At 45.4% G+C, this 57671-nt stretch carries 52 protein-coding genes, 2 pseudogenes, 1 CRISPR repeat array and 1 other annotated feature (1 of these 56 running past the window's edge); of the genes and pseudogenes, 43 read left to right on the forward strand and 11 right to left on the reverse strand.

The window, feature by feature from the left end:
• Window positions 1-222 (forward strand): transposase (locus tag G9G53_RS15685; RefSeq protein WP_185156666.1); only part of this gene is annotated, 222 nt, incomplete at its 5' end.
• Window positions 223-353: 131 nt separating this feature from the next.
• Here G9G53_RS15685 and G9G53_RS15690 read toward each other — a convergent pair.
• A complete protein-coding gene (locus tag G9G53_RS15690) occupies window positions 354-824 on the reverse strand; it encodes a hypothetical protein (RefSeq protein ID WP_238437937.1) in 471 nt (156 codons plus the stop codon).
• Between the two features lie 570 nt (window positions 825-1394).
• Window positions 1395-1613 carry a helix-turn-helix domain-containing protein gene (locus G9G53_RS15695; protein ID WP_165148888.1) on the reverse strand — a complete coding sequence of 73 codons (219 nt, stop codon included), beginning with the start codon at window positions 1611-1613 and terminating at the stop codon, window positions 1395-1397.
• 168 nt (window positions 1614-1781) lie between these two features.
• Here G9G53_RS15695 and G9G53_RS15700 point away from each other — a divergent pair, with 168 nt between their 5' ends.
• The 6 genes and pseudogenes from G9G53_RS15700 to G9G53_RS15720 all read left to right on the forward strand — a co-directional run bounded on the left by G9G53_RS15700 (window position 1782) and on the right by G9G53_RS15720 (window position 12840).
• Window positions 1782-2417: a hypothetical protein gene (locus G9G53_RS15700; RefSeq protein ID WP_185156365.1), complete on the forward strand. Its 636-nt coding sequence runs from the start codon at window positions 1782-1784 to the stop codon at window positions 2415-2417.
• 319 nt (window positions 2418-2736) lie between these two features.
• A CRISPR array of direct repeats spans window positions 2737-3033; the repeat unit is 32 nt; unit sequence GTCGCTCCTTATGTAGGAGCGTGGATTGAAAT.
• Window positions 3034-3334: 301 nt separating this feature from the next.
• The gene (locus G9G53_RS15705) at window positions 3335-4936 is read left to right on the forward strand and encodes a ClC family H(+)/Cl(-) exchange transporter (protein WP_165148891.1); all 1602 of its coding nucleotides are present in this window, start codon (window positions 3335-3337) and stop codon (window positions 4934-4936) included.
• A gap of 56 nt (window positions 4937-4992) precedes the next feature.
• Window positions 4993-5226, forward strand: a pseudogene (locus tag G9G53_RS26515) (hypothetical protein); the annotation flags it as partial.
• A 273-nt stretch (window positions 5227-5499) separates the two neighbouring features.
• On the forward strand, window positions 5500-6969 hold the full coding sequence (locus tag G9G53_RS15710; protein WP_165148894.1) for a hypothetical protein: 1470 nt from the start codon (window positions 5500-5502) through the stop codon (window positions 6967-6969).
• A gap of 212 nt (window positions 6970-7181) precedes the next feature.
• A complete protein-coding gene (locus G9G53_RS15715; protein WP_165148897.1) occupies window positions 7182-8060 on the forward strand; it encodes a hypothetical protein in 879 nt (292 codons plus the stop codon).
• A gap of 193 nt (window positions 8061-8253) precedes the next feature.
• Window positions 8254-12840, forward strand: coding sequence for a fibronectin type III domain-containing protein (locus G9G53_RS15720; RefSeq protein WP_165148900.1), 4587 nt, complete (start codon window positions 8254-8256; stop codon window positions 12838-12840).
• 49 nt (window positions 12841-12889) lie between these two features.
• On the opposite strand, the gene G9G53_RS15725 is transcribed toward G9G53_RS15720, so the two are convergent.
• Window positions 12890-13399, reverse strand: coding sequence for a discoidin domain-containing protein (locus G9G53_RS15725; protein ID WP_165148903.1), 510 nt, complete (start codon window positions 13397-13399; stop codon window positions 12890-12892).
• 217 nt (window positions 13400-13616) lie between these two features.
• On the opposite strand from G9G53_RS15725, the gene G9G53_RS15730 reads away from it, so the two are divergent.
• Both G9G53_RS15730 and sigK read left to right on the forward strand, forming a co-directional pair.
• Entirely contained in the window at window positions 13617-13988 is a 372-nt protein-coding gene (locus G9G53_RS15730) for a hypothetical protein (RefSeq protein ID WP_029515399.1), read from the forward strand.
• Window positions 13989-14268: 280 nt separating this feature from the next.
• Complete coding sequence (gene sigK / locus G9G53_RS15735) at window positions 14269-14970, forward strand: RNA polymerase sporulation sigma factor SigK (RefSeq protein WP_013311218.1); 702 nt, start codon at window positions 14269-14271, stop codon at window positions 14968-14970.
• Between the two features lie 158 nt (window positions 14971-15128).
• On the opposite strand, the gene G9G53_RS15740 is transcribed toward sigK, so the two are convergent.
• Window positions 15129-16103 carry an alpha/beta hydrolase gene (locus G9G53_RS15740; protein ID WP_165148906.1) on the reverse strand — a complete coding sequence of 325 codons (975 nt, stop codon included), beginning with the start codon at window positions 16101-16103 and terminating at the stop codon, window positions 15129-15131.
• Entirely contained in the window at window positions 16100-16729 is a 630-nt protein-coding gene (locus G9G53_RS15745) for a TetR/AcrR family transcriptional regulator (RefSeq protein ID WP_165148909.1), read from the reverse strand. Before G9G53_RS15745 ends, G9G53_RS15740 begins: the two co-directional genes overlap by 4 nt.
• A 234-nt stretch (window positions 16730-16963) precedes the next feature.
• Between G9G53_RS15745 and G9G53_RS15750 the strand changes: the two are divergent.
• Window positions 16964-17122 (forward strand): annotated as a pseudogene (locus tag G9G53_RS15750) (sigma factor); the annotation flags it as partial.
• Window positions 17123-17247: 125 nt separating this feature from the next.
• Window positions 17248-17709, forward strand: coding sequence for a DUF523 domain-containing protein (locus G9G53_RS15755; protein ID WP_049816884.1), 462 nt, complete (start codon window positions 17248-17250; stop codon window positions 17707-17709).
• Window positions 17710-17814: 105 nt separating this feature from the next.
• Here the strand turns inward: G9G53_RS15755 and G9G53_RS15760 are convergent, their stop codons facing one another.
• A complete protein-coding gene (locus G9G53_RS15760; protein ID WP_165148912.1) occupies window positions 17815-18564 on the reverse strand; it encodes a YdcF family protein in 750 nt (249 codons plus the stop codon).
• 217 nt (window positions 18565-18781) lie between these two features.
• Between G9G53_RS15760 and G9G53_RS15765 the strand changes: the two genes are divergently transcribed.
• From G9G53_RS15765 to G9G53_RS15785, 5 genes are all read left to right on the forward strand, one after another.
• Complete coding sequence (locus tag G9G53_RS15765; RefSeq protein ID WP_039272332.1) at window positions 18782-19669, forward strand: DMT family transporter; 888 nt, start codon at window positions 18782-18784, stop codon at window positions 19667-19669.
• A 142-nt stretch (window positions 19670-19811) separates the two neighbouring features.
• The gene (locus G9G53_RS15770; RefSeq protein ID WP_165148915.1) at window positions 19812-21002 is read left to right on the forward strand and encodes a copper amine oxidase N-terminal domain-containing protein; all 1191 of its coding nucleotides are present in this window, start codon (window positions 19812-19814) and stop codon (window positions 21000-21002) included.
• Between the two features lie 207 nt (window positions 21003-21209).
• Complete coding sequence (locus G9G53_RS15775; protein WP_165148918.1) at window positions 21210-22205, forward strand: ABC transporter permease; 996 nt, start codon at window positions 21210-21212, stop codon at window positions 22203-22205.
• Window positions 22206-22223: 18 nt separating this feature from the next.
• Window positions 22224-23117, forward strand: a complete 894-nt coding sequence (locus G9G53_RS15780; RefSeq protein WP_165148921.1) for a carbohydrate ABC transporter permease — start codon at window positions 22224-22226, stop codon at window positions 23115-23117.
• A 111-nt stretch (window positions 23118-23228) separates the two neighbouring features.
• The gene (locus tag G9G53_RS15785; protein WP_165148924.1) at window positions 23229-24770 is read left to right on the forward strand and encodes an extracellular solute-binding protein; all 1542 of its coding nucleotides are present in this window, start codon (window positions 23229-23231) and stop codon (window positions 24768-24770) included.
• Between the two features lie 76 nt (window positions 24771-24846).
• On the opposite strand, the gene G9G53_RS15790 is transcribed toward G9G53_RS15785, so the two are convergent.
• Window positions 24847-27108, reverse strand: a complete 2262-nt coding sequence (locus G9G53_RS15790; RefSeq protein ID WP_165148927.1) for a helix-turn-helix domain-containing protein — start codon at window positions 27106-27108, stop codon at window positions 24847-24849.
• Between the two features lie 266 nt (window positions 27109-27374).
• On the opposite strand from G9G53_RS15790, the gene G9G53_RS15795 reads away from it, so the two are divergent.
• Together G9G53_RS15795 and map are read left to right on the forward strand one after the other, a co-directional pair.
• Window positions 27375-28094, forward strand: coding sequence for a TetR/AcrR family transcriptional regulator (locus G9G53_RS15795; RefSeq protein ID WP_165148930.1), 720 nt, complete (start codon window positions 27375-27377; stop codon window positions 28092-28094).
• Between the two features lie 26 nt (window positions 28095-28120).
• Window positions 28121-28867 carry a type I methionyl aminopeptidase gene (gene map, locus G9G53_RS15800; RefSeq protein ID WP_165148933.1) on the forward strand — a complete coding sequence of 249 codons (747 nt, stop codon included), beginning with the start codon at window positions 28121-28123 and terminating at the stop codon, window positions 28865-28867.
• A 262-nt stretch (window positions 28868-29129) separates the two neighbouring features.
• Here the strand turns inward: map and G9G53_RS15805 are convergent, their stop codons facing one another.
• Complete coding sequence (locus tag G9G53_RS15805) at window positions 29130-29843, reverse strand: expansin EXLX1 family cellulose-binding protein (protein WP_165148936.1); 714 nt, start codon at window positions 29841-29843, stop codon at window positions 29130-29132.
• A 479-nt stretch (window positions 29844-30322) separates the two neighbouring features.
• Here G9G53_RS15805 and G9G53_RS15810 point away from each other — a divergent pair, with 479 nt between their 5' ends.
• Complete coding sequence (locus tag G9G53_RS15810; RefSeq protein ID WP_039272325.1) at window positions 30323-31039, forward strand: metal-dependent hydrolase; 717 nt, start codon at window positions 30323-30325, stop codon at window positions 31037-31039.
• Window positions 31040-31137: 98 nt separating this feature from the next.
• Here G9G53_RS15810 and G9G53_RS15815 read toward each other — a convergent pair whose 3' ends face one another.
• A complete protein-coding gene (locus G9G53_RS15815; protein ID WP_165148939.1) occupies window positions 31138-32217 on the reverse strand; it encodes a M42 family metallopeptidase in 1080 nt (359 codons plus the stop codon).
• 185 nt (window positions 32218-32402) lie between these two features.
• Between G9G53_RS15815 and spoVAC the strand changes: the two genes are divergently transcribed.
• From spoVAC to G9G53_RS15890, 15 genes are all read left to right on the forward strand, one after another.
• Complete coding sequence (gene spoVAC / locus G9G53_RS15820; protein WP_165148942.1) at window positions 32403-32909, forward strand: stage V sporulation protein AC; 507 nt, start codon at window positions 32403-32405, stop codon at window positions 32907-32909.
• On the forward strand, window positions 32906-33928 hold the full coding sequence (gene spoVAD / locus G9G53_RS15825; protein WP_165148945.1) for a stage V sporulation protein AD: 1023 nt from the start codon (window positions 32906-32908) through the stop codon (window positions 33926-33928). The genes spoVAC and spoVAD overlap by 4 nt, the downstream gene beginning before the upstream one ends.
• Window positions 33925-34281, forward strand: coding sequence for a stage V sporulation protein AE (gene spoVAE, locus G9G53_RS15830; protein ID WP_013311204.1), 357 nt, complete (start codon window positions 33925-33927; stop codon window positions 34279-34281). The genes spoVAD and spoVAE overlap by 4 nt, the downstream gene beginning before the upstream one ends.
• A gap of 215 nt (window positions 34282-34496) precedes the next feature.
• Entirely contained in the window at window positions 34497-35456 is a 960-nt protein-coding gene (locus tag G9G53_RS15835) for an AAA family ATPase (protein WP_165148948.1), read from the forward strand.
• Between the two features lie 3 nt (window positions 35457-35459).
• Window positions 35460-36707, forward strand: a complete 1248-nt coding sequence (locus tag G9G53_RS15840; protein ID WP_165148951.1) for a DUF58 domain-containing protein — start codon at window positions 35460-35462, stop codon at window positions 36705-36707.
• The gene (locus G9G53_RS15845) at window positions 36704-38914 is read left to right on the forward strand and encodes a transglutaminase TgpA family protein (protein ID WP_165148954.1); all 2211 of its coding nucleotides are present in this window, start codon (window positions 36704-36706) and stop codon (window positions 38912-38914) included. The genes G9G53_RS15840 and G9G53_RS15845 overlap by 4 nt, the downstream gene beginning before the upstream one ends.
• Before the next feature lie 108 nt (window positions 38915-39022).
• Window positions 39023-39553: a YqeG family HAD IIIA-type phosphatase gene (locus tag G9G53_RS15850; protein WP_013311200.1), complete on the forward strand. Its 531-nt coding sequence runs from the start codon at window positions 39023-39025 to the stop codon at window positions 39551-39553.
• On the forward strand, window positions 39546-40673 hold the full coding sequence (gene yqeH / locus G9G53_RS15855) for a ribosome biogenesis GTPase YqeH (protein ID WP_069010449.1): 1128 nt from the start codon (window positions 39546-39548) through the stop codon (window positions 40671-40673). Before G9G53_RS15850 ends, yqeH begins: the two co-directional genes overlap by 8 nt.
• A 110-nt stretch (window positions 40674-40783) precedes the next feature.
• Window positions 40784-41653 (forward strand): shikimate dehydrogenase, encoded by an 870-nt coding sequence (gene aroE / locus G9G53_RS15860; RefSeq protein WP_165148957.1) that lies wholly within the window; start codon window positions 40784-40786, stop codon window positions 41651-41653.
• Between the two features lie 68 nt (window positions 41654-41721).
• A complete protein-coding gene (gene yhbY, locus G9G53_RS15865) occupies window positions 41722-42018 on the forward strand; it encodes a ribosome assembly RNA-binding protein YhbY (protein ID WP_013311197.1) in 297 nt (98 codons plus the stop codon).
• Between the two features lie 17 nt (window positions 42019-42035).
• Window positions 42036-42626 (forward strand): nicotinate-nucleotide adenylyltransferase, encoded by a 591-nt coding sequence (gene nadD / locus G9G53_RS15870; protein ID WP_165148960.1) that lies wholly within the window; start codon window positions 42036-42038, stop codon window positions 42624-42626.
• On the forward strand, window positions 42610-43206 hold the full coding sequence (yqeK, locus tag G9G53_RS15875; RefSeq protein ID WP_165148963.1) for a bis(5'-nucleosyl)-tetraphosphatase (symmetrical) YqeK: 597 nt from the start codon (window positions 42610-42612) through the stop codon (window positions 43204-43206). The genes nadD and yqeK overlap by 17 nt, the downstream gene beginning before the upstream one ends.
• The gene (gene rsfS, locus G9G53_RS15880) at window positions 43203-43550 is read left to right on the forward strand and encodes a ribosome silencing factor (RefSeq protein ID WP_013311194.1); all 348 of its coding nucleotides are present in this window, start codon (window positions 43203-43205) and stop codon (window positions 43548-43550) included. The genes yqeK and rsfS overlap by 4 nt, the downstream gene beginning before the upstream one ends.
• Window positions 43547-44455, forward strand: coding sequence for a CvfB family protein (locus tag G9G53_RS15885; RefSeq protein ID WP_029515375.1), 909 nt, complete (start codon window positions 43547-43549; stop codon window positions 44453-44455). The genes rsfS and G9G53_RS15885 overlap by 4 nt, the downstream gene beginning before the upstream one ends.
• 3 nt (window positions 44456-44458) lie before the next feature.
• Window positions 44459-45232, forward strand: a complete 774-nt coding sequence (locus G9G53_RS15890) for a class I SAM-dependent DNA methyltransferase (protein WP_029515374.1) — start codon at window positions 44459-44461, stop codon at window positions 45230-45232.
• 71 nt (window positions 45233-45303) lie between these two features.
• Here the strand turns inward: G9G53_RS15890 and G9G53_RS15895 are convergent, their stop codons facing one another.
• Entirely contained in the window at window positions 45304-45693 is a 390-nt protein-coding gene (locus tag G9G53_RS15895) for a tautomerase family protein (protein WP_165148965.1), read from the reverse strand.
• Window positions 45694-45877: 184 nt separating this feature from the next.
• Window positions 45878-46135 (forward strand) — a binding site (T-box leader).
• A 61-nt stretch (window positions 46136-46196) separates the two neighbouring features.
• Here G9G53_RS15895 and leuS point away from each other — a divergent pair.
• A complete protein-coding gene (gene leuS / locus G9G53_RS15900; RefSeq protein WP_165148967.1) occupies window positions 46197-48635 on the forward strand; it encodes a leucine--tRNA ligase in 2439 nt (812 codons plus the stop codon).
• Here the strand turns inward: leuS and comER are convergent.
• A complete protein-coding gene (comER, locus tag G9G53_RS15905; protein WP_165148970.1) occupies window positions 48616-49461 on the reverse strand; it encodes a late competence protein ComER in 846 nt (281 codons plus the stop codon). The genes leuS and comER overlap by 20 nt on opposite strands.
• A 294-nt stretch (window positions 49462-49755) precedes the next feature.
• On the opposite strand from comER, the gene G9G53_RS15910 reads away from it, so the two are divergent.
• From G9G53_RS15910 to holA, 8 genes are all read left to right on the forward strand, one after another.
• Window positions 49756-50403: a ComEA family DNA-binding protein gene (locus tag G9G53_RS15910; protein ID WP_165148973.1), complete on the forward strand. Its 648-nt coding sequence runs from the start codon at window positions 49756-49758 to the stop codon at window positions 50401-50403.
• An 89-nt stretch (window positions 50404-50492) separates the two neighbouring features.
• Entirely contained in the window at window positions 50493-51011 is a 519-nt protein-coding gene (locus G9G53_RS15915) for a deoxycytidylate deaminase (protein WP_069010453.1), read from the forward strand.
• Window positions 51012-51189: 178 nt separating this feature from the next.
• On the forward strand, window positions 51190-51342 hold the full coding sequence (locus G9G53_RS26520; protein WP_238794850.1) for a hypothetical protein: 153 nt from the start codon (window positions 51190-51192) through the stop codon (window positions 51340-51342).
• Window positions 51272-53845, forward strand: coding sequence for a ComEC/Rec2 family competence protein (locus tag G9G53_RS15920; RefSeq protein WP_238794849.1), 2574 nt, complete (start codon window positions 51272-51274; stop codon window positions 53843-53845). The genes G9G53_RS26520 and G9G53_RS15920 overlap by 71 nt, the downstream gene beginning before the upstream one ends.
• A gap of 126 nt (window positions 53846-53971) precedes the next feature.
• Window positions 53972-54184 carry a hypothetical protein gene (locus G9G53_RS15925; RefSeq protein WP_069010454.1) on the forward strand — a complete coding sequence of 71 codons (213 nt, stop codon included), beginning with the start codon at window positions 53972-53974 and terminating at the stop codon, window positions 54182-54184.
• Window positions 54185-54587: 403 nt separating this feature from the next.
• Window positions 54588-55136: an RNA polymerase sigma factor gene (locus G9G53_RS15930; protein ID WP_013311184.1), complete on the forward strand. Its 549-nt coding sequence runs from the start codon at window positions 54588-54590 to the stop codon at window positions 55134-55136.
• Window positions 55133-56590 carry a zf-HC2 domain-containing protein gene (locus tag G9G53_RS15935; RefSeq protein WP_165148979.1) on the forward strand — a complete coding sequence of 486 codons (1458 nt, stop codon included), beginning with the start codon at window positions 55133-55135 and terminating at the stop codon, window positions 56588-56590. Before G9G53_RS15930 ends, G9G53_RS15935 begins: the two co-directional genes overlap by 4 nt.
• Window positions 56591-56803: 213 nt before the next feature.
• Window positions 56804-57671, forward strand: the 5' portion of a protein-coding gene (gene holA, locus G9G53_RS15940; protein ID WP_029515366.1) for a DNA polymerase III subunit delta. 164 nt of this gene lie beyond the right edge of the window; 868 of the gene's 1032 nt are visible here — the first part of the coding sequence; the start codon lies at window positions 56804-56806; its stop codon lies beyond the right edge, outside the window.

Below are 57671 nucleotides of genomic sequence, written 5' to 3' on the forward strand. Positions count from 1 at the left end.
TGGGTACGGAGCAACCGGCTGAGCCCATCTGGTAAAAAGCTGTACCGCAAACGAAAAGAGACGATTGAGCGAAGCTTAGCGGATGCCAAAGAGCTCCATGGGTTTCGCTATTGCCGTTTGCGCGGTCTTCCAAACGTCAGGGAACAAGCCCTTATGACGGCATCCGTGCAGAACATGAAGAAGATGGCGATCCACCTAGATCGCCTGGAGAAACAGGGGTAACCCCCCCTGCTTCTCCAGAGACCAGAGCATTATGATGTGAAAAAGAAACCCACGTCTCAAAATGACGGGGTTTCTCGACAATCTGAAAACTCCCATAATGGGAGTTTTTTTTGTTTATTTCTTATTCAAAGTCACATCATGCTCTTTGGCAGTGTGTTAACCTGTTCACCAAAATCCCTGAATAGCTTTCTACCCTCGCTTAGCTTGGTGTTACTTTCATTAATTAAGTTCAGATCCCCTTTTTCCAACGCATCGAGCATCGTAATGAATGCTTCCTTTTGAGTGCTAACCGCCTTGATGTAGGTTTCGTGGACAGCTCGCACCTCAGAGGTTTCCGTCTTCACTGCTTCAACTTTATCAAGGTATTTGGTGTATTGTGGGATAATTTCGTCTCGTAACGTATTATATAGTGTTTCATCATCTGTGAAGTTATCACCGGTCACGGATCCATATTTTTCAGTTACTGTTTTTTCATCTTGTGCTAACGGAAGCATTCCATCATTCACATAGGTAATTAAATCTTTTTTAACCGGATCGGTAGAGCAGGCTGCCAAAATGGAGAAGCAACATAATACTAACATAAACACGCTAAGTTTTTTCATCTGTATTCCCCTTTTTTATGTATGTTATGGGTAATTCGATTCATTTGATAGTCGAAAAGAACTATCCATATTATTTGATTATATCGTATAAATAAGAGTATGGTAGGGGTTTTGTGATAAAATAGTGCCAAAATTAAGTTGATTGATCTGCTTTTAACATAAGTGCAACAGGAAAGTTAATCCGGTGCGAACCCCAGGCGCACATAAAAAAACGGATCATCGGACCTTAAGTGGGGCGCGGGATTTTAGAAATTCACGCCTATTTGCTTCCGTTTTTTGAGTTAAAAAATGAGATTCGCACTTTATGCGGTGAGAAGCCTTATGCAGTAAGGCTTCTCACCACATGCTGTCGCTCCTCGTGTGGGAGCATGAATTGAAACTTAGAAAGGCTCGACTCTCTATAAAAGTGATGTGAGCCTTCTTTGTCATGGAAAGATAGAAATATAGATGTGGGGAACAAAGCATAGGGGTGATGTACGATTGGAATTGCGTGAAATGAAAAAGAGAAGCCCAATAATTATGCAGGCTTCGTGGAGTGTTGAATTTTAGCGTGTACCGAGTGTACAATAATCAGTTATTTTCTTCCTCAAATTGCAACAGTATGGATATGTCTTTGATATCTAGGGCATGGGCGATTTTTTCAAGCATGAGTAGGTTCACTTCTTGTCGGTCGCCACTACTTAGTTTAGAAATTCTTGCTTGTGATACACCTGATAGTTCTTCTAATTGCTTTTGAGTTATGCCTTTTTCTTTGAGCACTTCTTTTAGTTTGATTTTAAGTTTTAACATTCATAGTGCCTCCATATATGTTGACAAAATATGACCACAAGGTTATATTTTATTTATGACCTCAAGGTCATAAAAATGAACTCACTTTTTCAAACACAAAGGGATGTTACAACATACCCTTAGCTTTGCTATTTCCATTTTATCAGATTTCAAAAGGAGGAAGATACAGTGACTACGAAATTCAAAGCGAATGAGCAAGCAATCAAGGATATTGTACGCATGAGACCGGTTTGGACGCAAGAAGTTGAACATGGAGAAACTGAGCTACACTACTATCATATTATGGATGCCCTCAATCGCAAGTGGCAAAACATTGGTATAAACGTCTCTGACGCTATCGAGGTGTTTGAAAAAGGACACAACGATGCATGGACATACATTTTGGAGCCAGCCCCATTTAATCCTGACCTGACCGCAAACGATTTAATTAACAGGCTCCAGATCGGCCCTGATGCGTGGCATATACGCAATGCTATGCAAATCATACTGAACTCGGTGGAAAGACGCAATGCATTCGTGAGTCGTCTCGTTAATGTAAACAGGGAGGATATCTGCAAGCTTCTTTGCACCATGAAAAATGAATATCTCCAACATAATCAGCTTTCAGACGAGACATTTATACATATGTATGGAGTGAATCCTGTGGAGGCCTTGTCTGTTTATTTTCTGGAGTCTGTGGATATTCATACCCATTGGGAATGGTGTGATGCGGGCGGTACAAGCCAAAAGGCTATTCAATATAAACGGGAGGCCCCTTTTATGACGTTGGTTCAGGCTATTGAGAGAGCTGAGTTGGAAACATAAATTGCTATCGCATTCTATTTTTGCCCGCAAAATGGACTTCCACGGAATGTGTCTCCTTTACGCCCAATTGAAACCAAAAGCTGAAAAGGATATAGAGAAATACGGTATGGGTTGCGTTGAATATAGGTAGCAAAATATAATAAATAAAGCTGGTGCGAACCCCAAGCTCACATAAAAATCCCGGTTCCTTCGCACCTCAAGCGGGACGCGGGATTTCAGAGATTCACGCCCATTTGTTTCCATATACGCGAGTCCAAAAAGGACATTCGCACTTTACGTACTGAGAAGCCTTACACAGCAAGGCATCTCAGTACGTGCGGTCGCTCCTTATGTAGGAGCGTGGATTGAAATGGCGTAGCAGTATCCCCGTTAAACCCAATATCCTGCAGTCGCTCCTTATGTAGGAGCGTGGATTGAAATTTGTAATATTTGATAAGGTGCTGAATGACCTCATGTCGCTCCTTATGTAGGAGCGTGGATTGAAATTGACATTGTAGCATAGTTCTCGCTGCTTTGTAAGTCGCTCCTTATGTAGGAGCGTGGATTGAAATGGATTGCTCGACACTAAAGACGTAGCCGTAAAAGTCGCTCCTTATGTAGGAGCGTGGATTGAAATTTTATTGTTGTTATTGAGGCTAATACGGAGGATAGTCGCTCCTTAAGCAGGAGCGTGTCTGCAGACCCACAATTCAGAAAAGCTCCCTTAGAGTGAGGGAGCTTTTTTGTCGTGATGTGATATAAAGTGCGGTTAGCTAGGAGAGTTGCAGGGGGCGTATGACCGAGGCTAAGCTTGGTCTGTTAACGTTATAGGGAGAGCTGGCAATTGCTCAGCCTGTGATGTAATTTATTGCAGAGATACGTGACAATGAATTATTCTATTAGCCATCTGTAAAATTGAAGTGAAGTAGGTTATGTGAATGGAAAGAAATGATACACAAAAAACACTGGCGACCTGGTTTAATTTTAAATTCCGTCTCTTGATAGGCGGCATAGTGGTTGGCTTGTTATCTGGTAGCGTGGTTGTGTTGTTCCGATTTGTGTTGGAAGAGTCTTTGGAGCGTGTTCTTGAATTTTACCACTATCAATTGCGCCATATGTGGATTGTCCCATTATGGTTCGTGATATTAGTAATAGTCGGGTGGGTAACGGGAATGACCGTCAAAAAACAGCCTGCGATTTCCGGTAGTGGTATTCCCCAAGTCAAGGCAGTCCTACAGAATAAGCTAAATATGAATTGGTGGAAGGCTCTTACAGCTAAATTTCTAGGGGGTGCCATTAGTATTGGTTCCGGTTTGTCCTTGGGAAGAGAAGGTCCTTCTATTCAAATCGGGGCTCTAACTGCCCAGGGATTTAGTCGTTTGATGAGTAAATCGAAAACAGAAGAGAATATCCTGATCACCTGCGGAGCAAGCGCTGGACTGGCAGCGGCATTTAATGCACCCATTGCAGGGGTCATTTTTGCGTTGGAAGAAATTCATTTGAATTTCTCGCCTCTTATCCTGATTGCGTCACTCGCTTCATCACTGGTGGCTGATTTTGTATCCAAAGAGTTTTTTGGAATGAGTCCCGTTTTTCATTTTATGAATGTGGGGCCTGTTCCGCTGAATCAGTACGTTCATTTGCTTATTTTAGGCATTATTGTGGGTATTATGGGCGTTGTTTTCAATAAGTCTATATATGCCTTTCAAGATTTCTATCTAAAAATGACCTGGCTGCCTGCTCCATATAGACCCATTCTCCCTTTTGTAATGTCTGGAGCGCTTGGATTAAGCATGCCATTACTGCTTGGGGGCGGAAATGGCCTGGTGAACGATTTGATAACGGATTCTTTTTCGTTGAAATTTCTTCTTGTTATTTTAATACTTAAGTTTTTATTCACGATGTTCAGTTACGGTTCTTCTGCTCCTGGTGGAATATTTTTACCTATGCTCGTGATCGGGGCCTTAATTGGTGTGATGTATAGCAAGTTCATAAATGGATTATGGGGAATGCCTGTGCTTAGCGAAAGTAGCTTCTTGATTTTGGCAATGGCAGGCTATCTTACAGCGAGCTTGAAGGCTCCTATTACTGGAATCATATTGATTACCGAAATGACAGGGAATTTCACTAATCTGCTATCTACAGGTGTTGTCTGCCTCGTTGCCTACATGACGGCCGAGCTGTTTCGCTCTCATCCCGTGTATGAAGTTCTGCTGGAGCGCTTTTTGCATCAAAGAAAGGCAAGTGGTGAAACGGAGCAATCATCAAGCAAAGTTATACTTGAAGTACCTATTCTTCAGGGATCGCGTTTGGACGGTACACAAATCAAGGATTTTCAGTGGCCTGCTCACTGTCTCATTGTTTCTGTCAAGCGCGGGTCGGATGAAAAAATCCCTGATGGACAGATGCTTTTACTGGCAGGAGATTATTTGAATATACTTACAAGCGATCGACACGCTGCCTATGTCCATGATTGTTTGAAGGAACCCGCAGGTCAAAGCACCGACTGGATACAAGGGATTCCAAATGAAAAAACCTAAAGAAATATCTACCATTTAAACCAGAAATACTTTATGATAAAGATAAATATCCTAGATTTAGCGAGGATAGCGGTAACCGTACGAGAACGGCTTCTACGTACACCGATGATAGCGGTAAATTCAGTGTGACCCTTTCTCTTCCGCAATCGACAGGAAAAAATGTAGATTATATAAGTGAAATTGGTTCCACACACTATTATGATCTTACAGGAGTAGCCGCTCAGGTCGATGGAACTTCGATTAGTGCGACGGACATTATTTATCTATTTGCTTACAGCTTGAGAAACTAAGAAATGCTTTAATGTCATTTTGATCATGAGAGAGTCGCTTTTTCTGAAGGGTTAGCCGAGGCTTTCCATTTCTGAAAGAGCGACTTTTCATGTTTATTTAGCAAGGATAAGAAAATAGTCTTTTTTTCATAGATTACAAATAGAAAATGTTTTGCATAATATATTCCAATATAACCAAAGATGATTTATGATAGAGCCATGCAGCCTAGAAATCACCCTGGTTTATCCGGGGATAGCGGGAATTCCTTAAACCATTTGAGAGGGGATTTCAGTATGAAAAGGTTCAAAAAGGCTATTGCAATGATGTTAAGCATGATGCTTCTGTTTGCTTTCGGAATGACTGCGAACGCGAGTGAAAGTAAGGAGGCTGCATCGGATCAAGCGATTAAGGCAGAATCCAAGATTCAGATAACAACTGAAAATAGAGACTTAATTAAGCGTCTAACGCGGGCAGACAAGCCAGACAGCGTTACGTCTTCGGTTTATGTCATGCAAGAAAACCTCAACTTCAAGACATCAGAGACAACCTCATTGAAAAGGGAATCCATGTCTACGCTGAAAGAAAGCCCAATGGCTGCTTCAGCCACAGCTTCTTCTGCTACGTATTCCGGTACGATTACGCAAGAGGGAGGTACACAATTTTTATATCCGATCTATTTGCAGCCTGGTGAATTGTTGCAGGCCCAGTTGGATGGTCCATTTTCAGCCCAGCTTGACTATGATTTATACTTATATGAGTTTGATATGACGACAGGGGACATTAATCCTAATGCCATTGACGCATCCACCTATGGTACTTATTTTAACAATTATGAACAGGGGGCTGCCTCACTTCCTGAAAACGTAGGAACCCGCAACGCTTCTGGAAATGAAAAGGCATATGCGATTGCTGTCCATGCCAAAAAAGGTTCCAGTATCAATGATCCTTTCTATCTAACGGTCGATACAAGTTCCAGCTACGATGCATATGAACCAGATGAGAGTGCTTTCCATGCCTACAACTTTACCTTTAGTACGGGCGGTTCATCGCTTAATTCACGCTCCATTCATTCAGGCATTGATAATGACTGGTACCAAGTTACGATCCCAGCCAGCCGCAATTATGACGCTTTGAACGTCAAGCTTGACAGTGTTTCGGACGGTTATGGCTACAAAGCGGAAGTCTACGGAGTCCTTACCGGAAACCAAATGGTGCTTTTGCCGCAAACGAACCATAATGTTAGCTTAAATACAGGAACCTACTATGTGCGAGTGTACACAACCAATCAGTATTCACCCAATCATTTGTACACAATTACACTGAAGCCGGTGCTTCGGGCTGGCAAAATTGAAATTACCGGCTATGATTCTGCTAATGGCCCTAATGATTATCCGAACTACTCATATGGTCGTCATTATCGGGTTAATCAACGCAGTAACCTTACCGTGAAGGGTGTAGTTAAGACAACTGATGGTTATCCAGTGGCAAATGCACCTGTTGATGTGACATGGTTGAATCAGAACTGGACTGAAGGCAGCGGGAATCGTACTCGTACAGGCACAGCTTATACGGACCAGAATGGAGCCTTTAGTGTGACTCTTTCCCTGCCATCTTCCACTGGAAGTATAGCGGAATACCTGTCTGGAGCCATCAGTTTTACACACTACTATGATCTATCAGGGGTAGCCGCTCAGGTGTCAGGTACTTCGATTATAGATACGGATATTGTATATCACTTTGCCTATAGTATTTATGGCGGTTGATAGATAGGTTATTAAGCTAACCCTAAGGTAACTTGTTGCTTGAGTATTTTATATTTGAATCAAAAGTAGTTTGCTTCAATATTTGTTCATTTTTGGGACAAAGCATATATTCATTCCATATATGCTTTGTCCGATATATATAGAAACAGGGTCACATTACACTATACATACGCCTTAGATTGCCTGTTACAAACATGACAGGAGGAAATAGGATGAATTTTGGGCCTCTTAGAGCACAGCAAGCGATTCTTAATGCGAGTAGCTTACGGATCAATCCGACAAGTAAGCAAGTTCCATCATCCCAGCTTCATGAAGAAAAGGTCTCGGGATTCGTAGTTCAAGACTCCGTGGAGATCAGTGAAGCCGGCAGACAGTTGGCCGAAGGAGCTATTGTATCACAGGCTGCCAAGTATTTCGGTACAACCCAAATCAATGATTCATTAAACCGGGTTTTGGAAGGTCAGTCAGAAGAAGTGTCTAATGCAGTGTACAGTATGATTGAATCTAATTTTATCGTCGACGGAACAGTAACCGATGAGAGTCAGCGAGCTGTGCTGCTGGAGATGGGAGTTACCCAATCCAAGTATATTGCCGATCATTACATGGAAGGCGACAAGGCCAAAGAATTTCTGGAAACCATGAACCAGATCGCTGGTATTGCTTTAACACGATCCACTGATCCAGAGACCGGAGATATTAGCTACACGACTCCAATGGATCGTCCGTCAGGTGCTCCTGAGGATTATGTCAAGCTGTCGGAAGTGATGAAGCAGGTCGATCCTCAAAAATATACGGCGTACATGAATGATATTAAAGGTGGAGGAAATGGGCTTGGCCAACTGTTAAATTTTGCGCAAAATGTTCCTCAACATCCTGATTGGATTGAGAAATACAAGGAACGTATGGGGCAGAATACAGAGTTGCTAAATAACACACCGTTAAACAATCGCTTTGACAAAGCGGATACGACATCAGCTTCTGCTTTTATGAACAGCATGCAAAATCTTCTTAAGGAATCTTCCGCTACTCAGGATTCTTACATGCAGAATATGCGAGGATTTTTTCGGAGCTTAGGCGTTCAAGTTCATTAACACCCTTAAATAATTTGTCAGTTCTGTTTACATCCTGCTTGGAACGAAGTATAATAGCTTCAAAACATACTCGTGATATAGAGGAAGCACCTCAAACCTAGGCATTAACGCCTTCGTTTGAGGTGCTTTTTCTATTTTACTCGAAGCGAGTTTGTAAAACTCTTTGAAAATAAAATAAAGTAAGGAGAAGTGTATGTATCGAAAAAATAAGCGAAAGGTAAGGAAGTATAGGAAGTGGGTGTATGGATTTTTGGCTGTAGTCCTACTATTAACGATGATTCCCATATTTCCGGAAAGGGTATCCGCTGCTGCTCAGGAGATCATTGGGGGCCCTTTTTGCCAAAACAATTTGCCGGGTGGAGGCGATAGTTGGGGTTCTTGGTTAGGAAATGGGATAGGAGCAACAGAAGTATACACTGGCACGGGTTCGGCGAGGTATAAATGTGATGGGACTACACAGCCGACAAATCGTTTTATTGATATTGGAAGATCTATTAAGGCTTCGGATTACAAGATTTTTGTTTATATTGAGGGGTCTTATCATACCGATATATATACGTCTAATGCCGCCGCAGGCGACAGTTGGAGGCCTAACGGAACGAATCTATATACATGGATTAATGTAAGGAAATTCTATGCTGATAGCTATTACCAGGGAAAATGGATAGATATCACCGACTCAATTACATTAAGGGATGTTCGCTATTTCAGAGCGATGGGAACTAACCAACAGACAAGTAATGAAATATCCAAGTTTGGGGTCCGTGTTATTCCCAAATCGGACCTCATGCCTAAACCACCCCAGATTCACGCAGACGCAGAGGGACAAGCTGTTACAGGGTGGACCAAAGACCCTGTAACCGTGTGGATCGATGGAGAAGTGGCTCCTGAAGGATTAAAATACTATGAATATAGTCTGAACGGAGGAGCATTTCAGCCATACACCGGGCCTTTCACTGTCTATGACCATGGTGTAAATACAATCTATGCCCGGACAGTGGATGTGAATGACCAGTATAGTGGCCTTTCTTCCGGGAATGTCCGAATAGACAAGATGCCACCAACTCCCCCTAGCATAGAAGCAACAGGGAATAGTAATGACTATACGATTTCATTACAACCAGGTGTAGACGATTATTCTGGACTAGCCCATACTCAATTTCGTATGACAGGCGTTGTGAATCAGGATTGGCAGGATTATAGTGGAGTGTTTCATGTAAATAAAGATGGTAAAAGCACGGTTTATGCACGCTCCATTGACAGCGTCGGTAATGTGAGCCGAGAAGTAAGCAAAGAAGTCACTATTGATAAAAAGGGACCGACTGCTCCTGTCATCCGGACTAGTGAAACAGGCCCAACGAACCGTGATGTGAATATTACCATTGATTCAGGAAGTGACCCTACAAATGGAATTAAGATGACACAGTATCGCTTGAGTCCATCTGGGGAGTGGTTGACCTACAAGGGTAATTTTACATTAAACGCAGAAGGAATTTACGAATTATCAGCACGGACGATCAATAATCTTGATGTGTCTAGTTCAATCGTAACTCAATCGGTTATGATTGATCGAACCAAGCCAACGGCTCCAAAAGTTACGTTTTCCGAGGTGACGATACCTACTCGATATACCAATAAGCCAGTTCAGTTCGCTCTATCGGGTGCGACGGATACTACAGCAGTACATTATGAATATCAATTAGGTTCTGGCGCTTATGTGTCTGGTTCATCGGGAATATTAAAGGGTTCGGGGGTCATAAAATTGACTGCACAAGCTGTAGATGCAGCTGGAAATCGAAGCGATCCGGTGTCCGCGGTGTCTTATATTGATTTGGAACCACCGACGATCCAACTGACGCCGGATTCGCGTGAATGGAAAGATACTCATATTCCTGTAAGGATACGATATGCCGATCAGCATTCGGGGAATGAGTCATCCACAATGCAGTATAAAATCACGAACAGCCCTGATTCACCCGAAAACTGGGATGCTGCAGCTGACACAACAATCCAGATGGATCTTTCAAATGAAGGTGAATGGTATGTTCATGCCAAGGTCAAAGATAGGGTGGGTAACATTTATGAAACGGTTAGCGGTGCACTTCGCATTCAAAACCAGCCCCAGTCGGTTGTGCTCTCTGCGACATCCGTACGAAATACAGAAGCTGATTTGCAGTGGACACTCCCGTCGGGCCTTGACGATGGTTACGTCTATACAGTCCGAAATATAACAACTAATGAGGTTTGGGATGTTACGCATCCGACAAATTCTTTTACAGATAGAGGGCTACAAGGAGGACGACAATACGAATATGAAGTGCGTTCTAGTAATCATGTAGGAGGCAATGCGTATTCCAATCGAGTCCATGTATTAACGTTACCTGATTCTCCTGATCATATCCAGTTACGACCTGTCTCTCGTCATTCTACAGAAATCATGGCTGACTTTACGCCAGTTTCATCAGCTAACAGATATAATATTACAGCAGCAGACGTAAGTACGGGAGAAATCATATTTAAGGATACGGTTACACAGGATGTGTATAATCCAATTACGGGAATGAAGCCTGGTAAATATTACGATATTTCTGTATCAGCTATGAATGACACTGGAGAGGGTACAGCAAAGCATGTATCTTTTCTAAGCCTACCAGACAGCCCGAACGGATTCCGGTATGTAACTGTAAGAGAAAATGGAATCGACTTGAAGTGGAATTCTGTAATCACTGCCACCTACTATACCCTAGAACGTAATGAAGTATCGGTTTATAACGATGTGTATACAGAATTCACCGATACTGATCTTCAGGCGGGAACAGAGTATGATTATAACGTTTCCGCTGAAAATGCAACAGGATTCGGAGACTATGCTCATCTGGGAGTCATCACTTTACCTGATCGAGTAACTACATTATCGGGTGTGACGAAGGATGTGTATGCTGTCAGTGTTGAGTGGCAGGATGTGCAGGGGGCTGAAGGATACATCTTGAATGTTAACGATGAACCGAAGGTGCGGGTTGCGCGTGGTATTCATTCTTATACTTTTGAGGGCTTGCCAGCGGGCAGGTCTGCCAATATTAAAATACGAGCCTACAATCGAAGTGGTACAGGTAAGGATACTTCTATCAACGCATTAACACTACCGATTTCGGCTGTACAACTTGCAACTGTAGATGTTCGCGAGCACGATGCCACATTGATATGGGCCCCGGTTGATGGGGCAACTCAATATAAGGTGACGATCAACGGTCAAGATTATTATAGTACGGAACCACGTGTGGTTATATCTGGTTTAACAGGTGGGAAAAACTATGATTTTCAAGTGAGCAGTGGGAACAGTAGTGGTTTCAGCCAGCCAGCGTTGGGTGAGCTGCTGACACGTCCTCCTGAAGTACAAAATGTTAATGTTACAGAACTTGAGGCTGGCCAGATTTCACTGACCTGGGATGAAATCAAGAGCGCTTATCAATATACTGTAACCCGTAAAGATACGGGGGAAGTTTTTAACACCAGAGATGCCCATATTAAGCTTTCAGGTATCCAGCCTGGTATGATTTACTCGTTTGGTATACAGGCCGTGAATACAACGGGGGCAGGTAATATAGCTCCGTTTACGTATCGCGCTTTGCCAGGTCAGATATCAGACAATAGATTGACTGTGAAAGAAGTAACAGATACCGATTTGGTTGTTACGTGGAAAGAAGCTCCGGGTGCAGATGCTTACAGTGTCTACCAAAACGAGATGCTTATCGGTCATACGACCACCCATGAATTTAAAGTAGATGGATTAGATAGTTCTACATTGTATCGTATTACCGTCAAGCCATTGAACACAAGTGGTGAAGGTAAGCCAACAGAAGGTCAGGTCGAGACGCTACCGTCCCCAGCGTTTGCGTTTTCGAAGACGGATACAACGAATAGTGAGTTTATTATCTATTGGGAATCAGACCATGAGAATGATATTTTCGTCCTCGCCAGTGAAGGAGGAACAGAGCTATATCGTGGTAAGGATCGAAGCTATATCTGGAGACAACTTAAAGAGAAGCAGTTGTATACCGTTCAACTTTGGGCAGAAAATAGTCAAGGAAAACGCACAGAGGCAAAACAAGCGAATGGAAAAACAACGGGTAATACTGTGGACGTAGGTGGCGGAGCAGGAGGAGCGGAGAGTGTAAAACCGATTCAGCCTGTTATAAAGGAACCGATAGTAACAGAACACATTCAAGATTCAACCGTTGAGAAGAAGCCAAATCATTTTAGTGACATTGATCGGATATTTAATAAAGAAAAAATAAATGTGCTTGCCAATTTGGGTGTAGTAAAGGGAACAACCCACACGCTATTTGAGCCGAACAGACCTGTAACGCGTATGGAGTTCACTTCTATGCTGGTCCGTTCCTTGAAATTACCGCTCGAAACGGATGTGACTTTAGGCTTCGAGGATATCAATCCATCGGCGTGGTACGTGGATCTGCTCAAAACGGCGATTAAAGATCAGGTCGCTCGCGGGTTTAGTAATAGAGAGTTTGGCCCAGATCGTGTCATTAACCGTGAGCAGGCGGCTAAAATGGTGAATAACATTATCAAAGCTATACCACAGCAAGAAAGCAGTGCATACTCGGATTCCTCTCAAATTGTAGAGTGGGCCAGAAAGGATGTACTTGGTCTAACCGAAATTAATTTAGTACAAGGATATCCAGATGGTAGCTTCCGTGCCAAGCAGGAGGTCACACGTGCAGAAGCAGCAGAGATGATTTATAACATGCTTCAAATGAAATAGAATGAATCAAGGGGCGGCGTTGGCCAGCCCCTTTTTTGTGTATACTAACTTATTCCGCAATAGCGGGGTTTAGATTGGATGCTCTGTAGGCAGGAACGCCATTAATGAGTGCGGTTCTTAGCTGAACATATCGTAAACCATAATAGGAGGTTGTACTACTCATTCCCGATGAAAGTACAGTTATTTTATAATATGAAAAAGGAATCTCATTACTAAATTGATAGGTTGTTTTTACAGTGGTTGGCAAAGTTTCGACTTCACCTAACCTAAACCAATTTTCTCCGTCTCTAGAGCCGTGAAAAGAAAATGAAAGTATAAAAGCTCGAGAAGATGGCTGAGCTAAAAGAATATCATTGATCGTCTTACCTGTATCTAATTTAAAGATGATTTCTCCACCTTTACCGTTTAAGCTGCTTTCCCAATAGAGATTATTATCAATTAAAACATTTTTCGGAAAAGTATTTTTGGAATCTCCGTTGGTTGATACATTTTCCTCTGCTATAACAACAGGATCCATGGAAAAAGTATAGTTGTCTGGATTTTGACTGAATTTTGCCATGTTGAAATTCCTCCTTAAGTTTAATTTTTGAATGTGTTGAAAAGGTTGATATATATCATTTATATGAAACTCTCTATGAATATATTCCTTGATCATGGAATGCATACTAGTGTTTAAGCGGTCTGACATCATAATAGCAAACTCATTTGCGGGCGGGGAGTTGCATGTTTAGAATATAAATAACTAAATGAGGTGCGAGAAAGGAAATGGATCGAATATGAAAATATACACTTATTATTTGGGAAATGGCATATTCCCTTTGGATTGGGAAGTTTGTTTTAGTACTGTTGAGGAATATAAAAGAAAATTATTTGAGAAGTACACCGCTTCCCAAGAATACAATGATTTTGTAATAGGCGGATTTAATGTGCTTACCGACAAAATAGATGCGATTTTGAATTATGCTTTAGAGAACTTTCGAAAAGAATTTCCTCATAATTATGAGTTGCGTTGTCCGGCTATGATATTCCCGTTGCCAAGAGGTGATGAAAGTAATGGTGCTGAGTTTGCTATTGTTTTAAAACGTGATGAAGATGGAGATACAATGGTCTATTCTCCACTCCCATTGTCATATTTAGAAAGAAGTTAATATTCTGCTGAAAAAAAGTGGGAAACCAAGTGATGAATAATGTAAAGCTATCCCGGGTTTCTCTCTGGCTATATAGAGTGCGTTGATTTGTGTCGAAGAGATCTCTACGTTTCGAATTAAGTATTGGAGGTTGCTCCAGAAAGATATCTGGCAAATTGTTACGGAGCAGTTTTCGGAGTACAGGCACGGATGGGCACCTGCCTACATACAATAAACAGATCACAAGCCCGGTAAGTAACAAAGGCCGGTAAGTTCGCAACTACCTCAGGAGGTGTCATCCGTGCCCGGACTATTTAGCGCTATCGCTCTGTTCATCAAGGAATTGACGCTACTCGTTTCCTACGTGAAAAACAACGCCTTTCCGCAGCCATTGACTGAGAAAGAGGAAGCTCGACACCTAAAGCTGTTTGCCGAAGGCAATGCACACTCCCGTAACACACTCATTGAGCATAACCTACGGCTGGTGGCCCATATTGTGAAAAAATTTGATAACACCGGTGAAGATTTGGAGGACCTTATATCCATCGGCACCATCGGACTGATCAAGGCCATCGAAAGCTTTCAGACCGGGAAAGGCACCAAGCTGGCAACATTTGCAGCCCGTTGTATAGAAAATGAAATCCTGATGCATTTACGATCCCTGAAAAAAACACGCAAAGACGTATCACTTCACGATCCTATAGGGACTGATAAGGAAGGCAACGAGATTACTTTGATTGATATCCTCGGCACCGAGGCGGACGATATTGTAGATAAAGTACAGCTCAAAATCGAGAAGAGTAAAATCTATCGCAACCTGGATATTTTAGATGAGCGTGAAAAAGAAGTAGTTATTGGTCGATTCGGCCTGGAAGCCGGAGGTGAAGAACGTACACAGCGGGAAATCGCCAGAGAGCTGGGGATTTCGCGTTCGTATGTGTCCCGCATTGAAAAGCGTGCATTAATGAAGCTGTACCATGAATTTTACAAGCAGAAGGGGTAATGGATAAGGAGATATATGAACCCACTTGAGGCCCTTTACAGGGCCTTTTTAGGTCTTTTTCATAATTCAATTACTTGCTTCTTTACGCTGAAAAGCGCTAGGGAATTTTCCTATAAGTGTGGTTACTCGTTCAGCTAGTTGGCTCTCTTGGATTGAATTTAATTCCCTACATATTCATCCAAAAAGTGATCTACTCTTTTGAAATATTCAGTGGGGTAATGGTTGATGGCATCGATGTGCTCCGTATTTTGCGGGTACCATACTTCTGCTTTTGGGTTATCTTTTAAGGACTCGTAAATAATTTCTGTATTTTTATAACTAATTTGCTGATCTCCAGTACCATGAATGAGCATAACTGGCTTGTCTTGCATCTTTTTTACCGCATCCATAGGAGATATGGAATCAAGATCAACCTTAAAGGCCCAATTTGCCATCCATGTCGATGTATAACTGAATGGAAACGCAGGTAAACCTGAAAAGAAGGGCAAACCCTCTCTCAGAAATAGACCAGCATTACGAAAAGGACTATCCGCAATTACGGCTTTGATGTCATCACTTTCACTTGCTGCTAGCAAAGAAGTAGCAGCACCCATTGAAAAACCGATAACTCCAATGTTATCACCCGTATGGTCTCTCGATTTTAAATAGCTTACAGCTCCTAGCAAATCATATTTTTCATTGAGGCCCAGCGTAATCAAATCACCATCGGACTTACCTTGTGAACTGAGGTCAAATGCCAATACATTGTAGCCTTTCGGAACGAAGTGCTCTACTAACTTTTGGGTCCGCCCTTTGACTAAACGATTGCTCGTATATCCATGGACGACAATAATTGTTTTATTACTTGCTTTACCTGAAAGACCACTTGCAGGAAAGAAGGAACCTCTAATCGTATTATCATTTTTCAAACTCTTGAACTCGACCTCTTCGTAGGGAGTTTTATCGATATTCAATCCGTAGCTGACATTAGTGTCTCTAGGATGGTGCAACAAGGTGTCTACTACTTTATAAGATATAAAAAATACAAGAGCCGTCACAAGCAAAAGCACGATCCCTAGGCTCCATAAAATTTTCTTTCGTTTTTTCACACGAACGTTAAATGTCAGATCGGGTTGTAATGATGCTTGACTCATTTAGAATCCTCCAGTTTTTCTTTAGGTTGTATGGGTGCGAACAAATAAAAGGCATGCCTTTTCAGATTTTCCCATTCGGGATGATGAATAATACTTTCTCCAAGAGTTAAGCCCACTCCATTTAAGAAAGAGATATATGCACGAGAGATCATTGCTGGAGAAAAGCTTTTGTTGAATTCTTCCATTAACTGCCCCTTGGCATAGACGCATTCGATCGCATCTGTCATTACCTTTATACTTTCAAGGACCTTCTGTGTAAGTTCGGGGAATTTTACTCGTTGTCCTAAGACAGATTGAACAAGTCGCAATTCATTTATATAGGAGTAGATATGGTTGAATTGTTCTGCCACCATGCTCTTAATCAATACGCCCGGCGTCCCCTCTTGTTGTAGACAAGCAAGTGATTTCGCCTGAATATCAGCAAGCGGCTCAAGGACAGCAGCGTAGTATAAAGCTTCTTTGCTGGGGAAATATTGAAAAATGGTTCCAGGAGTCACTCCCACACTCTGCGCAATGATCGCCGTTGTGGTATTAGAATATCCACTTTCTGCGAACAGGACAACAGCTTCTTCTAGAATACGTTTACGCCGCTCCAGTCTTTTTTCTTCATTGATGGGTCTTGCCAAATGTATTCTCCTCTCTTTAAACTAAATTTCTATTAATTAAATGAATGGTCATTTAATTAATAATATATCTTAAATTATGACTTATAGCAAGAGTGAAATTATCTTACTTACGAGCAGGATGAACCTCAACATATAAAAATAAGCCGAAGGCTGCCCAACATGCGCCTCCGGCTTGTTTTATCAGGTTATTCTGGATGAGTACACGCTCCACCTTCCTTAAATGAATAAAACAATGAATATTTGGAGGATATCATACCCTTCTGTACCATCGGCCTGGTGAAGGACATTGAAAGCTTTCAGACCGGGAAAGGCACCAAGCTGGCAACATTTGCAGCCCGTTGTATAGAAAATGAAATCCTGATGCATTTGCGATCTCTGAAGAAACACGCCAAAACATATCACTCTTACGGAACGCGGACGTAGAGGCGAGTCAAAATTTTTCGTACGATGACTCTACGAGGAAATTTGTTTATACTTTAACTACTTAATAGGAATACAATGGATATGAGGTGGAACTAATGATTCTGGTAAGTTCGTGTTTGGCAGGCATGAAGGTACGATATAACGGGACGGATAGCCTGGATGTACATATTCAGAAGTTGGTAGAGGAAAAGAAAGCTGTGACAATCTGTCCTGAGCTTTTGGGGGGCTTTGTGACTCCGAGAGAGCCTGCTGAGATTGTTGGAGGGACAGGCGAGGATGTGCTGAACGGCACAGCCAAGGTGGTCGAGTTTTCAGGCAACGATGTCAGCGATATGTACATTAGGGGTGCGTACGAAGCCTTGAATATAGCCAGAGAGGTTAACGCAACGCATGTTGTTTTAAAAGAAAACAGCCCGTCCTGCGGATCAGCAGCAATATATAATGGGTCATTCGAAAATCGTAAAATAGCTGGTAATGGGGTAACCTCGGCTTTGTTAAAAAAGGAAGGCTTTAAGGTCATATCGGAAGAACAAATTTCGGATATTTTCTTGGATTAGAATATGTAATGGTAAATCAAGCGCCTTGCTAGCTTACAGGCTTATACCTGCGGAGCGTAAGACGCTTGTTTGTGCTGTATGCCGCTATATGATATAGACATCACATTATTTAAGCTTTAATGCAAGAATCCCCAAGTATTCCTTGAGGGCTGTTCCGGTTGTAGACATGGCTCCAGCAGACGGCGAGAGTTTGCCAGCATACAGTGACAGCTTTTCACTTGCCAGATAGTCGGTAGGATAAGCTACGACCTGCATGTCTGCACGCTGAAATTCCAGTGCAGCACGGGGCATATGGAAAGCGGAGGTCACCAGAACAGGTCTAGTGAGTTGATGTTTTTTTAAAATTTGCGATGTATATACGGCATTTTGCTGTGTGTTCAAAGAACGGTTTTCGATCAGAATGTCCTTTGCCGGAATACCGAGTCCCAGTAACTGTCTTTGTGCAATATTCGCCTCATTACCACTGTCTCCAAACACTTGCCCGCCGGAGAAAAGAATGGGTAAGCCTGTTGCTTCATGCAATCTGGCCGCAGTGAGCAGTCGATTCGCCGCAGATCCTAGCAGATTGCCTTGTCCATTGATGTCGGGGGTTCCCTGTGTGGCTCCGCCCCCAAGCACAACAAGGACATCGCCTTGAACAGTACGGGGTTGTGGGTACTGTTTTTCCAGGCTACTGATTAACAAATCTCCAGCCAGATTGGTCGAGGAAACATACAGCAGCAATGTGACAAGAAGCAGTACGACCGCAGGTATACGTGCCCTTTTCCATAGCCAAATCACGAGCCCTGCCATCACGAGGATGAACAAACCGGGAGGGAGCACAAAGCTGTACAAAAATTTGATGATATAAATCAAGTGCAGACAACCTCCTATCCTTATAAGCTTTATCTGTCTTTTTGGTATATTGTAACATAGGCAACTGACTGGATTCCTCTGTCCGAAGACATACCTCGATGAACAAGCGGGCATGAAAGTTGGAGCTTTCCAATACATATTTTTTGTTTGATAAAGTTGTTCTGTAGGCGTAGTATATAAAGTCTAGTGATTTTTTTCATAGAGGAGCGATAGCGTCATGGGAGAGTTAACGACAGCCAAGCGGATGATGATGATCGCGCTACTGGTTGTATTGTGGGGCATTTCTTGGCCCATTTATAAAGTTGCATTGGAATTCACACCTCCACTATTGTTTGCAGGACTACGTACACTGCTGGGCGGTCTGCTATTGGGAGTGATTTTAGTACCGAGATGGAATCGCATTCGTTGGAAAGAAAATTGGCGGGTGTATGCTATTTCAGGTATTTTTAACGTGGTATTGTTTTATGGTCTGCAAACGGTGGGACTGATGTACGTCCCCTCTGGCTTGTTTTCTGTGCTGGTATATCTCCAGCCTGTACTGGTCGGCATTTTTGCATGGATGTGGCTAGGGGAAGCGATGTCCAGACTTAAAGTGCTTGGATTGGTCATCGGATTTTTGGGCGTTGCGGCTGTCAGTGTCGGCGGATTTTCAGGACATGTGGCTATGGCAGGTGTAATCCTCGCCATTATTACAGCCGTGAGCTGGGCATTGGGAACGGTATATGTGAAAAAAGTAAACCAGCGTGTGGATTCGCTGTGGCTGGTTGCATTTCAATGTACACTGGGAGGCGTCGTGCTGACGGGAGCTGGAACGGTAACGGAAAGCTGGTCAGATATCGTATGGAATGTCCCGTATGTGTCAGGGCTGATATTCGGCACGGTGCTGGGAATTTCTCTTTCCTGGTTGCTGTATTTCACACTTGTTAATTCAGGGGATGCGAGCAAGGTTGCATCTTATACGTTTTTGGTGCCTGTGATCTCGGTGTTTGTCAGCTCGTTGGTGCTGGGCGAAGCGATTACGGCTTTCCTGCTGATCGGGTTGATCTTAATCGGGCTTAGCATTTATTTGGTGAATCGCAGAGTGAGAGTAGTACGACAAGCTTGAAAATAGGATATGGTACAAGCAAGGACTCTGCGCAGGTAGCAGGGTCCTTTTTTAGAGGATTTTAACACCTGTCCGGCGAATTTTAGGAAGAATGAAACGGGTTCGGCTGAAACGAATTTGATCTATAAGGAGGAGTTCAAGCATGATCCAGCTTCAAAATGTCAAACGGTATAAGTCTGCCAAGCGGATAATAGTTGCATTTGTTTTATTGGCAAGTGTGGCAATCGGACTGAACGATGGAGAGTGTGCTCAGGCAGCGGGAACTTCTGCATCTATAAAGCAAGGTCAGAGAACTGCAAGTGTCCGTGTTTATTTTAACGGAAATATGATGTCGTTTCCCAAAGGAGAGTCATTCATTAACAAGGGACAGGTCATGATTCCTATTACAGATGCTGCTCTGCCAGGAATAGCCACGGATTATGACCCCAAAACACAGACGCTTACACTTACCAATGGTATAGCCAGTCTGGGTTCCGGTCGAATAAAGGCTAACTCCAATATAGGTTTTGTACATAACAGGAAGGTTACTTACGACGTTTCAGCCAGTAGCATTCGTGGAACGCTTTATGTTCCTCTGGCATTTATCAGTGATGTGGTCGGAGGCAAGCTCGAATGGAAGAAAAACGAACGAATGGCTAGCATAAGCTATCCTCAGTTGGTTGGGGAATCGGAGGAAAGCAAGGGCTATTTGCTGGATGCAAGCAGCGGAGTATTGTACCATAAAGAGGATGGCGGCCGTATCCGTGCGCTCAGTCCAACAAATATTAAATTGAAAGAAGATTATTTTGGCATGACGAAAATCATATCAACCAAGGTTACGGAGGATGCAGATTTGGTTACGGTATGGCAAGCGTATGGCGAGCCCATGATTAATGACGATTTTTATACGCTGTTCGTCCAGAAAGGCAAGGTACTTCGTCAGGCAAAGGCTCATTATTGGAATTTTAATGCCAACAATATCAAGCTTTATAATGGTAAAGCAGTCATGAACGATGGACAGACCGTTCGTCTGATTGACGCTAATGGTTCTGTAAAAGAAATATGGAATATGGGGAAGCTTTCCGGTCGTTTGAAGGACAGCTTTGCGGTGGAAGGCATGGGCGAGGGGTTTATTCTTGCCAGATCGAATGATGAGGGCTTTTTAATATTAATTAATCTTAAAAACCACCAGTCATTGTTGGTGTATGAGTTGCTTCAATTAGCTCCTGAGCAACTGAACGGATTCAGGGAAGATGGTATTAAGTTTATCGGTCAGAACAAAAATGACGGTGAACTGCGCTTCGAGCTACATGATAGTGAAGGACGGCCTCAAACGTTCAATTATGCTTTGTGAATGGGTTTAAGGCGTCGATCAGACGCCTCATATTACATAAAACTTCACAAATATCCGAATTGTTCACTCCTCAGGTCACTCCTTTGTTCATGAAGCATGAGAGGCTTCACTTTTTATTTTGAATGCGCTTACATAAAATATAGTTATACGGCGGCAGTGCTACAAACCTTGCTGTCGGCAACGTATACAGAGGGGGAGTGACTCACATTGAATCAGCCTATGCCCAAAAATTCTGCAATGCTTACAGCGGATTCCCGCCTGAACGGTAAGAGGCTGGGAACGGGTAGAAAACACGGTTTTTTCTATGAACTGTTCCGCAATCGAGTATTATTTCTGATGTTGTTGCCCACTTTAATTTTTTTCTTCATTAATTCCTACATTCCTATGGTGGGTATTTATTATGCATTTAGCCAGTTCGACTTTAATACCAGCCTGTTTGATGCCAAGTTCGTCGGACTCCAAAATTTTCGCTTTTTATGGCAATCCGGCACGCTGACAAAACTGACATTGAATACGGTCGGATACAACGCAGCGTTTATTTTACTTGGTAACGTGTTAGCGATTGTTCTCGCTATTTTACTAAATGAGCTGCGAGGCCGCTACTTTAAAAAGATCGCTCAATCTGTGATGTTCCTGCCTTATTTTGTTTCTTTCGTTATTCTAAGTGTCATCGTGTATAACATATTTAATTATGATAATGGTTTTCTGAATACGCTGCTGCTGCAACTTGGTGGTGAACGCGTGGATGTATACAACAAACCATGGGTATGGATTTTCCTGATTATCCTGTTCTATTTATGGAAAAATCTAGGCTACAGTATGGTGATCTATTTGGCAGCGATTACAGGTATCAGTGATGAATATTATGAGGCAGCGAAAATGGATGGGGCCAACATTTTTCAGCGAATCTGGTACATTACCGTTCCGATGCTTAAATCGACATTCGTTGTGCTGCTGTTGTTTGCGCTTGGTAGTATTATGAAAGGACAATTTGATCTTTTCTATCAATTAATCGGCAACAATGGGGTGCTGTACAATACGACGGATATTTTGGACACTTATGTGTACCGTTCGCTGAAAGTGACTTTTGATGTGGGTATGGCTTCAGCGGCAGGCGTGTACCAATCCTTGTTCGGCTTTGTACTGATCATGACCGTGAACTACATCATCCGCAAGTTGAACGACGAATATGCCTTATTCTAGAAAGGAGGACCCAAACGGATGACGATCAAAGAGGATGTATACACTCGAATTTTTAAAATTATCTCTTATGTGATTATCATTATGGCTTCCATTGCTTGTTTACTCCCGTTCCTACTTATTATTTCGGCTTCACTGACCAGTAATGAATCGATTATCAGGGATGGATATCACTTTATACCACAGCAATTCTCACTGGAAGGTTACCGGACGGTGTTCACCTTTCCTGAAGAGGTGTTAAGGGCGTACGGGGTGACGATTTTTACCACGGTTGTAGGTACGACGTTGGGCCTGTTCCTGATGACGATGGCAGGATATGTGCTGGCACGCAAAGATTTTAAATACCGCAATGCGTTTTCCTTCTATATTTACTTTACGACGCTGTTCGGGGGCGGGTTGGTACCTTGGTACATTATGCTGACGAAGTATTTAGGATTGCTTGATACGTATACAGTGCTTATTTTTCCGGGATTGATGACTCCGTTTCTGATCATTTTAATGAAAAACTTCATTCGTTCTTCCATGCCGGAAGAGCTGTTCGAGTCCGCTAAAATAGATGGTGCAGGTGATTTTAAAATTTACTATCGAATTGTACTGCCTTTATCCACACCGGGTATTGCCACTGTGGGGCTGTTTCTGGCCTTGGCTTACTGGAATGACTGGTTCTCATCCTCACTCTTTATTAACGATCCGCATAAATACCAGTTGCAATATTATCTGTATAATGTAATTAACTCCATGCAATTTATCGCTCAAATGGGTGCAGGTACTGGCGTATCCCTTTCAAGTGATATGCCGACAGAATCGACGAAAATGGCAATGGCGATCGTGGTTACTGGACCCATTTTGCTGCTGTACCCGTTCATTCAGCGTTACTTTGTCAAGGGGCTGACCATTGGCGCGGTAAAAGGCTGAAGCGACACTAACGGGCTTAGATGGCATAACGTGCTGACGGTATGCCATCTAAGCAGCACTTTTTGTAAGCGTTTTATTTAAACAGACTACCATTTCAAAGGGAGGATTCACATGACATTCACAAAGAAAAGAAAACAACGCATGTCCATCCTGATTGCAGTAATGGTCATCATGGCGCTATTAGCCGGATGTGGAGGCGGTAGCGGAAACAGCACACAAAAAGCAAATGGAGAGGATGATAAATCCCAAAAAGTGCAGCTGCAATTTTATATGCTGGGTGATGCTCCTAAGGATCTGTCTACCATTGAGGCAGAGATTAATAAGTTGGCGGAAAAAGATCTGAATGCCACCGTCAAATTTAACTATACGACGTGGACAGACTGGGATCAAAAATATAAGCTGTTATTGTCTTCGGGTCAGCCTATCGACCTGATATTCACTGCAGATTGGACGCAGTATCAGGCCTATGCCAAGAAGGGCGCATTCCTGCCGCTAGACGATCTGCTGCCTAAGGCCGCACCTGCCCTGCAAAAATTTGTGCCTCAGGACATGTGGGATGGAGTTAAAATCGGAGGCAAAATTTATACCGTGCCTGGCACGTATAAAGAGTATGTCACTAACGGCTTTGTATGGCGTGAGGATTTACGAGAGAAGTACAATTTGCCTAAACCGACAGATATCAAAAGTTACGAGGCTTATATGGATGGGATACGTCAGCATGAACCAAATATGAAAACCGTATCTCTGAACAGCGATATCAAGGGAAATCTACATGACCGATATACCGAATTAGTAACGAAGAGTATAGGTGCCTTGCCTTATGGCATTGGTATTAAATATGAAAAACCAACAGAGGTTTATAAATTTTGGGGCTCGGATGAGCAAAAAGAAGAGCTGAATACTTACAAACGCTGGGCCGATAAAGGATTCATTCCCAAAAATGTATTAAACGTAAAAGATACGCTTCAGGATCAAGTGACTTCTGGTAAAGCAGCGAGTATTTTCGGTGACAATCCAACCCGGTTTAATGATATGGTCATTAAGCTCAAAGCATCTCACCCGGACTGGAAGCTCGAGTATTACCCATTCCCTTTGACGACAGGTTATGCAACTCCAGTGCACCCGATTCATAACGGCTTTGCAATTCCAAAAAGCAGCCCAAATCCGGCGCGCGCATTAGCTTTTTATGAAAAGCTTGTGACGGACAAACGCTATAACTTGCTCACGCAATATGGTATTGAAGGCAAAAACTACGAAGTCAAAGATGGTTACTACCATATGATAGGTAGCGGCAGTTCTAATGGATTTTCACGCGAAGGTATGAACAGTTGGGCTTGGCGTAACCCGGAATATATGCTGTTTGATTCAGGCTTTGACCGTGTGAAAAAGATTTTTGCTGAGCTGGATAAAATTCAGAAGCCTGACCTGTTTACCGGCTTTGCAGAGGACTACACAACCTACCAAGCAGAAAAAGCAGCTCTAGAACAGGTTGAGAAGCAATATCTGTATCCACTCCAAGCTGGACTGATCGACAATGTAGATCAAGGCTTGCAGACCTTCTTGCAAAAGGCAAACCAAGCTGGTTTGGAGAAAATTCAAACCGAATATACAAAACAATGGGAAGCTTATGTAAAGGAGAAGGGGATTAAATAAAACCTAAAGAATTGTGATAAAGAAGAAAAGCAAGTCTCCAGAAAGTTGGAGGCTTGCTTTCTTGATGTCAGTTTACTTATTGCGCATTTGCTCTAGAACGGCGAAAATCTGTCGGTGTTACGCCCAAGCTACGTTTGAACATGCGATGGAAATAAGAGCTGCTTGCAAATCCGGTTTGTTCTGCTACGTCAGCCACGGACCAGTCGGTCTGTTCCAGTAACTCACAGGCCTTGCGAATACGGAGTTGTTGGATGACGTCCACGATAGTAGACATGGTCTGTTGCTTATATAGCCTGCTGACATAGATCGGCGACATATCCAGCTCTTCCGCAATCTGATTGAGACAAAAATTGGGATCCGTATAGGCCTGCTCCATTCGTTCATTAATTTGTCGCACCAAACGTTCCTGTTTCGTGTTTCGTTTTTCCGATAGACTGGAGCGAATATGATCAAAGACCAATTGATAATGATCAATAAGGTTTTCAGCGGTCTCTAACCGATCTGCGGATGGTAATTCAGGTTTAGATTCTATAGCAAATCCATTGAGCTCACTGATATGCCGAACAGCATTATTCACACTCATGATGAGCCGGGATATCGCCTCTCGAACAGAGGAAAACGGATATTTTTCCATATGCATCAATAATTCTTTGATCATACTGTGTGCATCCTCCGTATGACCAGACAGTAGCATATCCAGCATTTTTTTCTCTTTATCGGCTGGATATACGTAAGTATTTTGGATATCTTCATCTGTAGTGTTTTGCGCATTAATAATGCAGCCATGTCCCTGAAAAAATCGGTGCATAGATGCGTTTTGTACCTGGCGGTACAGCAAATGTAGCCGTTCTGGTTGACTCGTGATGGCACTGTAAGTCAGTGAAACGCTCAGCTTCAAATATTCAAAGCAAGCTTCGCGTATTTGGCGTAATAAAGTTTCTAGTAGTACAGTGTCTGTATGTTCTGCGGGATCGAGAATGTTAAGCATCAGCAGTACACTGTCCTCATCCATATCAACAGTCTCCACCCGGTACGTCTGTCCGCATATTTCAGAAGCAATGTTCATAATTGCAAACTTATAGGGTAGCAGATCAGGTCCACGTTCGCTTTGCCATCGGGTATATTCATCTATGCGTAGCAGCACAAGGCGGTAGTCTTTGTCGAACTGGAACGTAATCCCAAGCTCGCGCAATCGTTCCGGTTCTTCACTGGCAGGGATATTTTGAATTCCCCGAATCACATTTCTTAAAATGTTTTGCCGGATCGTGTACATACTGTTTCGTTTCTCCGATTCCAGTGAATTCATATGCACAACGATTTGGCCAATAGGCGTATACAGCATTTTGGACAGCAGCCACGAAGCCACGAATCCTGCCAATGCAATGATGGCGGCTATCAGTAACATCGCATTACGAATAACACTCGCCATTTTGATAACGCTTTCATATGGTGTGACACTAATATACTGCCAACCTAGTCCGTCCGGGGAGGTGTAGGAAATGAGTGATCTTTTACCATGAAAGTCTTCTACAAAATAGCCTGTTTCTTGTTTTTTGACTCTCGTATGCAACCATAGCTGCTCTTTTTCGTTCAAAGTTTCGTCTGTCAATGTTGTACCAGACAACAGCCTGCCCTGATCGTCTAAAATATAAGCGGTCCCGCCTGAGATTGGATTCGCCGCCATTTCCTTGTTCATCCAGCCCGCCGACACATTCACAATCACAGCCGAATTTATCGCTTCGTTCGAGTTAATTGCGTCATAACATAAATACGTATAGGCTGCGATATCTGGGCTTGCTTGCTCTACTCCAGCTCTGGAGTCTGAGGCAGTCAGCAGCGGATACGTGCGTGGAATAGGCGTAAAGGGTTTATAGTCCTGATAATGATCCAGTACGCGAATGATATCTGTATCAGCCAGTTCATGTTTGCTGAATAACCCGTTTTGACCTTGTGAAGACGCAATGTAGAAGGTGCCGCTTTTAGGGTTAAACACGTAGATGGATTCGATATACGGCATGGAGTTAAGATAATTGTTCAATTCGGTCATGGCAGCGGTTACATCATATACATTAGGTTTGGGATAATACAACAACTTGGATAGGGTACTGCTGCGATACATTTGGAATGCCAACGATTGAGCGATAGATGTCATGTTAATAACCTCTCTGCTTCTCAATGTCAAGCTGTTGTGATTGGCCTCGAATGCCTGCTCCTTTTCCACACGAATATAGTAAAAATAATACACAGTGGTGGATACCAGCAACGTTAGCGTAATACATAACGTAATGCTGACCAGCAATTTGCTGTGAAGCTTATGATGCTTTTTGAAATTGCTCATTTGAACAGGCCTCCTGTCTGTGTGCACGTAGCTGTAAAGTACACCCTATTTATGTATTCATTATACGTGTGATCTTGTGAACAGGACAGTGAACAAACCGATTCTTTGTGAAAAATAATGATTTTTCGTTAAGCAGCTAACCCGTTGGTCAAGTACCGATTTCTAGGTTGAGCCGGAAATCCTTCAGCTAATCTCTTGTTATTTGCATGCCAATGTTTTATATTGACATAAGAGTAGGTCAAAAATAAAAGAGGTGAACGGACGAGATGAGTCCACGTACGAAGGAACAAAACGAAGAGATTCGACTGCGGCGTCTGGAGCAAATCCGGAAAGCCGCTGCCGATGTATTTTTGAATAAAGGACCTTTACTGGAAATCCGCGATGTGGCTGCGCAGGCAGGACTCGGCTATGGCACGGTATACCACTATTACAGCAATAAGGGCAATTTGCTCTACGATCTGCTATGGGATGCGTTGGAGCGGGCCGGGGGATGGCTGGAGTCCTCGTTAGAGGCTCCGCTGAAGGTTCCGCCGGAGGTCCCGCACGTTTCGGCTTCGGGGGAGGCGCCGGCGGGCGGGCATTTTGGCTTGGCTGATGCGGCGGACACTGGGAACTTGGCTGTCGCAGAGCTTGGCCCCGTTGCCGCTGCCAGCGTCCGGCTGCTGCAGCTTTGGGCGGAGGACCACGCCCTGTACCTGCTGAATAAGCTGGCCGGTGAGGGCTTTGCCTCGCTACCTGAAGCGCGCTCGGCCCCGCTCTCGGCCGTCTTTCGCCGGGAGGTGCTCGCGCCGTTTGCCGCGCTGCTGGAAACCGGGTGTGTGGCGGGCGGGTCTACCGCTTCCGGCGAAAACGCGACGGAGCCGTCGTATCGGCTACAACGCGCGGAAATGCTGCTGGCCGCTTTGGTCGGTTGCGCCGCGCTTTCGCTTCGCCGCGGAAAGCTGCACGAGGAGGCCAGGGATATCGTCCGACTTTTAAAATTATAGAATGGATAAGGAGCGAACAAACAAAGATGATTATTTTAAAATCACCTAGGGAAATCGAAGAGATGAAGCCGGCGAGCCAAATCGTTGCGGACTGCTACCGCGAGGTGGCCAAACTGATCGAGCCTGGGATCACCACCCGGGAAATCAATGACTTTGTTGCCAGACACATCACCAAGCTGGGTGGCAAGCAGTTTACGAAAGGGTACAACGGTTTCCCCGCCGAAACCTGCATTTCGGTCAATGATGTGGTGGCTCACGGCATTCCTTCGAACCAGATGCTTATGGACGGCGACTTGCTGAAGCTCGACATCGTCGTGGAATACGGCGGATGGTTCGGCGATTCGTGCTGGTGCTATGCGGTGGGCAATATCCGGCCGGAGGCGCAAAAATTAATGAAGGTGACAAAGGAATGCTTGGAACTGGGGATCGCCCGGGCCCTCCCTGGGGGCCGGCTCGGCGACATAACGTCGGCGATTCAACAGCATGCAGAAGCGAACGGGTTTTCGCTCGTACGCGATCTGCTGGCCCACGGGATTGGACGGAGCCTACATGAGGAGCCGAGCTACGAGCATATCGGCGTAGCCGGCAAAGGCATTCGGTTAAAGGAAGGCATGGTGTTTACGATTGAACCGATGGTCAACGAAGGTACGTTTCGTATCACGATCGACGACGATCAGTGGACGGCGAGGACAGCCGACGGCAAGTTGTCAGCGCAATATGAGCATACGATCGCAGTCACGCCGGACGGACCGCTGATTTTAACGGCCCAGTAAGAATAGCGGCGAACGGATGGGAATGCGTCATTTCAGGAAATAAGTCGCCAACCCGGCCTGTTTGGCCTGAGAAAGTTCGTAATCCGAAACCACGAAAAAGCGCTGGGCCCAACCTGGATCAGCGCTTTTTTTACATGGTTTGAAACTTTTACCGATTTACGAAAAACCGTTTCCCCGGAGAAAATGGCCTAGAAGTAAAACACTCCCATTAGCCTAGGGGATCGATCCTGAAATAACGTAAGCAAAGAGAAGCAGTACTCCATCAGTCTGGAAATTGAACGTTACCTTTAACGATATAGGCTTGGCCTGTGCCATTTTCCGCTAGAGCTGGGATGGTATCGTTGAGCACGACACCACGAATGTCCGTAATCCTTATTTTCAAAGGCTGTTTTCCTAAGTTGGTACCCAAAAAGTGGTTGTAATCCTGTTTTTCGAGATTGAGCCATTGTCCGTTTTGTTGGACTTCCATCTTCAAGACCGGATATTTATGATTGCGTACTTGAATGGCTGCCCACCATTGGCTGCTGCCTTCTTTAATACGGTAGGAGACATTGCCGCTAACCGGAGCTTTGACAACTTTCCACGAAATATTAATTTTTCCGTCTAATTGATTGCCAATCAGGTTGAACGCGTTCGGGGACAGATCGAGTGCGCCACTTGGACCTTCGGGGTAAAGATCAGTTACATATACGGTTGTTTTCCCTTTGGGACCTTGAACTTCCAAATAGGCTCCAGCTAATGCAGCTTTGATTCCGTTATAATTCAGTTGTGTGCTGTTAAGCGCTGTGATTTTGGCATCCGAAGGGATGGGATCAAGTAGTAATGCCCCTCCAGAGTAACCTGATCCCGTATATGTGGCGTAGCCTGTGTATGTATCATTCCAAGCAGCTGAAGCGGGAAGGGCGAATAATACAAGACTTAACAACGATGTCAGACCGATGGTTTTGAACTTTCGGAACGTCGATTTTTTTCGCATAATCATTTCCTCCTTATTCATTTAATAGATTCATATAGTAAATATAAACACTATATTACCTAATATTTCAAATTGTGCAATAGGACTTTGAGGCAAAAAGAAAATATTGAAGATGTTTGTCAACTTACTCATAGGCCATATGTCTTGTTTTTTTGGGAAATGGTTGAACGGTGCTCTTTTTCGCAGAAAGTTTGCAGGGCAGCCGATAATTTCAGGAAGATGTATCCTTATAACACAGGACAGGGCTGACTGGAGAGTAAGGACAGAGGAGGGGATTAATAATAAGGACGAATGTCTTCTATGCACCGCCAGTAAAATACTTTAGAGCGATTAAACTAGGACTTTTGAATGAAGTCTTTTAAATAGAATAAGCGAACTATTGTTCTCCTTTTGTTTGTCGTATACAATCGAATCATGCTGATTCAAATGGAGTGATGTTGAACTCTGTTGTATGCTGCAACGAAAGGATGTTTTGCACCATGATGGGAAGAGCCCATTTGATTATTGGCACCGGGGTCTCCCTGTCGGTATTAGCTCTAAGTGGATACGAAGTGACCCCGGCTGCCGTGGCAGCTGCTGTGGTCGGTTCATTGTTGCCGGATATTGACGAGCCTAACTCCATGCTCGTGAGCCGTGCGCTGCCAACCAAAATGCTTAGACTCATACAGCTTCTAATGATTGGGGCTGCTGGTTGGGTATTTTTCACTCGTTTGGCTCCGCCGCCATGGAATCTTGTTCTGGCTTTGCTAATGATTAGTGCTTCTTTTATGCCTTCACGATCCATGCGCAAGGTTATTATCTTTCTAATTGGTATCGGCCTCGCCTGGTATGGAGAATCATATGCACCGTGGAATTATATCGCTGGGTGTCTGCTGATCATTTGTACGCTAGTCCCACACCGGGGGTTAACTCATACGGTATACGGGACAGTCGCATGGACTGCGCTGCTTTATGGTACGACACGTTTGCACGGTGACAGCATATGGCTGGCTGGAGGTATGGCGTACTTGCTGCATTTACTGGCAGATTCCTTGACGAATAATGGAATTAAACCTTTGCCGCCGTTCAAATGGAAGCTGCGATTTAAATTGATGAGTACCGGAACCCGGAAGGGAGCTAAGGTAGAAAACGTCTGCATTGCTCTAACTACTGTACTTGTAGTGATTGCTTTGCTTCGTTATAAGCATTTGATTTGAAATGTTCTATCTTTTGTTTCTATTAAATTAAAAAAACAGTCAATGCACGTTGTACGTGTCTTGACTGTTTTTTATAGATAGCGATTCTCTATTACACCTTAAGCTCGTTCTATAATGGTATTCAGCGTTGTACGATCCAGGTTTTGAACCAGCTTGATGATCAGCTCTTTGGCTGCATCATAATCATCAGTGTGAATAATAGACGAGGAAGTATGGATGTATCGTCCACAGATGCCTATGACGGTGGATGGCACGCCAATTCCGCTCAAGTGCACTTGGCCCGCATCGGTTCCCCCTGTGGAGATGAAATATTGATACTTGATTTTATGAGTTTCCGCCATGTCTTGCACGTATTCCACAATCCCGCGATGTGTAATCATACCCGGATCAAATACCCGCAGCAGTGCGCCTTTACCGAGGTGTCCGTAAGCATTCGGGTCACCGCCCATATCATTGGCTGCACTGCAATCCAGTGCAAAGAAAATATCGGGCTGAATCAGATTGGCCGCTGTGCGTGCACCACGCAGTCCCACTTCCTCTTGAACAGTGGCCCCCGCATACAATGTATTGGGAAGCTTGTCTTTTTCTTTATGTAACGCTTCAAGCAGTTCAATAGCCAAGCCTACACCGTAGCGGTTATCCCACGCTTTAGCCATGATTTTTTTAGGATTTGTCAGTGGTGTAAAATCACAGATTGGTGCTATGGCTGTTCCTGGTACGATCCCCAGATCTTGCGCTTCTTGTCTGCTGTCTACGCCGATATCCAGATACATATGCTTGATGTCCATAGGTTTGCTGCGTTGCGATTCATCCAGCAAGTGAGGCGAGACAGAGCCAACTACACCGATAACTGGGCCTTTTGGAGTCAATACTTGAAGACGTTGTGACATGATGGCTTGGCTCCACCAGCCTCCAACCGGCTGAAAACGAATCATTCCATTTTCCGTAATACCATTCACGATAAAACCGACTTCATCCAGATGGCCTGCCACCATTACTCGTGGTCCACTTTCTTGACCGCGTAGCACCCCAAAAAGACTCCCCAATCGATCTTGCACGATTTCATCGGTATAACCGGATATCCGTTCCTTAACCCATGCCCGCAACTCACGTTCATGTCCAGGAATGGAAGGAAACTCCGTTAAGGTTTTAAACAATTCCAATGTTTTTGATTCCATGATGTATACCTCACTCCTTATTAATTAACCAGTGGTCGTCATGTATTTAGTATGAATGGATTTGTACGGAATGTCCACGATATCATTTTCCTGACATAACATTTCTCCAAAAAGCTCATAATGAAAAAGACCCAAGCAATTCGAACCGCCAAGCGCGAAAACTTACAGATAAGGGGTGGTGAATGATGCCGGCTAAATCCGGGCAGCGCGGTTTTCGTACCAATACGTCGCCGCTGTCCATAAATGAGAAGGACTATCAGAATATTTCACAAAAGCATGAGCCCTCGAGAAAAGTATTTGCCAATTGTGTGCGCGCTTTTCTGGTTGGAGGCGGGATCTGTGTGATTGGACAGGCGATTCAGGAGGCTTTTATGGCAGGGTTGCACATATCAGCCAAGGAGGCCGCCCCGCCGACCTCATCTATGATGATCTTGCTGGCGGTCATATTAACCTGTATCGGGGTTTACGATAAGGTTGCCCAATGGGCGGGAGCGGGAACTGCTGTGCCAATTACAGGCTTTGCTAACTCCATGTGTTCGGCTGCATTGGAATATCGTTCTGAGGGACTGGTGCTCGGAGTGGGCGCGAATATGTTCAAACTGGCAGGCTCGGTTGTCGTATTCGGGGTGGTGGCTGCATTTATCATAGGCGTTATATATGCCATCCTTGGTGTAGGAGGCAATCACTTATGAGAAGACAGGGAGGACAAACCTGGAAGTTTGAATCGAGACCGCGCATCATTGGAAGTGCCACTGTTGTGGGCCCGGATGAAGGAGAGGGGCCGTTGTCCACAGATTTTGATTATATTTATGACAATATAGAAATCAACGAGAAAACGTGGGAAAAAGCGGAACGTAGATTGATTGAGCACTCTACAGAGCTGGCGCTAATTAATGCCAATTTGAACAAAGAAGAAGTGCAGTTTTTTATTAGTGGTGATCTGATGAATCAGATTGTCAGTAGCTCCTTCTCGGCTAGCAAGCTGGCCATTCCCTATTTGGGTGTTTTTGGAGCATGCTCAACATCCATGGAAAGCTTAGCCTTAGCCGCACTTATTGTGGACTCAGAGGCCGGTGACTACGTGATGGCGGGTACGACTAGCCATAATTGCACTGTGGAAAAACAATTCCGCTATCCTAATGAATACGGATCACAGAAGCCCCCTACGGCTCAGTATACTGTTACCGGCTCCGGCGCCGCAATAGTGGGCCATGCCAAGTCAGGGACAGTGGTGGATTGTGCTACCATTGGACGTGTAATGGACATGGGCATTAAGGACCCCTTTAATATGGGTGGAGCCATGGCTCCCGCGGCTGCGGATACGCTGTTGTCTCATTTTCGAGATACTGGCCGTGACCCTGGTTACTATGATCTCATTGTAACGGGCGATTTAGCCTCAGTAGGGCTACCGATTGCCAAGGAGCTGCTCAAAAAAGATGGGTTCGATATGAATCAGACGGATTTTAATGATTGCGGTTTACTGATTTACGACATTAATAAGCAAAAGAAAGTCATTTCAGGAGGCAGTGGTTGTGGCTGCTCGGCTGTTGTAACCTACGGGCATTTGTTGAAGCGGATCGAAAAAGGAGAGCTACAAAAGGTACTGGTGGTGGCGACTGGAGCGTTATTATCTCCTTTGACTACACAGCAGGGTGAGAGCATTCCTTGTGTTGCACATGCTGTAGCTTTTGAGGCGGGAGGAACAGTATGATATTTCTATGGGCTTTTTTAGTGGGTGGTGCCATTTGTGTCGTGGGCCAGTTGATGATGGATGTGTTCAAAATGACGCCGGCACATACGATGAGTACGTTGGTAGTTGCAGGTGCAATTGCTGATGCTGTTGGGATATACGATCCGCTTATTAAATTTGCAGGGGCGGGTGCGACCATTCCAATTACCAGTTTTGGTAACTCACTTGTACACGGCGCATTAACCGAATTGGAGAAGGACGGATGGTTGGGTGTCATTACAGGGATTTTTAGTCTGACAAGTGCAGGGATTTCCTCTGCGATTATTTTCTCTTTTCTGGCATGCTTGTTTGTTCGTCCAAAAGGAAGCATATAAAAGCAGCGTACTTTAGATTTGACATCGTAAGATAAATAATTGTATACATGTGCCCTTCGGATCTAATGACCGAAGGGTTTTTGATTGTTCTGCACATGAGAGATCGAAAGAAGGATGGAGTTTGAATAATATGGGCAGGGGGTTAAGTGTACTCTGTGCCTACCTTCATGTACAATAATAGGAAACAGGTTGCTATCTAGGAGGTTTACAGAGCTATGCCCGTACGTCAAGAATCTGTGCAGATTGTATCTGCAATCCGTTCTAATCTGGAATCATGTATATTAGGTAAATCCTTTGAAATAAAATTACTGCTTACGGCTATGCTGGCGGGTGGACACATTCTGATCGAGGATGTTCCGGGTACGGGAAAAACGCAAATGATCAAGGCTCTTGCCAAATCCATGCGCGGTGATTACCGCCGTGTTCAATGTAATCCTGATATTCTCCCGAGTGATATTACAGGGGTATCCATATTTCATCCACGGGACGAGCGTTTTTATTTCCGTCCGGGTCCTGTGATGACTAATATTTTGCTGGCGGATGAAATTAACCGAGCGACGACGAAAACCCAGTCAGCTCTGCTGGAGGTTATGGAGGAACGCAGTGTGACGGTGGATGGGGACACTCATATGTTGCCTCATCCTTTTATGTTGTGTGCGACACAAAACCCGATTGATTTTGAAGGCACTTATATGCTGCCGGAAGCACAGTTAGATCGTTTTATGCTCAAAATCAGCTTGGGTTATCCTGATATGGAGACGGAGCGAAACATGCTGCTCCATCATCAGGCAGGCCAGCCAGCAGATCGTCTGGAGGCTGTAGCTCATATGGAGCAGATTGCTGACATCCAGCAGGAAATTAGAGGGATTTATATGGACAAAGCAGTGACGTCCTATTTACTTGATATCGTACGTGCGACAAGAGAACATCCATCTGTGCTGCTGGGAGCTAGCCCCCGGGCGGCGCTTGCTTTTGTAATGGCTGCGAAGGCATACGCTTTTCTGGACAACCGTGACTATGTGCTGCCTGATGATGTGAAGGCGCTGGCACCTTATGTGCTAACGCATCGTTTGTTGCTGCGTCCCGAGGCGCGCCTGGATAGTTCCAATGCCCAGTCCGTGCTGGAGGCTGTCCTTCGGCACGTACATGTACCCGTACGAATGGAGCGTCCTTAGGGAATGAATATGGTCAAAAGGAAGCGCAGGCTTCCCCGGCTGTCAGGCCGCATCTGGCTTCTGATGGTCATATGGGTGGTGTGCCTGCTATATTTGTTGTTTCAGGGCGGCAAGACGTCGGTCATGCTGTTGTCTATGGTTACGCTGTTAATCGTTTATTTATGGATCGTTGGTCTGAGCGGAGTTCGCCGTGTGCAAGGCTCCAGGCAGCTTTCGCAAGGCTCGGAGTTTGGAGAACTGCTGCATGCAGGAGATCAGGTGCATGTAAAGCTGAGCCTCAGCATTCCTGGATTTCTTCCGTTACCCTATGTCATTGTCCGTGAGGTCCTTAAGCGACATACAGGTGAGTCCTGGTCGTTTGAGGATAGTGTCATTCCCAGTCTAAAAGGAGGCGGTCAGCTTACATTTCAGACTCCCGCTTTAGAGCGAGGAAGCTATCACTTTGAGGAAACGGAATGTGTGAGTGAGGACATCTTCGGTCTGTTGGAGCACAAAGGCAGCTTGAACGCACGCGGTGAATTTCGGGTGCTGCCCCGAACGGTATTCATTCCGTATTGGCAGATGAATGACCGTCGCTCAAGGATGTCTGGACCGCAGACCGTTCAAACTCGTACGCGGCGTGAAACGACACAAATTAACGGTGTACGGGATTATGTATATGGAGATCGGTTTTCGCGCATCCACTGGAATGCGACGGCGCGTACAGGTAGCTGGAAATCCAAGGAATTTGAGCATGAGACCGTTCCTAAAACGATGCTTGTGCTGGACGTACACATGAAGCATTATATGAACGCCGAACAGTTTGAGCTAGCTGTATCCTCTACCGCTTCATTGCTGGAATATGGTGGACGGGAGCGAATGGGGGTTGGATTGTGCACAGCTGGAGAGAAAGGCACCGTCTTTCAACCAAGTGAGCAGACAATGGAACGACAACGAATGATGCATCACTTGGTAGACATACACACCACTTCACAAGGTAGCTTGAAATCCGCTGTAGAAAGCAGTGTGCGCCAGTTTCCGCAAGGCTGTTATTTTATACTGATTAGTCCGCTGAAGGATTATCGGGCGATGGAGCTTCTTCGCTGGGCTGATACCCGGGGGATGACTCCGTGCCACGTTTATATCGGAGAAGGTTCTGCTGAGGGAGAAGCTGAAGAATGGATGAGCATGCTTCGTGCAAGGGGAATTAAGGGCTACGATGTTGAGAGCCTTGAAGAGCTCCCGGCTGTAATGGGGGGAGGGACACTATGAAGAGCTGGTTACAATCGTTAAAGGGTTCCTGGGTCCCCGCTTTTACATTTTTATGGATTATTATTATTGCCATGCAATGGGTTTCTTTTGCTTCCGAATTGTGGTTGGAAGAGACAAGAGCACTCGTACTAATGACCATTACAATGCTGGCTCTGGTGAAGATTGTACTACCAGTTCGTCCCTGGATTGAATTTATTGTTAAGGCGGCGGCGCTGTTTTTTATTTTGTATCGGACATTGGTGTCTTATTCAATCATTATCCCCTTCGGAGGGGTAGCCAATCGCCTGGACCAGTTTATTTCCAATATGTCACCTTATATTTGGTTTTCCCTCATTGCTTGGCTAGTTATTGAAATGGTGCCGCTCATCGTTACAACGAAGCAGCGGATTCTTGTTTTTGTGGGTATTAACATTGCCGCGCTGGCAGTACTTGATTCCTTCACGCCAACTGTGCTGTGGGAGGAGGTTGCTTGGATCGTCTTTGCTGGTATGGGTTGGCTGGTGACACAGCATCTGCAGTATTTTCGGCAGCATTATCCTCAAGGATGGAGGCATATTCGGCGCTATCCATATAAAATAGCAGCCAATATTGCGGTCATTTTTGCGCTCATTATTATGGCTGGTGTCAATATGCCCGAGGTACAGCCCGCTTTGACGGATCCCTATACAGCGTGGACCCAGAGAAATAGCTCAACTACCGCCGGGATCAACAATGGATCTGGGGCACTGGATCAGCGGATGAACACTGCATCGGGTTATAGTCGCCAGGATAATCGGTTGGGGGGAGGTTTTAATTTTGACTATTCTCCTGTCATGACCATCACGACCACTCAACGAAGCTATTGGCGGGGGGAAACGAAACGAACCTATTCCGGTACAGGCTGGAGTGACAAGGGCAACGATGATCAAACGTTAAATGATGTTCCAATGACCGCAGAGCTTGAAAACACACAAGAAACGCGGCATTCGACTGAGCAGGTCGTTCAGACCATTACGATGCAAAACGACCAAAGCTATCCTGTTCTATTTGGCGCTTATTCGGTGCAGCGTGTTCAATCGGTGGACAGAGATTCACGGGCAGACGGGTTACGTTGGAAGCCGGAACAGGCGGAACTGCTTTGGAATCCATCCTCCCGAAGAACTGCTTATCCTAAAACGTATACTCTGGTATCGCATGTTCCTGTGATCCCTGAGAAAGAGCTACGCACAAAAACTTTTAATGAGTTGTACGGAAAAAACAAACAGGAAGCCTATCTACAAATTCCAGATGAGTTGCCACAGCGGGTTCGTGATTTGGCTCAGAACGTAACGTCAACGGCGAAAACGCCATATGAAAAAGTCGGATTACTACAGCAGTATTTGCAGCAAAATTATGCATATACGAACAATCCGGATCTCTCACGGAAAAGAAGCAGAGATTTTGTGGATGCCTTTCTGTTTGAGATTCGGGAGGGCTATTGCGATTATTATTCCACCTCATTAGTCATGATGGCTCGCTCCGTTGGGGTTCCGGCCCGTTGGGTTAAAGGGTATGCACCTGGTCAGCAGACGTTTTCAGATGATGCAACAACGGGTGAAGGTGACGAAAATATGTCCTCTTACTCCGTGACAAATGCGGATGCTCATTCCTGGGCGGAAGTATATTTAGGTGAATACGGTTGGGTTCCTGTAGAAGCAACGCCTGGCTTTGATATGCCGCTGCTTACGGAACAGGAGGATTCAAAGACTCCAGAAGCCCCAGAGGTTAAAGATCAGTCTGAACCGGAACAGCCTGAGCAGACCCCGCAGACTAATCCGGAGGAAGCTTCAAAGATTCATCCTGTAATTATAGGTTCTGCTGCTGCAATTCTGCTGTTGTGGGCTGCTTATGTCGTCTGGCGTAATCGGGCAGACCTTCACTTTTACCTGCTGCGTTTACGCAGAGGTAAGCCGTTGACTCCGGATGAAAAGGTGGTCGTCGAAACTGAGCACTGGTTAAGGTACATGCGAAGAAGGGGATTTGTCCGCGCCAGTCACGAAACACTGAGGGAATCAGTTGATAGATGGTCGCTAGAAGTACCGGAACAGGCTTCAATTTTACATCAGCTGCTTGGACGATTTGAACAGGCGCGTTATAGTCCCTCATCCGTAACCGCAGAAGATTGGCATATGGTTCGCAAGCAAGCCTCTCTGTTACACAAAGAAGGCTGGATAAAACGTCTATTTTAATCTTTAGCTATATATTTAGTGAAAAAGCTGTCCGTTTGTTGCGGATAGCTTTTTACTAAGCCATAGTAATATGGTATAGTTTGTCGTATGAAACTGAGGTGACCGACGTTGTTTGAAATGCTGATGCCCAAATTACGGGTGAATACCGTCTTTGATATTGATCTTGAAGGCTTATATGCTCAAGGATATCGCGGCATTATTACGGATCTGGATAACACGCTGGTCGGCGCAAAAGCGCCGAATGCAACTCCCGAGCTGGTGGCCTGGTTTGAGAAGGTCAAACAGGCGGGTTTTAAGCTTGTCATCGTGTCTAACAACAATATGGACCGTGTATCCGTGTTTGCTACGCCTTTGGACATTGAATTTATACATGCCGCACGGAAGCCCTCCAACTCGTCTTTTCGTAGAGCCATCCGTATGATGGGGCTGACTCCGGAAGAAACTATTATGGTCGGAGACCAAATGTTGACGGACGTATTGGGAGGTAACCGACTGGGGTTGCATACGGTGTTGGTGCTACCGATATCCATTCATGATGAAGGAGTCATGACTCGATTTAATCGGCGGTTGGAGCGAATCGCGCTCACAAGGTTACGTAAGAAAGGCTTATGGCTTGAGGAGGAAAAGAAGAATGACTGAAAGACCTGACGGCGGCACTGCCGTCAAATGTAGTGGTTGCGGTATAACCGTGCAGACCACTAGCCCGGAGCTTCCGGGATTTATTCCTGAAAAATTGCTTACTCGCGAACCTGTCATCTGTCAGCGTTGTTTCCGAATCAAAAACTATAATGAGACGTCTTCAGTGACGGTGGATCAAGATGAGTTTTTGAAGCTGCTCAGCCAGATTGGCGACAAGGATGCACTCGTTATCCACATTGTAGATATTTTTGATTTTGAAGGCAGCTTGATTTCCGGTCTGCAACGCTTTGTAGGCTCTAATCCGGTTATACTGGCTGTAAACAAGACCGATTTGCTGCCTAAGGTAACGAATTGGAACAAGATACGTAACTGGGTACAAAAGCAAGCGAAGGAACAAGGGCTTCGCACGGAAGAAATCGTACTGTGCTCAGCTAAAAAAAATCAGGGCTTTGACCGTCTTTTGGATGTGGTATCTGAGCTCCGTGGTAACCGCGATGTATATGTGGTTGGAGCGACAAATGTGGGTAAATCCACGCTCATTAACCGTTTGATTCGTGATTATAGCGACATGGAGCAGGAGCTCACAACGTCCCGTTACCCGGGAACTACACTCGATATGGTGAATATTCCGCTCGACGACGGCAAGCACATTATTGATACTCCGGGTATTGTATACCCTTGGCGATTCAGTGAGATCGTCTCCCGTCAGGACTTGAGCGCTATTATGCCGGACAAGCCGCTGAAGCCTGCTGCGTATCAGCTTGATGCCGGACAAACATTGTTTTTCGGCGGTATGGCCCGATTTGATTTTGTCGACGGTCAGCACCAATCTTTTACCTGCTACATTAACGGTGGTCTTAAGATACATCGCACGAAGCTGGAGCGAGCTGATCAGTTGTTCGCTGATCATGCCGGGGAATTGTTATCTCCGCCAACACGCGATCAATTGGCAGAGATGCCGGAATGGACAAGACATGAGTTCCGCGTGCCACGCAAGTCTCCATCGGACATCTATATTTCCGGCTTGGGATGGATCAGGGTAAATAGCGAGAACGGAGCTCTGGTTGCGATTCATGCTCCTCGGGGAGTCCGTGTGCTTTTGCGGCCTGCGTTGATATAACGTTGCTGTAACCATGTTATAGGGCGGCAAGGAACAGGTACTGTACTGGTTCCTGCCGCCATTCATGTATTTGTGCGGCCTAATATTTTGCAATATGGGGGAGAGCGACGATGAACAGCGGGGAGTCTGAAGCGACTGAACAAGGTCTTGTACTATTGGGCGTATTGGGTGATCCAATCAAGCACTCCAGATCGCCTCTTATGCATAAAATAGCTTTGCAGGCAGCGGCGATTGAAGGAGATTTTGTACCTCTTCATGTAAAACCGGATCAGCTGGAAGATGCCATGAAGGGGATTCGCGCTTTGCATTTCCGCGGAGTCAATGTGACGATTCCCCATAAAGTCGAGGTTATGAAATATCTGGATGAGATTGATGAAGGTGCCAGACTCATTGGCGCTGTCAATACGATAGTAAATGATAATGGACGGCTTAAGGGGTATAACACGGACGGAATTGGCTACGTACGTTCCCTCAAAGAAGAGACTTCTGTCGAGTTGAAGGGAGCAAGAATTGCTGTGCTTGGAGCCGGAGGGGCTGCTCGTGGCGTGATTCATGCTCTGTTGGAGGAGCAGCCGGAATCGGTCATTATTTTGAACCGAACACGTGACAAAGCTGAGCAACTGGCATTAGAGTGGACGACGGAAGCGATCCCAGTGAGGGGTTATTCCAACGAGGATGCCAAGAGCGTGCTCGCCACAGTGAATGTGTTGATTAACACAACCTCGGTGGGAATGTCTCCTTTATCGGATGAACTTCCACTGGAAACGAGCTTGATTCCGGAGGGAATCATTGTGAGTGATTTGATCTACAACCCGTTGGAAACGAGACTTTTACAGGAAAGCCGTGAACAGCGCGGCTGCACTGTACATGGGGGCTTGGGCATGTTCGTGTACCAGGGGGCTGTGGCTTTTGAGTATTTTACAGGGGTTGTCCCTGCTGTAGAGCAAATGAGAGCGGCTGTGCTGAGTAGCCTGTCGTAAGTAAGAGGGTACATTAAAATTATGGAAATGCTGCATTGCATATGTGGCGACGAAGGGGTTAAATATACATGTTAACAGGTAAACAAAAAAGATATCTGCGCTCAATGGCGCATCATTTGGACCCGGTTTTTCAAGTAGGCAAAAACGGTACGAATGAGCATCTTATGCGTCACATCAACGATGCGATTGAAAAGCGTGAGCTGATGAAAGTACAAATTTTGAACAACTGTTTGGACGACAAGCATGAAATTGCGGAAGAACTGGCCGCGGAGACAGGTTCTGAGCTTGTACAGATCATCGGGAGCACTATTATTTTGTACAAAGAATCCCGTGACCATAAGGAAATTGAGTTGCCTAGAGGATAACATGCGGGGAGAAAATTATGAAAATCGGTATTATGGGTGGTACATTTGACCCGATTCATATTGGACATCTGCTGGCTGGAGAAGCGGCAAGAGATGCCTATGGACTAGATCAAGTATGGTTTATGCCTTCTCATATTCCTCCGCACAAGCATCAGGCGGGGGCGAGCGGTAAAGAGCGTCTGGAGATGACGAGTGAAGCGGTGGCGGGTCATCCTGCTTTTGAAGTGCTGGATATTGAAGTGCTTCGCGGGGGAGTATCCTATACCATTGACACGATCAAGGAGCTTCAGGAGTTGCATTCTGCTGTGGCTTTTTATTTTATTATTGGTGCGGATATGGTGAACTACTTGCCTCATTGGCAGGGAATTGAGGAACTGGCGCAGCGAATTTGTTTTATTGGTGTTCGGCGACCAGGATTCCAGCTTGCAATGGATGAGTTGCCACATTATTTGCAGGACAAGGTACTGTTGGCAGATATGCCAGTGGTGGACATTTCGTCCACGGATATTCGAGAGCGTGCTGCGGAAGGGCGCACTATCCGTTATCTTGTGCCTGATCGAGTGCATGACTATATTACAAGGGGCGGTTTGTATGAAGTACAGCCGTGAGCAATTAATGGAAGCCGTATCTGGTCAAATGCCTGAAAAACGCTGGAAGCACACACTAGGTGTTATGCATACCTCAGTGGAGCTTGCGAAGCGTTATGGAGTAGATCCGGATAAGGCCGAACTGGCGGCTATTTTGCATGATGTAGCGAAATATTGGCCTGTTCAGCAGATGGAAGAGGTGATTCGCAGTCATCCCGAATGTGATCAGGAGCTTTTGGAACATGACAAGCAGCTCTGGCATTCAGAGGTAGGATACTGCGTTGCAACAAGAGATTACGGAGTGGATGATTCTGAAATAAGGAATGCGATCCGCTGGCATACGTCAGGACGCGTAGGTATGAGCCTGCTGGACAAAGTCGTGTGTCTCGCTGATTACATCGAACCGGGACGGGATTTTCCCGGGGTTGAGCATATCCGTAAACAGGCAAAGAAAAGTTTGGAGCAGGGCCTTGTCGCTGGATTTGACTCCACAATTTCATTGTTGCTGGAGAAGAAAAAGGTTATTTTTCCACTGACAGTCTTGTCGCGCAATGACTTGATTCAACAACTAAAAGAGAGAAAAACGGAGGTTCATGAATGACCCTAACTAATGAGCAATTAATGCAAACAGCGGTTGATGCCGCAAATGATAAAAAAGCAATGAATATTGTCGCACTGGATTTGCGGGGAATATCACTAGTAGCTGATTATTTTGTCATCTGCCACGGTAATTCGGATACACAGGTACAGGCGATTGCAACAGAAATTCGCAAACGCGCTCATGATGAAGGTGTAACTATCAAAGGAATCGAAGGGATGGATTCCGCCCGTTGGGTTCTAATGGATTTGGGGGATGTCGTAGTGCATGTCTTCCATCGCGACGAGCGCGAATATTACAACATTGAACGACTCTGGTCGGATGCTAAGGTTGTGGAAAAGGTATGAGTTTGATCGCCGGTACTTATGTCACCATTATGGTGGATCGTGAGGTATCTCCTTTCGGCTACTTTCTCACTGTTGGTGAGCAGGATGTGCTGCTGCACTATACGGAGCTGACACGTGAAATTGAAGTTGGTGAACGGTTGGAGGTATTTATTTTTCACGATACAGAGGACCGTTTGGCCGCAACCATGAAAAAGCCGTTCTTGTCGTTGGGCGAAATGGCTAAGCTTGAGGTGGCCGATGTGCATCCGCGTTTGGGTTGTTTCCTGGAGATGGGATTGGGTCGTCAGCTTTTGCTGCCGATTCGTGAGTTGCCAGAAAACCGAGATTTGCATCCTCGGGTGGGCGACTACGTGTATGCCATTATGGAGCATGACAAGCAAGGCAGATTGCGGGCTAAGCTGGCAGGGGAACAGGAACTGGCTCCGTTGTGCTTCCACGCCCCTGATTCGTGGCTGAATACGTGGGTGCAGGCGACTGTGTACAAGCCGCTTCAAATGGGCACATTCGTTCTGGTGGACGGAGGGGTGCTTGGTTTTGGCGCGATTGGGATGATTCACTCCTCAGAACGCAACCGGATGCTTCGCTTGGGCGAAGAGGTTAAGGTACGGGTCACGCTTGTTCGCGAAGACGGTCGGGTCAATCTGGCAATGTCGCCACGCAAGGAAGTGGGCCGTGATGAGGATGCGGATCGATTGATTGCTTTTCTGAAAGAGCGTCCGGGCGGCGGTATGCCTTACTCCGACGCAACACCGCCGGATATTATCAAGCAACGGTTTGGTATTAGTAAATCCGCCTTCAAGCGTGCGATGGGCAAGCTGATGAAGGAAGGAATGGTTACACAAAAGGAAAACTGGACCTACCTGGTGGAGAAAATGCCGAAACCGAAGGACGGGAATGGGGAATAAAAAATGGCTTCTTACCGGAAGTTTGCCTATGTGTATGATGAGCTGATGCAGGACATGCCGTACCCGGACTGGTTGCGCTTTGCACGGCAGGCTTGGGATCAGTACGGGATGCCGCATACAGTGGCCGAGCTGGGCTGCGGAACGGGTTCAATTACGATTCCCCTGGTTAACTCAGGGTTCGAAGTGGCTGGAATCGACTTATCCTCTGACATGCTGGCAGTAGCCCGTCGCAAAATGGAAACCACTCCACAGGGACAGCGATTGTTTCGTGAGGGAAGCGTTCGCTGGATACAGCAGGATATGAGAGAATGGATTTTACCCGAGCCTGTGGATTCTGTAATTTCTTTTTGCGATTGTCTGAATTACTTGTTGGAGGAAGAAGATATCATTTCTACTTTTCGCAGAACGCATGTTGGTCTGAAGCCTGGCGGAACCTTTTTGTTCGATGTGCATCATCCCCAGACGTTTTTACGTTATGATGAAGAGCAGCCTTTCGTACTGGACGAACGCTCTATCTCATATATCTGGACATGTGCGTTGGACACTCCCCGTTGTGAAATTGAGCATCATCTTAGTATCTTTGCGAAAGCAGAACATGAAGGACGCGATCTATACCAGCGTTTCGAGGAAATACATGTACAACGTGCCTATGACCCAGACTGGATGAAGGCAGAATTGTCCAAAGCGGGTTTTCGCGATGTGAAGGTATATGCGGATTTTGAATGGGTAGAAGCAGAAGATGACGCGGCGAGACTGTTTTATGTTGCTGTAAAATAGCAAAGATTCATTGAACGAATATGGGAAAAAAAGACGCTTTTCATGATGACATGAAGGGCGTCTTTTTGCACTTATATATTCACTTTATAGTTCAACTGAAGCTCATCACCCGGTACACCTCGAATGCCCCAGTTCTGTTTGGGTGTTTCAAATATAGTAATCTCAAGATCCTGTGGAGAAATACCCAAAAGATCGTTAATTCTTTGGAATAACAGGCTAATGAGTTGCTTCTTAGCTTCTATCGTTCTGCCTTCAAAGATACTGATTTCAATAATGGTGTACGCCTCAGAGCGACCATCGGCATATATAAAATCTTCCTGATCCATAGGAAAAAAACGATGAAACCTCTTGTCAGGAGGATATTTGAGCGCATCCATCACAGCAGAATGAATCACCTCTGAAAGTTGCTTTTTGATTGGATTTAGAGTCTCTTTTATTCCGTAAATTTTAATCTGTGCCATTTCTCAGCTCACCTTTCTTATCTCAACTCATCTCAATTTGAAGCGATTTAACTCGGAATTATTATAAAACATTCGTATGCATGTGTCATGAACAATTAGTATGGAGAGGGCTCTTAACACCAAAGGTAGTCCTTATTTGACTTTTTTCGCGGTTTTCAATATAATAGTGCCATTATTAACGGTTAAACAATCGCTGATGAGGAATAGTAGCTTTGTCTGGACATGTAGAGAGCCGGCGGGTGGTGCAAGCCGGTTGACAGCACAAAGTGAACTCGCCTCGGAGATATGCGTCCAACGCAGGAACGCCCTATACTGGTGCTTGTATCCTGTTATTAACCCGCATCGGATCACCTCCGTTATCAGGTGCAAAGGGAGTAGAACGCGAAGAACGCTTTCTGCTAACTAGGGTGGTACCACGGGAATATAACCTCTCGTCCCTAGCGCTGACACGCTACGGGATGCAGAGGTTTTTTTGTTGCATACCGTTTGAGGAGGAAAAGACAATGACAGACACACAGCCGAAGCACGGCTATCAACCGCAAAGTATTGAACCAAAATGGCAGAAATATTGGGATGAGAACAAGACGTTCCGCACCGGGGAAGAACCGGGCAAACCGAAGTTTTATGCTTTGGATATGTTTCCGTACCCATCTGGAGCCGGCCTGCATGTAGGCCACCCGGAGGGCTACACAGCTACGGATATTGTTTCACGTTATAAAAGAATGCGCGGCTACAACGTACTGCATCCGATGGGTTGGGACGCCTTCGGTCTGCCTGCGGAGCAGCATGCGCTGGATACAGGGGAGCACCCACGCGAAATTACGGTGAAAAACGTAAATAACTTCCGCCGTCAAATCAAATCGCTCGGCTTCTCCTACGACTGGGATCGTGAAATCAGCACGACGGATCCTGATTATTACAAATGGACACAATGGATCTTCATCCAGCTGTACAAGCGCGGCCTTGCATATGTAGCTGAAGTACCTGTGAACTGGTGCCCAGCGCTGGGAACGGTGCTGGCGAATGAAGAAGTTATTGACGGTAAGAGTGAGCGTGGCGGTCATCCGGTCGTCCGTAAACCAATGCGTCAATGGATGCTGAAAATTACGGAATACGCGGATCGTCTGCTGGATGATCTGGAGGAACTGGATTGGTCTGAGAGTATTAAGGATATGCAACGGAACTGGATCGGTAAGTCTACCGGGGCAGAGGTTCGTTTTCCGATTGAGGGCTATGACGAGCAACTCACAGTATTTACAACTCGCCCAGATACACTGTTCGGCGCAAGCTACTGTGTGCTGGCACCAGAGCAGGAATTGGTGGATATTATCACTACGCCTGAGCAAAAGGATGCTGTACAACAGTACCGTGAACAAGCTGCTCGTAAAAGCGATCTGGAGCGTACGGATCTGGCCAAGGATAAAACAGGCGTATTCACAGGAGCTTATGCAGTGAACCCAGTGAACGGCGAAAAGCTGCCGATCTGGATTGCTGACTATGTACTGGCAGGCTACGGAACTGGAGCGATTATGGCTGTACCTGCTCACGATACGCGTGACTGGGAATTTGCCAAGCAATTCGGATTGAATATCATTGAGGTTGTCCAAGGTGGAGATGTGGCTAATGAGCCATATACTGAGGATGGACCGCACGTGAATTCAGGCCCGCTGAATGGACTTACCAACGAGGAAGCGATTCCGAAGATGATTGAATGGCTGGAAGCCGAGGGCAAAGGACACGGCAAAGTCACCTACCGCCTGCGTGACTGGCTGTTCAGCCGTCAACGCTATTGGGGCGAGCCGATTCCGGTAATTCATCTGGAGGATGGAACGATCAAAACGGTTCCTGAGGACCAACTTCCGCTCGTACTGCCGGAGATGGACAATATTAAGCCTTCAGGTACAGGTGAATCCCCGCTGGCGAACGCAACAGATTGGGTGGAAACCATTGATCCTGAGACAGGTATGAAAGCACGTCGCGAGACGAATACAATGCCGCAATGGGCAGGAAGTTGCTGGTATTACCTGCGCTTTATTGATCCGAAAAATGACAAAGAGCTTGTATCCAAAGAGAAACAACGTGAATGGATGCCTGTTGATTTGTATATTGGCGGAGCTGAACATGCGGTTCTTCACTTGCTGTATGCCCGTTTCTGGCATAAGGTATTGTATGATATCGGCGTAGTGGAAACGAAAGAGCCTTTTTATAAGCTGGTCAACCAGGGTATGATTTTGGGCAACAACAATGAAAAAATGAGTAAATCACGCGGTAATGTCATTAATCCTGATGATATTGTCAATACGTTTGGCGCCGATACGCTGCGTATTTATGAGATGTTTATGGGGCCGCTGGAAGCGACCAAGCCATGGAATGAGAATGGGGTAGAGGGAGCACATCGTTTTCTGTCCCGCGTATGGCGCCTGTTTGTTTCCGAGGATGGTAGCCTGAACGATAAAATTACAAATGACGGCGGTAGCGATGAGTTCAATCGTACTTGGCATAAAACGCTGAAAAAAGTAACTGAAGATCTGGATGCACTGCGCTTCAATACAGCGATCAGCCAGCTGATGATCTTCACCAACGATGCATATAAAGCAGACCTTCTGCCGCGTGCAGCAATGGAAAACTTCGTGCAAATGCTGTCGCCGCTTGCACCCCATCTGGCCGAGGAATTGTGGCAGCTGCTGGGGCACAATGATAGCATTACCTACGCGGCTTGGCCTGCTTATGATGAAGCATGGACGGTGGACGCCGAAGTGGAAATTGTTGTGCAAGTGAATGGTAAAATTGTGCAGCGTGCAACGATTGCCAAGGATCTTGATGCTAAAGCGATGGAAGCATTCGCTGTGGCGTTGGACAATGTTCAGCAGGCACTGGCCGGCAAAACGATCCGCAAGGTAATTGCTGTTCCAGGTAAGCTGGTTAATATTGTTGCCGGTTAATTGGCTTTAATCCGAAGGAGACATCTATCTTTTGCATGTCCTCTTCATATTTGTTGTGCGTTACCTGTATCAGCTCGGGAAAGACACTATGCAGGCTGATGTCCAACAGTGCGAGAGCTTCGGCGGTAATACCTCCGGGAACCGCTACTCTGGCCTGTAACTCGGCTGGTGTCATCCCGCCTTCCGTGAGCAGCTTTCCAGTGCCGATGATCATTTCACCGGCCAGAGCGCATAGCTCCGTACGGTCCATACCTGTAGCTTGAACTGCGGCTTGAATCCACTGGTCCATAAAAAAGGCCAAGAAAGCAGGACCGCAACTCGAAAAATCCGACGTGATCCGAGTATAAGATTCTTTAACCCGAATCGGCCTGCTGATGTGGGACATAAGCTCTTCCAGAAGGAAGCGGTCCTCCTCTGTAATCCGGCTTCCATGGATGCATAGTGAGGCTCCGCTGCCTACTTGGTGGGTGATACTGGGGATAATTTTGGACACTTTAGCTTTCATTGCATGCTCTAAAATACGAATCTGCACCGGGCTTGTGATAGATACGACGATTTGCTCTTCTGTAATGACGTTGCGTATTTCATCCGTTACGGCTTTTGATTCCAGCGGCTTCACACAGATAAACAGAACATCGCTTTCCGCTGCCGTTTCACGGTTGCTTTGGGCTGCATGCAAACCTGGATAACGACGGGCTAGCTCGGTTACCTTGGAATGCGTTCGATTACTTGCTGATATTTGCTGCGGCTTGAGTGCGTTAGAATGAATAAAAGACTCAATTAGCAGACTTCCCATGCTGCCAGTCCCGATAAATCCAACTTTCATTGTTCAACGTCCTCCTTTCATACTTTGCGGTATAGACGCTGTGCTGTCAGCTGTCATTCTTCTTAGTGTATGCGCCTGGTCTTGGCCGACATGACGAATTTTATGTCTGAGCATGTTAGATCGTGCCCGGGGTCGTACCACTTTATTGTAAAAATGCTCTCAGCGAGACCGTATGGAGGTTGTTTACACCCTCCGGCTAAACGGGAATTGGACAGACTTGCTCTGTTTGATAGAGGCGGTGTTTTCAGTCGGCTCAATTTCTCGAATCCATGTGGAGTAGGGGACGATACGGAAATGAAACGCGTATGGACAGGAACAGCGATAACGCTTGCTGTAATCGGCAGTGGACTTATTTTATTTGCCGGAGGACAGCGTTCTGAGCCGCAAGAAGAGTGGACTTTACTTAACCATAAGGTGGAGCAGGCTGTGGCGATGGATTCAGAGCCAAATGAGTCGCAGCGCAGCAGTGACTTTGCCCAGGAAAAGCCTGCTGTAAAAGAACCTTCAGACAAAGCTGAGCGTAGTAGGATTGCTGAAACCGCTGATAAAGTGATACGCGATACTGTGCAGATTTCTACTGGTGCATCTGCTGCTGTGAGCGAAAACTCTATTGCGGGAAATTCGAATACCGAGAAGCAGTCAGGTGTTGCAGATCCAAGCTCAGACACAGGTATTGTCAGTTCGAGTGGTGCAACGACGAGTAGGACCAATACGGTAAGTGATTCGGTTACTACACCCGTTTCCGGCGAAAAAAAGGTAAACATCAACACGGCGACTGCTGCTGAGTTAATGGAGCTACCAGGGGTTGGGGCTAAAAAAGCCGAGGCTATTTTAAACTATCGTAATCAACATGGGGTGTTCAAACGTGTGAACGATTTGGATCATGTAAAGGGAATCGGAGCTAAAATGTTGGCGAAAATGAAGCCGTATGTCAGCTTGTAACTTATATAAGAATTACAATCTACAGGCTCTGAGAACGGCAATAGCGGAAATGTTTTACGTTTTAACTTGTTTATACGGGAGAGATGGAAATGAGTGCAGATGTACGCAAGGACTGGGACACCTACTTCATGGATATCGCTTATATGGTATCCACCCGTTCGCGCTGCGCGCGGCGTCATGTTGGAGCCGTACTTGTACAAGGTAAAAAGCTCTTGGGGACGGCCTATAATGGAGCACCATCGGGGGTGCCTGACTGTTCAGAGGCAGGTTGTATGATTTCAGAGGAGTATGAGGTCGTTCACCGTGATGGGCACGAGGAAATGGTTAAAAAGCAGCGTTGTATTCGCACTATTCATGCAGAGCAGAACCTGCTGCTGTTTACTGACCGAATTGATCGTGAAGGCTCTTCAGTATATGTCACCGACCAGCCATGCTGGACGTGTGCCAATATGTTGGCGAACAGCGGTATTGTGGAGATTGTATACCACCGACCTTATCCCAAAGATGCCGACAAGGTTCGTGCTATGATGGAGGAAAAGGGCATCGCTTTTCGCATGCTGAAGACCTATCATCCACCAAAAGAAACGCTGATGGATGTTATGAATTAAAAAGTAAACGAGGAAGAACCTCTGACGAATGCTATTTTGTCAGAGGTTCTTTTTGTTTTGTGTTTTTAAACAGAAAGCAATGTTTGCTACCGGAAGGTGATCGTATTCAAGCTAAGCTTGTGTTAACTAGACCTATATTGACCCTTACTGTTTGTTGGATTACAGGAAGTGCAGGAGCATGTCTGTATTCTGGACGTATGCTTTTGTTACTCTGGGCGGGGATTACTCTGATCTTTCCGCTTATAGCTTTATTGATGAAAATCCCCATCCGGCATATGGTGTTACTTTGGCTTGTATTCAGCGGAGGTGGATTTCATTGGTTTTGGCATGATATGCATAATGTTAGCAGTATTCCCGATGCTCTTCATGTATCGTCATCTATGGTGGAAGACATGCCTGTTCAAGCAGCAGGGTTTATCGCTTCTGAAGTGCAGGTAGATGGTGATCGAACACAGTTTGAGATGAGAGTTACTTCAATCAATCACTTCGGAAATCATTCGAACAAGGACGAGAATCGTGCACCAATTTCTGAACAGGTCATTGTTCATATCAAGTTGGCTGCCAAGCAGGAACAGCAACTTGCGGCAGCATGGCAACGTGGAGATGCGATCCTACTGCGTGGCACCTTAAAGGCTCCTGCAAAAGCGGGGAACTTTGGTGGCTTTGATTACAGTGAATACCTGCACACACAGGAAATCCACTGGTTTTTCAAAGGCGATGGGGCAGCCTCGTTACAGAAGCAGGATGCTTCACTATGGAACCGCTACACTTTGTTCAGGTGGAATGACCAGCTTAGGGAGCAGCTAGGACAGAGAATGGAACTGGCATTTACATCGCTTCATCACGCAGGATATATGAAAGGACTGGTACTTGGGGTAACAGATGAGTTGGACCCAGCAACCTATAACGAGTTTACGCAGCTTGGTTTAACGCATATTTTAGCAATATCGGGCATGCATGTGGCGGTATATGCAGCTACACTATTATATCTACTCAGGCTGTTACGAGTTAGCCGCGAGACATCTCTTACGGTCGTGATGATACTCATTCCGGCTTATGTCCTGCTGACTGGTACTTCTGCCTCTGTTGTGAGGGCAGGAATTATGGCGATGATCGGCTTGTTTGCAGCCCGACGAGGGTTGCTCAAAGACGGACTTAATATTCTAAGTATATCCGCGCTGCTCATGCTGATTTGGAATCCATATTATCTACTTAGCGTCAGCTTTCAGCTTTCCTTTTTGGTGACAGGTGGGTTGCTCATTTATATGCCGCTTATGAAGCCGTTTTTCGCCAAATGGCCTTTCCTGATCGGCGGTGAAGTTGCGATTACAATTACGGCACAGCTTGTTTCGTTTCCAATGACGGTATTCTACTTTAATCAATTTTCGCTGCTATCATTTGCGGCCAATTTTGTGCTTGTACCTCTTATTACATATATCGTGCTTCCATTGGGTACGGTGGCGATGGGAGTTGCCTTTTTGTGGGGGGATGGGGCTCGCATTTTTGCTTGGCCGGCAGAGCAATTGAACGATTTGACCTTTTTACTAGTAAAATGGCTGAATGTGGATGATGCTTATGTGAGTATTTGGCCGTCTTCCTCCATTCTGTGGGTCATAGCGTATTACGTAGCTTTGTACAGTGTTTTGTACTGGCTCACAACATGGCTGACATCCCGCAGAAAAACGAACGACATTACCGTCTTGGACTCTACTCCCAATTCATCAACTATCTATACAGGATTAGCAGCTTCTTCAGAGTGGGCGGCTATATTGCATACGGCTCTTGAACCTGAGGGAGCAGGGAGATTTGCGCGTCGACAGTGGAATGGTTATCGTCATTTGGCACTGGCTCTAAGTGTTATTGCTTGGCTTGGAATATTGTATACAGGTTACCAATCTCCTGGTGAGGGGAATACGGGAATTGTTCAATATCTGGATGTGGGCCAAGGTGACAGCATTTTAATCACAACGCCGGGCGGGAAACATATCTTGGTTGATGGCGGGGGAACAATGGACTTTGCAACAGGGAAAAATGCTTGGCGCAAGCGTGCAGATCCCTACGAGGTAGGTAAAGATACGCTTGTACCCTTACTAAAGCAACGAGGTGTGCATCGACTAGATGCTGTCATTTTAACACACGGAGATCATGATCATGCCGGAGGATTACAAGCTGTGCTTGACCAGATTCCCGTATCTACCTTGTTTTTTAATGGTACCCTGACAGATAAAGCTCCATTCCGTAAGCTGTTGAACACGGCTTTAGATAAGCAGATCAAGCTGTACGGGGCACATCATAGCATGGAATGGGAACCAGACCAGGCTACGAAAATCCGCTTTCTCTATCCGTTTACGCTACCGGATAACGAATCTGAACAGCTGCCTGTTATGAAGGAACAAAATCATTACTCTGTTGCCATGATATTGGAGATGGAGGGAGCCTCCTTTTTGTTCACAGGAGATATGGATGATGCAGCAGAGTCATTGTTGCTTGCTGAATTAACCCCTTCTTCATTCCGTTTGAAAGATGAGGGAGCAACGGGAGGGGCAAGGAATGCTATAGATGTCATGAAAATAGCACATCACGGCAGCAAGTATTCTACCTCGGAAGAGTGGTTATCCTACTGGCGACCGAGAGTATCTGTCATTTCGGTCGGTGCGACCAATACTTACGGACATCCGAATGAAGCGGTATTGGAACGTTTGTCAGCAGTTGATTCTGCTATATATCGAACCGATACGATGGGAGAGATACAGATTCGAGCACAGCAAGGAAAACTGAGTGTGCGGTACCAACGCAAACAGTACAAAACAGATACGAATACAACAACACACTAAAACGGGTGCTCACTCTTAGGAGTGTGTTGTTTGCTTTGAATCCAATCTACATGGACAGTAGCTGTAAGCTTTGATAGAATCAAATGAGTTATGAAAATGAGAATCATTATTAATAGGGGAAATATTGTGAGTTATTTTAAATTTAGAGCTTCAGCTTGTTTGTTCATCATTTCGTTAATGCTGGTATTGAGCGCAATGCTACAAGTGGGGGTGAGACTGCAACGGAAAGCGGTCAATCGGCTGCTGCCAAGACCACATCAACTGGAGATGAAGCTGCCACGCGTACATATGAAAGTGATAAAGGTACAATTACTCTTCTTATTTAATGTTGGGTATTAGAGGTGATGGAGCAGCCAAGGAAAAGATATTTTATCTAAAAGCGTGTGAAGAACCTTTCTGCCGTTAAATCAGGTAAAGTATATCAATACTCAATCGAAGATTTTTATTTTCAAGATCCGATTGCTCTGACTTATCAATTAGAATGCATATCGGATTTTTTGATTTCCAAGAAGTAACAATATGATCTTGCAGCTCGATAGGCTAGCATTTAGATGTAGTAGGAGCTAAGGGAAGGTGACTACCTTCCCTTTTTCTGTTATTCTAAGGGAGGATACGCTGGGGATTCTGGGCTTTTTGGTATAATTTTTTTTGTTGAAAAAATAAAATTAGTGTCAGACGTCTATCCTGCAACAATTTGTAAAAGGGATACGTCTGTAATATTGCAGGGAGAGGGGGATCCTTTGTGGTAGAGCAGGGACTCATTCGAGCCGCTCAATCGGGCGATCGCGACGCTCTCATTACCCTATTAAGAGAGATAGAACAGCATGTGTACCGTACGGCATATTACATTCTAAACAATGAGCAGGACGCCATGGATGCTTCACAAGAAGCCCTCATACGGATCTATTCCAAAATTAACTCTTATGAGGAAAAAGCGCAGTTTAAAACCTGGGTCCAACGCATTGTAACGAATATATGCATCGACAAATTCAGAAGAACGAAGCCCTCGGTTTCCATTGACGAGCACGACATGATATTCAACGATCCCCAAAATGTGGAGGTCGAGGTGTTGACCTCTTACATGGCACAGGATGTTCGTGAGGCTATACAACAGCTTCCGGAGCACCACCGGACGGTAATTGTCTTAAGATATTTGCAGGATTTCTCCTATAACGAGATTGCAGATTCTCTGGATTTGCCGCTAAATACGGTCAAGTCATACTTATATCGTGCAAGACAGCAATTGCAAGGGCTACTTCAGGAATATCAGAAAGGTGGTGTATCAGGATGAAGTGTGGGGAAGAGGTGATGGATTGGATGCAGCGTTATGTGGATCATGAGCTGGGCGAAGAAGAGACGTCCCAATTAATGAACCATATTGCGACTTGCCCGGACTGTGCGGAAAAATTTCTTATTCTTCAGACACTCTCTCGCGAGCTGGAGGAATTGCCTGCGGTTTCCCCGGCGTTCAGCCTGGTGGATTCCATCCTGCCTCAGCTTGATGCCATTGACCGCGCACGTGAAGAGCAGGGAAGTGCGCTTCAGGAAATGCAGCCTGTGGCTGTAGAGCCTGGACCAGTGCCTAGACAACGTACCCAGCCTATACCTTGGTGGAATCGAATGGCTGGGCGCGCTGCTATAGGCGTGGCTGCCGCTGCTGTTGTACTGGGGATTGTAGTATTTAACTTCGAGCCTAAAACAGTACAAGATGCGGAAGGCATACTTACTACCCAGTCGCCCGAAGTGACGAATCCGCAGAATCAGACGGAAACTCTTCCAGGTACAGCCAATGGCAGTGGAGGACATGATACAGCCATTGGTTCGGATTCTACAAAGCAGCCGTCAGAGCAGGGGCAAGAAACGGATGCATCTCAGCCACCTGCGGATAAAGATCCTGGCCTGAGCAAACAAGGTGCAACTAATGCAGACGATGAAAAGAACTCTTCCAAACGGGATGCTGGGGAACGTGACGATCAGCGAGCTGGGGAGGAAGATTCGACGAAGTCTGCACAAGCCGAACATTCTTCTCGTCAGGATGAAGGGCATGGACAGCTACGTACGGATCGTCAGGTGACAAAGGAAAATCCGTCTGCTGGAGATGCTCCTAAATCTGAGGACAAACAGCTAAGTCAGGAAAAATCTGATCAATCCACGATTGCTCCTGATGAACAGTTGGAACCGAAAATGGAAAAAGCACCCCTAGCGGGTACTGCTCAGGACGATAATAATGGTAACACAAGTACGAATGATTCATCTTCGTCGCTTAGTCAGGATTTGAAGGTACAGGATCGAATTGCGTCAAATGAAGCGTCGAAAGAAGCGACTTCCAGAAGCATCACCAAGGATTCGGGCAATGCCTTGGGAACGGATAGCAGCAATGCAGCTTCTAATGATCAGCAATCATCCGTGTCACAAGACCCGGTTCGTAAAGAAGGCTTTGTATCTAATTCACTGGTCTCTCCGGACAACAATAATGCTTCCAACTATAGTGCCCAATCTGTCTCTACAGATCAGCTCAACTCGCCTGATGGTAGCTATGCGGTGGCTATTGAGGGCAAAAAGCTGAAAGTGTATAAGCTTTCCGATAACGGTGTAGACCGAACAACACTGGAAGTCCGTACTCTAAAAGGTGCCTGGGTCAAAGGAAGCTGGTCGGAAGACAGCCAGACCTTTATGTATGAGACGGAGCAGGATGGGACTGCAAGTAAATATACGTACACCGTTCCGCGCAGCACTGGAAAATAGTTTCCCGAAGTTGACACACTTTTAAAAACAGGGAATAAACTATATGAACCGACGTCGTATCCCGACGGCCGAAAGTTTCTAGAGCTTTCTGCTGCCGTGTTGATATAGATGGTGGTGAAGGGATCCTGCCTATAGGTAGGGTCCCTTCGTTTGTGTCATGACTTGCCTTCCGCTCGGATGTCAGGTACGATCAGTGGGTGGGGGGAACGGAAAATGGATGTAAAAACAGCCTCTAAGGCTATTCGCAAAGGCGACATTTCGCCAGTGTATTTGCTATACGGTAGTGAAAAATACCAAATGAAGCAGTTTGTTGAGATGCTTAAAGAGAAAGTGGTGGAAGAGGAGCATCGTGACTTCGCCATCATTCCTTATGATTTAACCGAAACGCCAATTGAGGTGGTTGTGGAGGAGGCGGAAACAGCGCCTTTTCTGGTACCAAAGAAGCTGATTATTGTACGGGATACCAGTGTATTTGCAGCAGGCAAAGATAGCGGTAAGATAGAGCACCGGCTTGAGACGCTGTTGACTTATATGGATAACCCGACTGACTATAGCGTCATCGTTTTTACGGTTCAGGCTGAAAAGTTGGATGAACGGAAAAAGATTGTCAAAAAGCTAAAAAGTGATGCTTCGGTTATTGCCTTTGCTCCAATGGGTGGAGATGATCTTGTGGCTTGGATCCATAAGCGTGCAGGAGAAAGAGAAGTGCAATTGGCTGCAGGAGCTGCTGAAAGCCTCATTCAATTCACAGGTACTGGGCTGCAATCCTTGGCTGCCGAGATAGACAAGCTGTGTTTATACGCAGGAGCACAGGGAACGATTTCATCCGCTGATATAGAATCTCTGGTGCCTCGTAACACAGAGCAAAACGTATTTGCGATGGTTGAGGATCTGGCTAATTTGCGGCTGGATAAGGCGCTCAGTATTTTTTATGAGTTGCTTAAGCAAAAAGAGGAACCGATCAAGATTGCCGCTTTGATCACGCGACAGTTCCGTATTATGTTGCAGGTCAAAGAGCTGGCAGGTCAAAGCTATTCCCAGCAACAAATTGCGAGTCAGCTTAGTTTGCATCCTTATGGGG

Origin of the sequence: Paenibacillus sp. EKM206P (genome assembly GCF_011066155.1) — a bacterium.
Lineage (GTDB): Bacteria > Bacillota > Bacilli > Paenibacillales > Paenibacillaceae > Paenibacillus > Paenibacillus polymyxa_D.

What these genes read in the sequence shown, in the direction of transcription:
- G9G53_RS15690 (WP_238437937.1), bottom strand. Translation starts at nt 824, where the DNA reads ATGAAAAAACTTAGCGTGTTTATGTTAGTATTATGTTGCTTCTCCATT.
- G9G53_RS15695 (WP_165148888.1), bottom strand. Translation starts at nt 1,613, where the DNA reads ATGTTAAAACTTAAAATCAAACTAAAAGAAGTGCTCAAAGAAAAAGGC.
- G9G53_RS15705 (WP_165148891.1), top strand. Translation starts at nt 3,335, where the DNA reads ATGGAAAGAAATGATACACAAAAAACACTGGCGACCTGGTTTAATTTT.
- G9G53_RS15710 (WP_165148894.1), top strand. Translation starts at nt 5,500, where the DNA reads ATGAAAAGGTTCAAAAAGGCTATTGCAATGATGTTAAGCATGATGCTT.
- G9G53_RS15715 (WP_165148897.1), top strand. Translation starts at nt 7,182, where the DNA reads ATGAATTTTGGGCCTCTTAGAGCACAGCAAGCGATTCTTAATGCGAGT.
- G9G53_RS15720 (WP_165148900.1), top strand. Translation starts at nt 8,254, where the DNA reads ATGTATCGAAAAAATAAGCGAAAGGTAAGGAAGTATAGGAAGTGGGTG.
- G9G53_RS15725 (WP_165148903.1), bottom strand. Translation starts at nt 13,399, where the DNA reads ATGGCAAAATTCAGTCAAAATCCAGACAACTATACTTTTTCCATGGAT.
- G9G53_RS15730 (WP_029515399.1), top strand. Translation starts at nt 13,617, where the DNA reads ATGAAAATATACACTTATTATTTGGGAAATGGCATATTCCCTTTGGAT.
- G9G53_RS15740 (WP_165148906.1), bottom strand. Translation starts at nt 16,103, where the DNA reads ATGAGTCAAGCATCATTACAACCCGATCTGACATTTAACGTTCGTGTG.
- G9G53_RS15755 (WP_049816884.1), top strand. Translation starts at nt 17,248, where the DNA reads ATGATTCTGGTAAGTTCGTGTTTGGCAGGCATGAAGGTACGATATAAC.
- G9G53_RS15765 (WP_039272332.1), top strand. Translation starts at nt 18,782, where the DNA reads ATGGGAGAGTTAACGACAGCCAAGCGGATGATGATGATCGCGCTACTG.
- G9G53_RS15770 (WP_165148915.1), top strand. Translation starts at nt 19,812, where the DNA reads ATGATCCAGCTTCAAAATGTCAAACGGTATAAGTCTGCCAAGCGGATA.
- G9G53_RS15780 (WP_165148921.1), top strand. Translation starts at nt 22,224, where the DNA reads ATGACGATCAAAGAGGATGTATACACTCGAATTTTTAAAATTATCTCT.
- G9G53_RS15785 (WP_165148924.1), top strand. Translation starts at nt 23,229, where the DNA reads ATGACATTCACAAAGAAAAGAAAACAACGCATGTCCATCCTGATTGCA.
- G9G53_RS15790 (WP_165148927.1), bottom strand. Translation starts at nt 27,108, where the DNA reads ATGAGCAATTTCAAAAAGCATCATAAGCTTCACAGCAAATTGCTGGTC.
- G9G53_RS15795 (WP_165148930.1), top strand. Translation starts at nt 27,375, where the DNA reads ATGAGTCCACGTACGAAGGAACAAAACGAAGAGATTCGACTGCGGCGT.
- map (WP_165148933.1), top strand. Translation starts at nt 28,121, where the DNA reads ATGATTATTTTAAAATCACCTAGGGAAATCGAAGAGATGAAGCCGGCG.
- G9G53_RS15805 (WP_165148936.1), bottom strand. Translation starts at nt 29,843, where the DNA reads ATGCGAAAAAAATCGACGTTCCGAAAGTTCAAAACCATCGGTCTGACA.
- G9G53_RS15810 (WP_039272325.1), top strand. Translation starts at nt 30,323, where the DNA reads ATGATGGGAAGAGCCCATTTGATTATTGGCACCGGGGTCTCCCTGTCG.
- G9G53_RS15815 (WP_165148939.1), bottom strand. Translation starts at nt 32,217, where the DNA reads ATGGAATCAAAAACATTGGAATTGTTTAAAACCTTAACGGAGTTTCCT.
- spoVAC (WP_165148942.1), top strand. Translation starts at nt 32,403, where the DNA reads ATGCCGGCTAAATCCGGGCAGCGCGGTTTTCGTACCAATACGTCGCCG.
- spoVAD (WP_165148945.1), top strand. Translation starts at nt 32,906, where the DNA reads ATGAGAAGACAGGGAGGACAAACCTGGAAGTTTGAATCGAGACCGCGC.
- spoVAE (WP_013311204.1), top strand. Translation starts at nt 33,925, where the DNA reads ATGATATTTCTATGGGCTTTTTTAGTGGGTGGTGCCATTTGTGTCGTG.
- G9G53_RS15835 (WP_165148948.1), top strand. Translation starts at nt 34,497, where the DNA reads ATGCCCGTACGTCAAGAATCTGTGCAGATTGTATCTGCAATCCGTTCT.
- G9G53_RS15840 (WP_165148951.1), top strand. Translation starts at nt 35,460, where the DNA reads ATGAATATGGTCAAAAGGAAGCGCAGGCTTCCCCGGCTGTCAGGCCGC.
- G9G53_RS15845 (WP_165148954.1), top strand. Translation starts at nt 36,704, where the DNA reads ATGAAGAGCTGGTTACAATCGTTAAAGGGTTCCTGGGTCCCCGCTTTT.
- yqeH (WP_069010449.1), top strand. Translation starts at nt 39,546, where the DNA reads ATGACTGAAAGACCTGACGGCGGCACTGCCGTCAAATGTAGTGGTTGC.
- aroE (WP_165148957.1), top strand. Translation starts at nt 40,784, where the DNA reads ATGAACAGCGGGGAGTCTGAAGCGACTGAACAAGGTCTTGTACTATTG.
- yhbY (WP_013311197.1), top strand. Translation starts at nt 41,722, where the DNA reads ATGTTAACAGGTAAACAAAAAAGATATCTGCGCTCAATGGCGCATCAT.
- nadD (WP_165148960.1), top strand. Translation starts at nt 42,036, where the DNA reads ATGAAAATCGGTATTATGGGTGGTACATTTGACCCGATTCATATTGGA.
- yqeK (WP_165148963.1), top strand. Translation starts at nt 42,610, where the DNA reads ATGAAGTACAGCCGTGAGCAATTAATGGAAGCCGTATCTGGTCAAATG.
- rsfS (WP_013311194.1), top strand. Translation starts at nt 43,203, where the DNA reads ATGACCCTAACTAATGAGCAATTAATGCAAACAGCGGTTGATGCCGCA.
- G9G53_RS15885 (WP_029515375.1), top strand. Translation starts at nt 43,547, where the DNA reads ATGAGTTTGATCGCCGGTACTTATGTCACCATTATGGTGGATCGTGAG.
- G9G53_RS15890 (WP_029515374.1), top strand. Translation starts at nt 44,459, where the DNA reads ATGGCTTCTTACCGGAAGTTTGCCTATGTGTATGATGAGCTGATGCAG.
- G9G53_RS15895 (WP_165148965.1), bottom strand. Translation starts at nt 45,693, where the DNA reads ATGGCACAGATTAAAATTTACGGAATAAAAGAGACTCTAAATCCAATC.
- leuS (WP_165148967.1), top strand. Translation starts at nt 46,197, where the DNA reads ATGACAGACACACAGCCGAAGCACGGCTATCAACCGCAAAGTATTGAA.
- comER (WP_165148970.1), bottom strand. Translation starts at nt 49,461, where the DNA reads ATGAAAGTTGGATTTATCGGGACTGGCAGCATGGGAAGTCTGCTAATT.
- G9G53_RS15910 (WP_165148973.1), top strand. Translation starts at nt 49,756, where the DNA reads ATGAAACGCGTATGGACAGGAACAGCGATAACGCTTGCTGTAATCGGC.
- G9G53_RS15915 (WP_069010453.1), top strand. Translation starts at nt 50,493, where the DNA reads ATGAGTGCAGATGTACGCAAGGACTGGGACACCTACTTCATGGATATC.
- G9G53_RS26520 (WP_238794850.1), top strand. Translation starts at nt 51,190, where the DNA reads ATGTCTGTATTCTGGACGTATGCTTTTGTTACTCTGGGCGGGGATTAC.
- G9G53_RS15935 (WP_165148979.1), top strand. Translation starts at nt 55,133, where the DNA reads ATGAAGTGTGGGGAAGAGGTGATGGATTGGATGCAGCGTTATGTGGAT.